Annotated in this window: 57 protein-coding genes and 1 riboswitch (1 of these 58 only partly in view); of the genes, 24 read left to right on the top strand and 33 right to left on the bottom strand. The window is 52.1% G+C overall.

The window, feature by feature from the left end:
- The 13 genes from nadD to purD all read left to right on the top strand — a co-directional run.
- On the top strand, positions 1-522 hold the 3' portion of the coding sequence (nadD, locus tag HMPREF9163_RS03010) for a nicotinate-nucleotide adenylyltransferase (RefSeq protein WP_037345795.1). The gene continues 99 nt to the left of window position 1, outside the view; the window shows 522 of its 621 coding nt (coding positions 100-621); its start codon lies off the left edge, out of view; it ends in the stop codon at positions 520-522.
- Entirely contained in the window at positions 506-1,081 is a 576-nt protein-coding gene (gene yqeK, locus HMPREF9163_RS03005; RefSeq protein WP_009440177.1) for a bis(5'-nucleosyl)-tetraphosphatase (symmetrical) YqeK, read from the top strand. The genes nadD and yqeK overlap by 17 nt, the downstream gene beginning before the upstream one ends.
- Positions 1,082-1,118: 37 nt before the next feature.
- A complete protein-coding gene (locus HMPREF9163_RS03000; protein ID WP_009440176.1) occupies positions 1,119-2,177 on the top strand; it encodes an LCP family protein in 1,059 nt (352 codons plus the stop codon).
- A gap of 3 nt (positions 2,178-2,180) precedes the next feature.
- Entirely contained in the window at positions 2,181-2,525 is a 345-nt protein-coding gene (gene rsfS / locus HMPREF9163_RS02995; RefSeq protein ID WP_009440175.1) for a ribosome silencing factor, read from the top strand.
- A 5-nt stretch (positions 2,526-2,530) separates the two neighbouring features.
- Positions 2,531-3,427 carry a S1 RNA-binding domain-containing protein gene (locus HMPREF9163_RS02990; RefSeq protein ID WP_009440174.1) on the top strand — a complete coding sequence of 299 codons (897 nt, stop codon included), beginning with the start codon at positions 2,531-2,533 and terminating at the stop codon, positions 3,425-3,427.
- Between the two features lie 89 nt (positions 3,428-3,516).
- Positions 3,517-4,467 carry a chemotaxis protein gene (locus tag HMPREF9163_RS02985; protein ID WP_009440173.1) on the top strand — a complete coding sequence of 317 codons (951 nt, stop codon included), beginning with the start codon at positions 3,517-3,519 and terminating at the stop codon, positions 4,465-4,467.
- 107 nt (positions 4,468-4,574) lie between these two features.
- Positions 4,575-5,063 (top strand): 5-(carboxyamino)imidazole ribonucleotide mutase, encoded by a 489-nt coding sequence (gene purE, locus HMPREF9163_RS02980; RefSeq protein ID WP_009440172.1) that lies wholly within the window; start codon positions 4,575-4,577, stop codon positions 5,061-5,063.
- A gap of 63 nt (positions 5,064-5,126) precedes the next feature.
- Entirely contained in the window at positions 5,127-5,840 is a 714-nt protein-coding gene (gene purC, locus HMPREF9163_RS02975; protein WP_037345902.1) for a phosphoribosylaminoimidazolesuccinocarboxamide synthase, read from the top strand.
- Positions 5,841-5,845: 5 nt separating this feature from the next.
- Positions 5,846-7,297: an amidophosphoribosyltransferase gene (gene purF / locus HMPREF9163_RS02970; protein WP_009440170.1), complete on the top strand. Its 1,452-nt coding sequence runs from the start codon at positions 5,846-5,848 to the stop codon at positions 7,295-7,297.
- 5 nt (positions 7,298-7,302) lie between these two features.
- A complete protein-coding gene (purM, locus tag HMPREF9163_RS02965) occupies positions 7,303-8,352 on the top strand; it encodes a phosphoribosylformylglycinamidine cyclo-ligase (RefSeq protein ID WP_009440169.1) in 1,050 nt (349 codons plus the stop codon).
- On the top strand, positions 8,345-8,977 hold the full coding sequence (purN, locus tag HMPREF9163_RS02960) for a phosphoribosylglycinamide formyltransferase (protein ID WP_009440168.1): 633 nt from the start codon (positions 8,345-8,347) through the stop codon (positions 8,975-8,977). The genes purM and purN overlap by 8 nt, the downstream gene beginning before the upstream one ends.
- On the top strand, positions 8,974-9,567 hold the full coding sequence (locus HMPREF9163_RS02955) for an MGS-like domain protein (RefSeq protein WP_009440167.1): 594 nt from the start codon (positions 8,974-8,976) through the stop codon (positions 9,565-9,567). Before purN ends, HMPREF9163_RS02955 begins: the two co-directional genes overlap by 4 nt.
- 10 nt (positions 9,568-9,577) lie before the next feature.
- Positions 9,578-10,837 (top strand): phosphoribosylamine--glycine ligase, encoded by a 1,260-nt coding sequence (purD, locus tag HMPREF9163_RS02950; protein WP_009440166.1) that lies wholly within the window; start codon positions 9,578-9,580, stop codon positions 10,835-10,837.
- A gap of 50 nt (positions 10,838-10,887) precedes the next feature.
- Here the strand turns inward: purD and HMPREF9163_RS02945 are convergent, their stop codons facing one another.
- Positions 10,888-11,652: an HAD hydrolase family protein gene (locus HMPREF9163_RS02945; RefSeq protein WP_009440165.1), complete on the bottom strand. Its 765-nt coding sequence runs from the start codon at positions 11,650-11,652 to the stop codon at positions 10,888-10,890.
- A gap of 159 nt (positions 11,653-11,811) precedes the next feature.
- Here HMPREF9163_RS02945 and HMPREF9163_RS02940 point away from each other — a divergent pair, with 159 nt between their 5' ends.
- The 9 genes from HMPREF9163_RS02940 (at position 11,812) to HMPREF9163_RS02900 (ending at position 22,129) form a co-directional block, all read left to right on the top strand.
- Positions 11,812-13,149, top strand: coding sequence for an MATE family efflux transporter (locus tag HMPREF9163_RS02940; RefSeq protein WP_037345899.1), 1,338 nt, complete (start codon positions 11,812-11,814; stop codon positions 13,147-13,149).
- A 119-nt stretch (positions 13,150-13,268) separates the two neighbouring features.
- A riboswitch (cobalamin riboswitch) is annotated at positions 13,269-13,500 on the top strand.
- A gap of 170 nt (positions 13,501-13,670) precedes the next feature.
- Positions 13,671-14,594 (top strand): nickel ABC transporter permease, encoded by a 924-nt coding sequence (nikB, locus tag HMPREF9163_RS02935; protein WP_037345897.1) that lies wholly within the window; start codon positions 13,671-13,673, stop codon positions 14,592-14,594.
- Positions 14,591-15,403, top strand: coding sequence for a nickel transporter permease (gene nikC, locus HMPREF9163_RS02930; protein ID WP_009440162.1), 813 nt, complete (start codon positions 14,591-14,593; stop codon positions 15,401-15,403). The genes nikB and nikC overlap by 4 nt, the downstream gene beginning before the upstream one ends.
- Positions 15,404-15,414: 11 nt before the next feature.
- Positions 15,415-16,980, top strand: coding sequence for an ABC transporter substrate-binding protein (locus HMPREF9163_RS02925; RefSeq protein ID WP_009440161.1), 1,566 nt, complete (start codon positions 15,415-15,417; stop codon positions 16,978-16,980).
- 18 nt (positions 16,981-16,998) lie between these two features.
- Positions 16,999-17,796, top strand: a complete 798-nt coding sequence (locus HMPREF9163_RS02920; protein WP_009440160.1) for an ABC transporter ATP-binding protein — start codon at positions 16,999-17,001, stop codon at positions 17,794-17,796.
- Positions 17,777-18,607: an ABC transporter ATP-binding protein gene (locus HMPREF9163_RS02915; protein WP_009440159.1), complete on the top strand. Its 831-nt coding sequence runs from the start codon at positions 17,777-17,779 to the stop codon at positions 18,605-18,607. The genes HMPREF9163_RS02920 and HMPREF9163_RS02915 overlap by 20 nt, the downstream gene beginning before the upstream one ends.
- 215 nt (positions 18,608-18,822) lie before the next feature.
- Positions 18,823-19,449 (top strand): DUF47 domain-containing protein, encoded by a 627-nt coding sequence (locus HMPREF9163_RS02910; protein ID WP_009440158.1) that lies wholly within the window; start codon positions 18,823-18,825, stop codon positions 19,447-19,449.
- Complete coding sequence (locus HMPREF9163_RS02905) at positions 19,442-20,440, top strand: inorganic phosphate transporter (protein ID WP_009440157.1); 999 nt, start codon at positions 19,442-19,444, stop codon at positions 20,438-20,440. Before HMPREF9163_RS02910 ends, HMPREF9163_RS02905 begins: the two co-directional genes overlap by 8 nt.
- Before the next feature lie 72 nt (positions 20,441-20,512).
- Positions 20,513-22,129, top strand: a complete 1,617-nt coding sequence (locus tag HMPREF9163_RS02900) for a nucleoside kinase (protein WP_009440156.1) — start codon at positions 20,513-20,515, stop codon at positions 22,127-22,129.
- Between the two features lie 60 nt (positions 22,130-22,189).
- On the opposite strand, the gene HMPREF9163_RS02895 is transcribed toward HMPREF9163_RS02900, so the two are convergent.
- The 9 genes from HMPREF9163_RS02895 to hisG all read right to left on the bottom strand — a co-directional run bounded on the left by HMPREF9163_RS02895 (position 22,190) and on the right by hisG (position 30,295).
- The gene (locus HMPREF9163_RS02895; RefSeq protein ID WP_009440155.1) at positions 22,190-23,578 is read right to left on the bottom strand and encodes a pyruvate carboxylase subunit B; all 1,389 of its coding nucleotides are present in this window, start codon (positions 23,576-23,578) and stop codon (positions 22,190-22,192) included.
- Between the two features lie 203 nt (positions 23,579-23,781).
- Positions 23,782-24,486 carry a bifunctional phosphoribosyl-AMP cyclohydrolase/phosphoribosyl-ATP diphosphatase HisIE gene (gene hisIE / locus HMPREF9163_RS02890; protein WP_009440154.1) on the bottom strand — a complete coding sequence of 235 codons (705 nt, stop codon included), beginning with the start codon at positions 24,484-24,486 and terminating at the stop codon, positions 23,782-23,784.
- Positions 24,486-25,253: an imidazole glycerol phosphate synthase subunit HisF gene (hisF, locus tag HMPREF9163_RS02885; protein ID WP_009440153.1), complete on the bottom strand. Its 768-nt coding sequence runs from the start codon at positions 25,251-25,253 to the stop codon at positions 24,486-24,488. The genes hisIE and hisF overlap by 1 nt, the downstream gene beginning before the upstream one ends.
- Positions 25,254-25,280: 27 nt before the next feature.
- Positions 25,281-26,003: a 1-(5-phosphoribosyl)-5-[(5-phosphoribosylamino)methylideneamino]imidazole-4-carboxamide isomerase gene (gene hisA / locus HMPREF9163_RS02880; RefSeq protein ID WP_009440152.1), complete on the bottom strand. Its 723-nt coding sequence runs from the start codon at positions 26,001-26,003 to the stop codon at positions 25,281-25,283.
- Positions 26,000-26,623: an imidazole glycerol phosphate synthase subunit HisH gene (gene hisH / locus HMPREF9163_RS02875; RefSeq protein ID WP_009440151.1), complete on the bottom strand. Its 624-nt coding sequence runs from the start codon at positions 26,621-26,623 to the stop codon at positions 26,000-26,002. The genes hisA and hisH overlap by 4 nt, the downstream gene beginning before the upstream one ends.
- A gap of 9 nt (positions 26,624-26,632) precedes the next feature.
- Positions 26,633-27,232, bottom strand: coding sequence for an imidazoleglycerol-phosphate dehydratase HisB (gene hisB, locus HMPREF9163_RS02870; protein WP_009440150.1), 600 nt, complete (start codon positions 27,230-27,232; stop codon positions 26,633-26,635).
- Positions 27,229-28,293, bottom strand: a complete 1,065-nt coding sequence (hisC, locus tag HMPREF9163_RS02865; RefSeq protein ID WP_037345790.1) for a histidinol-phosphate transaminase — start codon at positions 28,291-28,293, stop codon at positions 27,229-27,231. The genes hisB and hisC overlap by 4 nt, the downstream gene beginning before the upstream one ends.
- Positions 28,293-29,633 (bottom strand): histidinol dehydrogenase, encoded by a 1,341-nt coding sequence (gene hisD, locus HMPREF9163_RS02860; protein WP_009440148.1) that lies wholly within the window; start codon positions 29,631-29,633, stop codon positions 28,293-28,295. The genes hisC and hisD overlap by 1 nt, the downstream gene beginning before the upstream one ends.
- On the bottom strand, positions 29,630-30,295 hold the full coding sequence (hisG, locus tag HMPREF9163_RS02855) for an ATP phosphoribosyltransferase (RefSeq protein ID WP_037345787.1): 666 nt from the start codon (positions 30,293-30,295) through the stop codon (positions 29,630-29,632). The genes hisD and hisG overlap by 4 nt, the downstream gene beginning before the upstream one ends.
- 160 nt (positions 30,296-30,455) lie before the next feature.
- On the opposite strand from hisG, the gene HMPREF9163_RS02850 reads away from it, so the two are divergent.
- Positions 30,456-31,412 carry a D-2-hydroxyacid dehydrogenase gene (locus HMPREF9163_RS02850; protein WP_037345784.1) on the top strand — a complete coding sequence of 319 codons (957 nt, stop codon included), beginning with the start codon at positions 30,456-30,458 and terminating at the stop codon, positions 31,410-31,412.
- 4 nt (positions 31,413-31,416) lie between these two features.
- Here HMPREF9163_RS02850 and HMPREF9163_RS02845 read toward each other — a convergent pair whose 3' ends face one another.
- From HMPREF9163_RS02845 to cobO, 16 genes are all read right to left on the bottom strand, one after another.
- Positions 31,417-31,953, bottom strand: a complete 537-nt coding sequence (locus tag HMPREF9163_RS02845) for an HD domain-containing protein (protein ID WP_009440145.1) — start codon at positions 31,951-31,953, stop codon at positions 31,417-31,419.
- Positions 31,950-33,131: an ATP phosphoribosyltransferase regulatory subunit gene (gene hisZ, locus HMPREF9163_RS02840; protein ID WP_009440144.1), complete on the bottom strand. Its 1,182-nt coding sequence runs from the start codon at positions 33,129-33,131 to the stop codon at positions 31,950-31,952. Before hisZ ends, HMPREF9163_RS02845 begins: the two co-directional genes overlap by 4 nt.
- Positions 33,128-33,445 (bottom strand): YerC/YecD family TrpR-related protein, encoded by a 318-nt coding sequence (locus HMPREF9163_RS02835; protein ID WP_009440143.1) that lies wholly within the window; start codon positions 33,443-33,445, stop codon positions 33,128-33,130. The genes hisZ and HMPREF9163_RS02835 overlap by 4 nt, the downstream gene beginning before the upstream one ends.
- A 97-nt stretch (positions 33,446-33,542) precedes the next feature.
- The gene (locus tag HMPREF9163_RS02830) at positions 33,543-34,496 is read right to left on the bottom strand and encodes an HlyD family secretion protein (RefSeq protein WP_009440142.1); all 954 of its coding nucleotides are present in this window, start codon (positions 34,494-34,496) and stop codon (positions 33,543-33,545) included.
- A 60-nt stretch (positions 34,497-34,556) separates the two neighbouring features.
- Positions 34,557-37,175 carry an alanine--tRNA ligase gene (gene alaS, locus HMPREF9163_RS02825; protein ID WP_009440141.1) on the bottom strand — a complete coding sequence of 873 codons (2,619 nt, stop codon included), beginning with the start codon at positions 37,173-37,175 and terminating at the stop codon, positions 34,557-34,559.
- A 133-nt stretch (positions 37,176-37,308) separates the two neighbouring features.
- The gene (locus HMPREF9163_RS02820; protein ID WP_009440140.1) at positions 37,309-39,942 is read right to left on the bottom strand and encodes a DNA translocase FtsK; all 2,634 of its coding nucleotides are present in this window, start codon (positions 39,940-39,942) and stop codon (positions 37,309-37,311) included.
- Between the two features lie 68 nt (positions 39,943-40,010).
- The gene (locus tag HMPREF9163_RS02815) at positions 40,011-41,288 is read right to left on the bottom strand and encodes an amidohydrolase (RefSeq protein ID WP_009440139.1); all 1,278 of its coding nucleotides are present in this window, start codon (positions 41,286-41,288) and stop codon (positions 40,011-40,013) included.
- A gap of 11 nt (positions 41,289-41,299) precedes the next feature.
- Positions 41,300-42,541, bottom strand: coding sequence for an adenosylhomocysteinase (locus HMPREF9163_RS02810; RefSeq protein ID WP_009440138.1), 1,242 nt, complete (start codon positions 42,539-42,541; stop codon positions 41,300-41,302).
- Between the two features lie 12 nt (positions 42,542-42,553).
- The gene (locus tag HMPREF9163_RS02805; protein ID WP_009440137.1) at positions 42,554-43,123 is read right to left on the bottom strand and encodes a cob(I)yrinic acid a,c-diamide adenosyltransferase; all 570 of its coding nucleotides are present in this window, start codon (positions 43,121-43,123) and stop codon (positions 42,554-42,556) included.
- Positions 43,123-45,192, bottom strand: a complete 2,070-nt coding sequence (locus HMPREF9163_RS02800) for a polyribonucleotide nucleotidyltransferase (RefSeq protein ID WP_009440136.1) — start codon at positions 45,190-45,192, stop codon at positions 43,123-43,125. Before HMPREF9163_RS02800 ends, HMPREF9163_RS02805 begins: the two co-directional genes overlap by 1 nt.
- Before the next feature lie 125 nt (positions 45,193-45,317).
- Positions 45,318-45,584: a 30S ribosomal protein S15 gene (rpsO, locus tag HMPREF9163_RS02795; protein ID WP_006306336.1), complete on the bottom strand. Its 267-nt coding sequence runs from the start codon at positions 45,582-45,584 to the stop codon at positions 45,318-45,320.
- An 85-nt stretch (positions 45,585-45,669) separates the two neighbouring features.
- Positions 45,670-46,629 (bottom strand): bifunctional riboflavin kinase/FAD synthetase, encoded by a 960-nt coding sequence (locus tag HMPREF9163_RS02790; RefSeq protein WP_009440134.1) that lies wholly within the window; start codon positions 46,627-46,629, stop codon positions 45,670-45,672.
- A gap of 44 nt (positions 46,630-46,673) precedes the next feature.
- Positions 46,674-47,585 carry a UDP-N-acetylmuramate dehydrogenase gene (gene murB, locus HMPREF9163_RS02785; protein WP_009440133.1) on the bottom strand — a complete coding sequence of 304 codons (912 nt, stop codon included), beginning with the start codon at positions 47,583-47,585 and terminating at the stop codon, positions 46,674-46,676.
- Complete coding sequence (locus HMPREF9163_RS02780) at positions 47,585-48,076, bottom strand: tRNA (cytidine(34)-2'-O)-methyltransferase (protein WP_009440132.1); 492 nt, start codon at positions 48,074-48,076, stop codon at positions 47,585-47,587. The genes murB and HMPREF9163_RS02780 overlap by 1 nt, the downstream gene beginning before the upstream one ends.
- A gap of 105 nt (positions 48,077-48,181) precedes the next feature.
- Complete coding sequence (ilvD, locus tag HMPREF9163_RS02775) at positions 48,182-49,834, bottom strand: dihydroxy-acid dehydratase (protein ID WP_009440131.1); 1,653 nt, start codon at positions 49,832-49,834, stop codon at positions 48,182-48,184.
- Positions 49,835-50,025: 191 nt separating this feature from the next.
- On the bottom strand, positions 50,026-50,562 hold the full coding sequence (cobO, locus tag HMPREF9163_RS02770) for a cob(I)yrinic acid a,c-diamide adenosyltransferase (protein ID WP_009440130.1): 537 nt from the start codon (positions 50,560-50,562) through the stop codon (positions 50,026-50,028).
- 45 nt (positions 50,563-50,607) lie between these two features.
- Between cobO and HMPREF9163_RS02765 the strand changes: the two genes are divergently transcribed.
- Entirely contained in the window at positions 50,608-52,227 is a 1,620-nt protein-coding gene (locus tag HMPREF9163_RS02765; RefSeq protein ID WP_009440129.1) for a GDSL-type esterase/lipase family protein, read from the top strand.
- Between the two features lie 35 nt (positions 52,228-52,262).
- Here HMPREF9163_RS02765 and queA read toward each other — a convergent pair whose 3' ends face one another.
- The 7 genes from queA to HMPREF9163_RS12305 all read right to left on the bottom strand — a co-directional run.
- On the bottom strand, positions 52,263-53,291 hold the full coding sequence (gene queA, locus HMPREF9163_RS02760) for a tRNA preQ1(34) S-adenosylmethionine ribosyltransferase-isomerase QueA (protein WP_009440127.1): 1,029 nt from the start codon (positions 53,289-53,291) through the stop codon (positions 52,263-52,265).
- A gap of 17 nt (positions 53,292-53,308) precedes the next feature.
- Positions 53,309-54,457, bottom strand: a complete 1,149-nt coding sequence (locus HMPREF9163_RS02755; protein ID WP_037345777.1) for a SpoIID/LytB domain-containing protein — start codon at positions 54,455-54,457, stop codon at positions 53,309-53,311.
- 21 nt (positions 54,458-54,478) lie between these two features.
- On the bottom strand, positions 54,479-55,075 hold the full coding sequence (locus HMPREF9163_RS02750; RefSeq protein ID WP_009440124.1) for an epoxyqueuosine reductase QueH: 597 nt from the start codon (positions 55,073-55,075) through the stop codon (positions 54,479-54,481).
- 1 nt (position 55,076) lies between these two features.
- Positions 55,077-56,114 carry a Holliday junction branch migration DNA helicase RuvB gene (gene ruvB / locus HMPREF9163_RS02745; RefSeq protein ID WP_009440123.1) on the bottom strand — a complete coding sequence of 346 codons (1,038 nt, stop codon included), beginning with the start codon at positions 56,112-56,114 and terminating at the stop codon, positions 55,077-55,079.
- Positions 56,115-56,129: 15 nt separating this feature from the next.
- Positions 56,130-56,732, bottom strand: a complete 603-nt coding sequence (gene ruvA / locus HMPREF9163_RS02740; RefSeq protein WP_009440122.1) for a Holliday junction branch migration protein RuvA — start codon at positions 56,730-56,732, stop codon at positions 56,130-56,132.
- Positions 56,733-56,750: 18 nt separating this feature from the next.
- On the bottom strand, positions 56,751-57,245 hold the full coding sequence (ruvC, locus tag HMPREF9163_RS02735) for a crossover junction endodeoxyribonuclease RuvC (protein ID WP_009440121.1): 495 nt from the start codon (positions 57,243-57,245) through the stop codon (positions 56,751-56,753).
- Between the two features lie 228 nt (positions 57,246-57,473).
- On the bottom strand, positions 57,474-57,671 hold a 198-nt coding region (locus HMPREF9163_RS12305), incomplete at its 5' end, for a YebC/PmpR family DNA-binding transcriptional regulator (RefSeq protein WP_009440119.1).

The following is a 57,671-nucleotide window of genomic DNA, read 5'->3' as shown; positions in this document are numbered from 1 at the left end:
GAGATTCTCTTCATTCCGTCCGCACGTCCGCCACATAAGGATGGGGCGCGTGCGGCATCCGCCGAAGATCGCCTTATCATGACGGAGTATGCGGTCGCAGAGAATCCGTATTTTTCTGTATCCGACGTCGAACTGCGGAGAGATGGTCCTTCCTATACAGTGGATACGATTGCGCAGCTGCGCGCTGATTTGGGAGATGCGGAGCTCTTCTTTATCACGGGTGCAGATGCCATGAACGACCTCTATCTCTGGCACGAGCCGGAGCAGCTGCTGCGTTCCTGCCGCTTCATCGTTGCGACACGGCAGGGCGTTCCGCTGGACGAGGTGCTGATTGCAGAAAAATTTACGGTGGAGGATCGCAGTCACATCGAGGTGCTGCCGACGCCGCATTTGGAGATCTCCTCGACCGTTATTCGCGCACGCATCCGTGCGGGACTGTCCATCCGCCATCTTGTGCCGCGTGTCGTAGAGGAGTATATTGAGAAACGGGGGCTGTATCGTGAGTATGACAAAGAGCTATGAGGAGATGCGTGTCATTCTGGAACAGCAGCTGACCCCAAGCCGCTATCAGCACTCCCTCGGCGTTGCGGATACGGCTGCCGCGCTGGCACGCCGCTTCGGCATGAATGAGGAACGTGCACACGTTGCGGGGCTACTGCATGACTGCGGACGCGTATACGGAACTGCGGAACTTCCTACAGAGGCTCGCCGGCGCGGGATTCCCATCGGAAAAATCGAGGCTGCCATGCCGCTCCTCCTCCATGCCTATGTAGGTGCCTATCTGATCTACGAGGTCTACGGCGTGAACGATGCGGCGATTGCGCAGGCCGTCTGGCGGCATACGGTCGGCGGGGCGAACATGACGGCACTGGACAAGATCATCTACTATGCGGATATGATCGAGCCGTCGCGCGCGTACCCCGAGGTGGAGCATCTGCGTGAACTTGCCCGCACGGCATCTTTAGATGAGATGATGCTCGTCGGACTGACGGAGTCCATCCTCTTTGTTACACAAAAGGGCGGTCTCATTCATCCCGATACGATCACGGCGCGAAATGAACTTATTCTGAATCGCCGTTGACAAACGTGCTATGCTGTAAATAAGAGAGGGGGTGGCGATGTCGGAATACGATGCAGAGGAGCTTGCTGCACAACTACAGAGCGAAAATTCGCGTGAGAATATAAAAAAGCGTCGCAGTCAGCGGGCACGCCGCCGCCGCATGGCATTTCTGAAGGGAATCTTCCGCCTTATCTGCACGATCTTCTTGCTTGCGGCAGTCGGAATTGGCGGCTATTACGTCGTGGGCTGGGGCGTTCAGGCATATCGAGATGTACGCGATATGTACGAGGCGTACCTCATCAGGCAGGAAGCAAATCGGGGCGAGGTGGATGTCCGCTTTGACGGTTACACCAACGTACTCGTTCTCGGTCTGGATGATGCTGTCAACATGGATAACGCGGAGGAGAAGCGTGCTGATGCCATTCTCCTGATCAGCATGGAAAATGCGACGGGCAAGGTACGTATTCTCAACATCCCGCGCGATACATGGGTCAAAATGGCGCAGGACAAGGGAGAGACGCGGCTCGCCAATGTCTACGCCGTGGGTGGGGCGCCCCTAATGGTGCGGACAATCAATCAGATGTTTGATATCTCCATTCATCAATATGTCGTCATCGACCTTGCAACATTCGGACAGATTGTCGATGCCGTCGGCGGCATTGATCTCTATATCGAGCGCAATATGGACTATGACGATCCGGAGGCAGGACTGTCCATCCATATGAAGCAGGGCTACCGCCATCTGGACGGGGTAGGTGCAGAGCATTATTTGCGCTATCGCAGCGACGATCTCGGCGATCTCGGGCGCACGCAGCGCCAGCAGAAATTTGTCAAGGCATTCTATGCCAAGCTGCTGCGCGTTGATACACTGCCAAAGGTTCCTGCCATTGCAGATATTCTAAAGCAGAACGTCACGACGAGCGCCGAGCTCTTTGACTCTGTGCATATTGGCAACGTCATCCGAAAGCTGAACATCGAGCCGCCGCGCACCATCATGCTGCCCGGGGACTTTTCACGGGACGATGATACCGTTTGGATTATGGATCGTGCGGCAACAGATGAGATTATTCATGAACTTTTCCCGCCGGAGGCGGGTACGGAGAAGCAGGAGGAGTAAGATTTGACAGAGCAGCAAAAATGCCGCGTGATTTGTGCAGCGGCAGATGAGAAAAAGGCTCGCGATATCGTGGAGATGGACATGATCGGTCTCATGTCGACGAATGATTATTTTGTGATCTGCTCTGCGAATACGGCGACGCAGGTACGCGCAATCGCAGACAACATTGAGGGGAAAATGGAGGAAGCGGGTATTTCGTTCCTGCACAAGGAGGGCTACCGCGAGGCCGAGTGGGTTCTGCTCGACTACGGCGATACCGTCGCACATATCTTCCAGCATGAGGCACGCGAATACTACGCCCTAGAGCGCCTGTGGGGCGATGCGAAGCTGACCCCGTATGAGGAATAGAATTCATGCAGGAAAGAACGCAGAGGGACAAAGCGGCACGGCGTCCGTGCAAATACGGGCCAAGTCAGGTTGCCGAGCTCACCGCCGTGCGCGAAAGTGAGCTAGGCGTATTTCTGGATGCGGAGACGGGCAATACAAACGACGATATCCTGCTGCATACCATCCAGCAGACTGCGCCTGTCAAGGTTGGCGATCGCGTCCGCGTCTTTCTCTATCTGGATCCGAAGCGCAGGCTGACTGCGAGCATGCGCACCCCCCGCATGAAGGAGGGGCAGGTCGCCCGTCTGCGCGTCATCAACGTCACGAAGGAGGGCGCGTTCCTCGATGTCGGCGCGGAGCGCGGCATCTTCCTGCCCTATGCGGGGATGCGCGGCCGTCCGCAGATCGGCGAAACCGTATGGGCAAAGCTTTACACGGATAAATCCGGACGGCTCGCGGTGACAATGGAGGTTGAGGACGAGCTCCGCCGCGCCTCGCGTCCTGCCGAAGGGGTACGCGTGGGAGATCACCTGAAAGCATCGGTCTATAATATCACCGAGCGCGGTATCTTCCTCTTTACCGAGGAACGTTACATCGCATTTATCGATCATCGCGAGGTTCAAAATCGTCCGCGCGTAGGAGAGACCGTGGAGATACGCGTGACCTATCTACGTGAGGATGGACGCCTAAACGCATCGCTCAGACCTCCCAAGGAGACCGCCCGCATCGAGGATGCGGATCGTCTGCTCGCCCTCCTGATGGAACATGACGGAAAGATGCCCTACACCGATGACACATCGCCCGAGGTCATTCAGGATCGATTTCATATCAGCAAGGGGGCGTTCAAGCGCGCACTTGGCAGACTCATGAAAGACGGTCTCGTTGAGCAGCGCGATGGATGGACATATTTAACAGAGAAATAGTTTTTTATCAAAACAGGCAGGATTTTTTTCCTGAAGGGCGAATAGAGAGCATAGCAAACAATGTTTACGAGCATGGGGGAGAGAGATAAATGGCAGATACGGTTACAGAAGAGAGAAAAGGCATCCTGCTTGAGACAGGCACGAATGAATTTGAGATTGTCGAGTTCAGCATTGGGAAGGTGAACTACGGCATCAATGTTGCCAAGGTGCGTGAGGTCATCACGCGCGCACCGGTGACGGCAATGCCCGAGGCGCATCCATACGTCGACGGACTGTTCACCCTGCGCGGCAAGGCGATCCCGCTGGTCAACATGGCACGTTGCCTCAATCTCCAGACAGCAGACGAGCTTCAGAACATCATTGTCACGGAGATCAACAATTACGATATTGGCTTCCTCGTCGGCAGTGTCTACCGCATTCACCGCATCTCGTGGAAGAACATGGAACCCGCGCCGAACGTCGGAGAAGGCTCGCGCGTTGTCGGCATCATCAAGATGGAAGATCGCATTGTCCTGCTGCTCGACTTCGAGACGATCATTGCCGAGATCAACCCGGAGATCAATCAGAAGCTCACAACGGTTGCGGAGGCAACACAGGATGCGAAGACGCGCCGTGGTACGGCTCATATCGTCGTTGCAGAGGACTCCAAGATGCTCCGCGACCTCCTCGTCAGCACCTTGCACGAAGCAGGCTACAAGTTCATCCGTGACTTCGGCAATGGACAGGACGCTTGGGACTATTTGCAGGATCTTGCACGCAAGAACGGGCCGATTGAGAACCATGTGCGCATCATCATCTCCGACGTTGAGATGCCGAAGATGGACGGACACCGTCTCCTTAAACTCGTCCGTGAGGACAATCGCCTAAGCGAGGTTCCTCTCGTGCTCTTCTCCTCTCTCATCAGTGAGGAGATGAAGCGCAAAGGCGAAAGCCTCGGTGCATCTGGACAGGTGTCGAAGCCGGAGATCAATCAGCTCATCGACCTCCTGGACACGCTCATCTTTGGCGAGCCGCTCCACGATGTCGTAGACGAACACTAATTGAATATTTATGAGGGACTGCTGTACTCCGGTATGGCAGTCCCTTTGTTCATTCTATTGACATGACTCTAAAATCTCGTTATCATAGGATTCAAGGAGATGGTAAAATGAAGGTAGCAGTTCTCATGGGAAGCGACTCCGACTGGCCAATCTTAAAGCCTGCGGTCGAGCTCCTTAAGCAATTCGGCATTGAGCCTGTGGTGAAGGTTGCCTCGGCACATCGCACACCGTCCAATGTGCGTGACTTTGTCATGGAGGCCGACCATAACAAGGATTTTGCGGCATTTATCGTTGCTGCAGGTGCAGCGGCGCATCTCGCAGGCGTTGTTGCAAGCTACACGATCAAACCTGTCATCGGTATTCCGGTCAATGCGACACCGCTCAACGGCATGGATGCCTTGCTCAGTACGGTACAGATGCCATCGGGCGTGCCCGTGGCCTCCATGGCGATCAACGGTGCAAAGAATGCTGCGATTTTCGCAGCGGAGATTCTTGCGGTCTATGATGCTTCGATTGCAGAGGCGTTGATGGACTATCGCGAAAAGATGGTACTCGATGTCGAGGCAAAGGCAGATCGCGTTGCAGCTCAGCTGTAAACTGTTGTGAATCATGGAATAGGATTTTCCTCTGATTGGGAATAATGGAAAGGCAGGCCTATGATGGAACGCAAAGAGGCTCTTTATGAGGGTAAGGCAAAGATCATCTATGCAACGGATCATCCGGATGAGTATCTCGTCTATTACAAGGACGACGCAACGGCAGGGAATGGTGCAAAACGCGGCACGATCGCGGACAAAGGTGTCATGAACAATAAGATGACGGCATTCTTCTTCGACCTTCTTGCAAAAGAGGGGATTGCACATCACTATATCTCCATGCCGAGCGATCGTGAGATGATTGTCAAGAAACTCACAATCATTCCGCTGGAGGTCATCATCCGCAACGTGGCGGCAGGTTCGCTGGCGCAGCGCCTTGGACTTGAGGAAGGCGTTCCGATGCCGTTCCCTGTCATCGAATACTGCTACAAGAACGATGATCTCGGCGATCCCATGCTCAATCGCTATCACATTCGTGCGATGAAGATTGCAACAGACGCGGAGCTGGATGAGATTGAGCGGATGTCGCTCAAGATCAACGATGTCCTGACCAAGTTCCTCAAGACGAAAAAGGTTGATCTCATCGACTTTAAGCTGGAATTCGGCAAGGACGCGCAGGGGAATATCATCCTCGCCGATGAGATTTCGCCGGACAATTGCAGGTTCTGGGACAGCGACACAAAGGAGAAACTGGATAAGGATCGTTTCCGCCGCGACCTCGGCAATGTAGAGGATGCCTATAAGGAGATGCTCCACAGGCTGACAGGAGAAGCATAAGCACAATGTACGAAAAAGTGCCAAAGTGGAAGGAAGAATGCGGCATCTACGGGGTATACTCCCATGCGGAGGATGTCTCGGAGATGACGTATCTTGGACTCTTTGCGCTCCAGCACCGCGGTCAAGAGAGTGCGGGCATTGCGCTGACGGACGGCTATTGGATTGATGTGAAAAAGGGGATGGGGCTGGTCAGCGAGGTCTTTCGCGAGCAGCTCCCACATCTCGACAATGCGAAGATTGCCATCGGGCACGTCCGCTATGCGACAACCGGATTCAGCCTTGCTGCAAATGCGCAGCCGCTCCGTGTCAACTATGCGGGCGGCGCACTCGCTCTTGCACACAACGGTGACCTTACGAATGCGGCGCTGATTCGACGCGACCTCGAGAGCAAGGGAACAGTCTTTCAGACGACGATCGATTCTGAGGTCTTTGTCCACCTGATTGCGCGTTCACAGAAGCCCTCCATCGAGGAGCGTATCCTTGAGGCAATGAGCGTTGTACGCGGCGCATTCTGTCTCAGCATTATGACCGAGGATAAGCTGATCGGCGTGCGTGACCCTCAGGGCTTCCGCCCGCTGTGCATTGGCCGCACACCCGACGGCGGCTGGATTCTGTCCTCGGAGACCTGCGCCCTTGATGTCAACAGTGCGGAATTCGTGCGTGACGTGCTGCCGGGCGAAATGGTGGTCATCAGCAGTGAGGGATTGAAATCCTACCGCTTTTCCAATGGTGAAGATGTTGCCTCCTGTATCTTTGAGTACATATATTTTGCGCGTCCCGACTCTATCATCGACGGACAGAGTGTTCATGCTGCACGATTCGAGATGGGGCGCGTTTTGGCGCGCGAATCTGGCTTCCGTGGGGATGTCGTGATCTCCGTCCCCGATTCGGGGACAACGGCAGCAACGGGCTTTGCCTATGAGACAGGGATTCCATTTGCGGAGGGGCTCATCAAAAACCGCTATATTGGGCGTACCTTCATCCAACCCACGCAGAAGCAACGCGATGCGGCGGTCAAGCTGAAGCTGAGTCCCGTGTGTTCCGTCGTTGCGGGAAAGTCTGTCATCATGGTGGACGATTCCATCGTGCGCGGTACGACGAGCGGCAAAATCGTGCGTCTCCTGCGAAATGCGGGCGCACGGGAGATCCACGTCTGTATCAGCAGCCCGCCGATCACAGATCCGTGCTACTACGGCATAGATACATCCATCCGCAAGGAACTCATCTCTGCGACAAAGAGTGTCGAGGAAATCTGCTCCTTTATTGGCGCTGATTCCCTTCATTTCATATCCATCGAAGGGCTGCGGCAATGTGTTCCGGCACTCAATCCGGATCATATGTGTTATGCCTGCTTTAACAACGATTATCCCGTTCCCGAGGAGGATGCGACACTCAGCGAGGATGACAAAATCATCCTTGAGCGCAGACGGATTGCACAGCGTGAAAGGGGACTCTGAGACCGATGGAGAAAATGACCTACCGCGATGCGGGCGTTGACATTGATGCCGGAAATGAATCCGTGTCCATGATAAAGGACTGTGTACGCGCGACCTATCGTCCCGAGGTGCTGGGCGATCTCGGCGGCTTCGGCGGATTGTTTGCCCTCAATACGAAGGACTATAAAGAACCCGTACTCGTATCCGGTACGGATGGTGTCGGAACGAAACTGCGCCTTGCCTTCCTGTTGAACAAGCACGATACGATCGGACAGGATGCCGTCGCCATGTGCGTGAACGACATCCTTGTGCAGGGCGCAGAGCCTCTGTTCTTTCTTGACTATCTCGCCGTCGGCAAGCTCGAACCTGCTCAGGTCGCCGAAGTGGTCACAGGCGTTGCACGCGCCTGTAAGGAATCCGGCTGCGCCCTGATTGGCGGTGAGACAGCAGAGATGGCAGGCTTCTATCCCGTCGGGGAATATGATATTGCAGGCTTCTCGGTCGGTGTGGCGGAGCGCTCCAAGCTCATTACGAGCGCACGTGTCAAGGCGGGAGACATACTGCTCGGTCTGCCATCCTCGGGCGTGCACTCGAACGGCTACTCGCTGGTACGTAAAATCGTATTTGAACACAAGGGATTCAAGGGCAATGAGTTCATAGAGGAACTCGGCAAGAGCATCGGCGAGGAACTGCTGACGCCGACCCGCCTCTATCCACGCATCTGTCTGCCTCTGATTCGAGAATTTGACATTCACGGCATGGTGCATATTACGGGCGGCGGATTCTATGAGAATATTCCGCGTGCACTTCCCGAGGACAGGAGCGCAGAGGTGGACGGCGCTGCCTGGCAGATGCCGCCGATCTTCCGTCTGCTCCAGGAGTGGGGCAATGTGGACTGGGCGGAGATGTACCGCACGTTCAACATGGGCATCGGCATGGTGCTGATCGCTGCACCCGAGGAAGCGGAGCGCATTGTATCCCATCTGCACGCACAGGGCGAGATCGTTCACCGCATCGGCCATGTGACCGAGGGCGCACACGAAATCGTCATCAAGGGCGGTGTCTTTGATGCGTAAGGAGAGACTGGGCATTCTCTGCTCTGGACGAGGTTCTAATCTCGCCTCCATCATCGAGGCGGTCGAGCGCGGCGATATTCCTGCGGAGATCGCTGTCGTCATCGCGGACAAGGCGGATGCCTATGCACTCGAACGCGCACGTGAAAAGGGCATCCCCGCCGTGCCCGTCATCTATCGGGACTATGCGGAGCGTGCGGATTTCGAGCGGGCTCTGCTCAAAAAATTGCAGGCACACGGCGTGACCCTTGTCGTACTTGCAGGATTTATGCGCATCCTGTCGCCGATCTTCGTCCACGCATATACAGGACGCATATTGAACATTCATCCCGCACTCCTGCCGAGTTTTCCCGGGGCACACGCCCATCGCGACGCACTCGCATACGGTGTCAAGGTCAGTGGATGTACCGTGCACTTCGTGGATGAGGGCATGGACTCCGGCCCCATCATCATGCAGGCGGCAGTGCCTGTTCTGGAAGGGGATACGGAAGAGACGCTTGCCGCCAGGGTTCTGGAACAGGAGCATCGTATATTTCCTGCATCCATCAAACTCTATGTCGAAGGCAGACTGCGTGCGGATGGGCGAAAGGTACAGATTCTGCCCGTCGCTGAAGGAGGATCATTATGAAGATAAAACGTGCCCTAATCAGTGTGTCCGATAAGACCGGCGTTGTTGAGTTTGCACGCGTTCTACACAAGGCAGGCGTAGAGATCGTATCTACGGGGGGAACGATGAAGACGCTACGAGAGGCAGGTATTCCTGTCGTCTATGTCAGCGATGTGACGGGATTCCCGGAGATTATGGACGGCCGCGTCAAGACCCTGCATCCCTTTGTGCATGGAGGAATTCTTGCTGTACGTGGAAATCAGACGCACGAGAAGGCATTGCGCGAGCTGAAGATCACACCGATCGATCTTGTCGCCGTCAACCTCTATCCCTTTAAGGAGACGGTCGCAAATCCCAATGTGACTCTTGCCGAAGCTGTCGAACAGATCGACATTGGCGGGCCCGCGATGATCCGCGCGGCGGCGAAGAATTTCAAATTTGTCACCGTAATCACAAATCCGGAACGCTACGCAGAGATTGCCGAGAAGATTCAGAAGGACGGCGCTGTCGACGGTATGACGCGCATGCGGCTTGCCCATGAGGCGTTTGCACATACGGCGGATTATGACAGTGCCATCAATGCCTATCTTTCGCAGCAGCTAGAAAAATGAGGAACGCAACGTGAATATTCTCGTAATCGGATCGGGCGGACGTGAACACACGCTCTTCCAAAAGCTCACAGAAAGCCCGCAGGCGGACAAAGTCTATGCGATCCCCGGAAACCCCGGCATGGGAGAGATGACAGACATCTCTGTGGAGGATAATGCAGCAATTCTTCGTTTTGCCAAGGAGAAGGAGATCGGTCTCGTTGTGGTCGGCCCCGAGGTTCCCCTGATGAACGGGCTTGTAGATGAGCTCGAATCGGCGGGAATCCGCGCCTTCGGGCCTCGTGCCAACGCCGCAGAGATCGAGGGCTCCAAATCCTTTGCGAAGGATCTCATGAAGAAGTACGGCATCCCGACAGCACGCTATGAAGTCTTCACGGAGGCAGAGCCTGCACGTGCATACATCCGTCGTGAAGGTGCGCCGATTGTCGTCAAGGCAGATGGTCTTGCGGCAGGGAAGGGCGTCATTGTCGCCATGAGTGAGCAGGAGGCGCTTGACGCCGTGAATGCAATCATGGAGGACAACTCCTTTGGAGATGCGGGGGCTCGTGTTGTCATCGAGGAATTCATGGAAGGGGAGGAGGCATCCCTTCTCGCTTTCACAGATGGAAAAACCATTCGTCCCATGATCAGCGCACAGGATCACAAGCGCGCTTTTGACGGTGACAAGGGTCCCAATACAGGCGGTATGGGAACCTATGCACCTGCACCGGTCATGACGCCTGAGATGATTGATCGTGCAACTGAGGAGATTCTAAAGCCGACGATTGCCGCCATGGCAAAGGAAGTGCGGCCCTATAGCGGATGCCTCTATCTCGGTCTCATGATTACGGAAAAAGGACCGAAGGTGGTGGAGTTCAACGCCCGCTTCGGCGATCCCGAAACACAGGTTGTCCTGCCGCTTTTGGATGGGGATCTCGTACAGATTATGTGTGCCTGTGCCGACGGCACGCTTGCAGATGTGCCGATTCACTGGAAGGATGGCGCGGCTGTCTGTGTTGTTCTGGCAGCGGGCGGCTATCCCGCATCCTACGAAAAAGGGAACGAGATTCACGGGATTGCAGATGCCGAGAAAACAGGGGCGCTTGTCTTCCATGCAGGAACAGCAGAGAAGGAAGGCAAACTCGTCACAAACGGCGGACGCGTACTCGGCGTTGTCGGTATGGGCGAGGACATTGCATCTGCTGTGCATTCTGCCTATGCGGCAGTGGAGAAAATCTCCTTCAAGGACGCGTACTATCGCAAAGACATTGCACATCGCGCGCTGCATCGCTAAAAAAGGACTTCTGTCGAATTTGCTCGGCAGAAGTTCTTTTTTAGTGGTAATTATTTTATAGATGATCGCGCAGCATTGCACCGACTGAATCGTAGACCGCACGCGCCGCCTCGTGCATAAACGGCTGGGCGCGGCGCACGGTATAGCCGCCATATTTTTCGATCATCGCGAGATCGTTGCGGGTCATCTCCGATGATGAACAGATCGTGCGCCTCCCAGCCCATATGACGGACAAAATCTGCAATGCCCATACTTTTATTCACGCCTGCACGATTGAGATCAAGAAATTGGCGATTCATATTTCCCGTAAATATGTTCGGGAAATCCGAATCAATCGCTGCAAAAGCCGCAAGAGTTTCTTCTCGGTCACGGAATCGCATCCCCATCTGGACAACATCCTTGAGACGTAGAGCCTCCTCTATTGTATTCAGCGGCGTAAGATAGGAGGGTGGGACGTCCGTGCGCAGACGGTAGGTATAGGCACGCTCAGGCGTAAAAAATAACATGCCGTCCGTATAGCTGCGAACGTGTTCCGAGCGGAAAAAGTCTCTCATTACCTCGCAGGAGAGCGGTGTAGAAATAAGGGGCGTACCATCTGTATAATGAATTGTCGCGCCGTTGCAGCAGATATAGAAATCTACAGGAATGTTATGTGCTCGCGTCTCCATCGCGATTAGGCTATAATCCCGCCCCGTCACAATGCCGAATTTATTTCCCGCACTGCGCCAGTCATGAATGGCTGTGATCGTCTCTGCAGCAACGCCTTCATGAGGAACAGATAGTGTGCCATCATAATCACTGAATGCTATTTTCATAGACTTTCTCCCTCCGATTGATCCTCCATATTCCCGCTAAGACCAAACTACAGTATTTCAGGTCACTTGTCAATTCATATTCATATATGGTTGACAAGAATTATCATTGTGTGATAGTTTGTTGACTTGGAATCATGGGAAAATATGGGGGATAATATTGTGCTGACATCCTACGACAGGAATTATTTACGGATTGGTCTGCCCGCAGCGCTCGAGGGCGTGCTTATGATCTTCCTCAGCAATGCGGATATCATCATGGTCGGGACGCTCGGGACAGGGGCGATTGCAGCTGTCAGCATCTTTACGCAGCCGCGCATGATGCTGCTCACCGTTGCACGTTCGGTGGCGGCAGCTGTGACCATCCTGATTGCAGAGCGCTTTGGACAAGACCGACACGATACCTACGGGGATATTTTGAAAAAGACCATGGTCTTAGTCGTCGTTTTTCTTGGACTTGCACATATTGGATTTTTCATCCATCTCGATTCAATCCTGATCTGGATGGGGGCACAGCAGGACTACCTTCCCGACGCGATGATCTACGGCCTCTGGACACTTCCCGCTGTCTTTATCACATCTGTCACGACGCTGATGCAGGCAGTCATGTTTGGACGCGGAGAGTCTATGAGCGTTCTCTCGATCAATATACAGGGGAATGTTGTCAATGTCGTGCTTAACGCACTTTTGATCTTCGGTCTCGGACCGTTCCCGGAGCTTGGCCTACTCGGTGCCGCACTCGGGACAGTCGGTGGGACAATATGGTCGTTCCTTCTGACCGTTCACGTACTCTCTGCGTGGAGGATATTCGATCAGGGCAACTATCGTCTGACACGCGCCTATCTCCGCGAATTTCTCGGCGTATTCGGTGGTATTTTCAGCGAGCAGGGATTTGAACGCATCGGCATGGTCGTATATACACGCATGGTGGCGGAACTTGGAACGATTCCCTATGCAGTACACTCCATTGCGATGAATTTCTGCGATTTCTACTATAATTTCTGCAACGGGATGGGAAAGGCGAGCACCGTGCTTGCAGGGCACAGTCGCGATCAGAACAAGACCGATGAATGGCGGCGCTATCTGTGGACGGGAATGCGTTGGAGCCTCACCTTCTCTATCGTCGCATTTCTTTTGACCTATGTATTTCGTGCGGAGATCTTTGGAATCTATGCACATGATCCTGAACTTTTCCCGCTCGGCAGCCTTATCATTGCATATGTAGCTGTTGTCAGCTTTCCGGAAGCATATCAGATGGTATGCGCGGGTATTCTGCGCGCCAGCGGTAAGACAACGCAGGTTGCTGCATATTCCTTTATCAGTATAACCGTACTGCGCCCAATCATTACCTATGTATTTCTCTACGAACTGCATATGGGACTAGAGGGTGCATGGCTGTCACTGGCACTCGATCAGAGTATGCGGGCTGCCTGTGCTGCCGTACTCCTGCGTAAGGTATATCATAAAAGACATTCAGATCATGCATTGAATCCATGTTAATAAAGAATAGTTGTAAATTACTGAGGACTTATGGACTATTCTAATAAAACAATCTGAAATAGATGTCTTGACAAGCATATCCAATACAGATATACTATGACAGAAGTTTTCTTAAAAACTGAATAGGATACGTTGCGAGTGTCGGCGGCTGATATATACTTTTGATACAGTCTGCTGAGCGATGAGAGGAAAACGCGTGCAATGCCCGTGCTGTCCCGCAGCCGTAAATAGGGAGCATTCTTCCACAGGCATGGAGCCTGTGCCTGTAAAGTCACTGGAATAAAATCCGGGAAGGCGGAAGAATGCAGCGATCTATGAGCCGGAAAGCCTGCTCGCAATAAGATTCATTGATGGACTCACGAGAGATGGGGAGATGGATGCACGATTTTCAGCACTGGGGGAGTGTTGCAAGGTCGTTGTTTTTTGTGTGCATTCTTCTGCCTGTCTCAAAAAGAGACAGGCAGTTTTATTTTGCAAATGACAACAAAGGAGTTGGGGAGTTGAGTGCAAAAGCAATCCTGATGCGTCTGGGGCAGATGATCATTACCTTGCTGGGGGTCAGTTTTCTGACGTTCAGTCTGACATTCATTGCACCGGGCGATCCTGTGGATGCGATTCTCGAAACCGGCGATACGATTGTATCACAAGAGACGATCGAGCGTACTCGTCACGAGTTGGGGTTGGATCGACCGTTCCACGAACAGTATCTCAGTTGGCTGAACGGTGTGGTACACGGGGATATGGGTCGTTCCTACTCGGCAAAAATGCCAGTGCAGGAAAAACTGCTGCAGAATCTTCCAGGAACACTGCTGCTTGCAGGCACGGCGGTGGTGATGATGCTTTTGATCTCCATTCCGGCAGGGGTGATTTCGGCACTGTACCGGAATCGATGGCCAGATCAAGTCATACGATTCTTCACCTTTCTCGGTGTCTCCATGCCGAGCTTCTGGGTAGGACTTATTCTGCTCTATGTGTTCGGTCTGAAGTTAGGGCTTTTCCCGATTGCAGGCGGAGAAGTCAGCCTTGATCGTATGGTTCTCCCTGCCTTTACACTTGCCATCCTGCTGTCGTCGAAGTATACGCGGCAGGTACGTACAGCAGTGCTTGAGGAGCTCGGACAGGACTACGTTACAGGTCTCAAGGCACGCGGCATGTCGATGCAGCGCATCCTCTGGCGGCACGTTCTGCCGAATGCATTCCTGCCGCTCATCACACTGCTTGGCCTTGCCATTGGCTGGCTGCTCGGCGGCGTTGCCGTCATTGAGATTGTCTTTTCGTGGCCGGGCATCGGACGTGTTGCTGTGCGTGCGATCGAAATGCGCGACTACCCGCTCCTGCAGGGCTTTGTTCTCTGGATTGCAACGCTCTATATGTTTGTGAATCTCATCGTTGATATATCCTATGCCTATCTTGATCCAAGACTTAGGAAGGGGGCGAAAGCATGACGCGGGATCAACTGCTGTTTCGTATCTATACAGGCATCATCCTGCTGATTGTGCTTGTCGCTATCTGTGCGTCGCTGATCTCATCGTACGATCCGTATGAGTCGCAGATTCAGAATTCACTTCTGCCGCCATCCGCTGAGCATTACTTCGGCACAGACAAGCTCGGACGCGATATCTTTACGCGTATCCTCTATGGTGCACGCATCTCGATCACGATGGCACTGATCGTTGTGATTATTTCGGGTGGTCTTGGGACATTGATCGGCGTGATCTCTGCCTATGTCGGCGGCAAGGTTGACAATGCCATCATGCGTCTGACCGACGTGTTCCTTGCATTTCCGGGCATTGTGCTTGCCATTGCGATTGCAGGTGTGCTCGGCGGCAGTGCAGTCAACGCAGTTCTCGCCGTTGTTATCGTGGGTTGGACAAAGTATGCGCGTCTTGCGCGCAGCCTGACCCTCAAGGTAAAACAGCAGGACTATCTTTCTGCAGCGATTACGAGCGGAACACGCCCGATTGCGATGATTCGTCGGCATATCCTGCCGAATATCATACCGATTATCATTGTGACCGCCGCACTCGACATCGGCGCACTCATGATGGAGCTCGCAGGTCTCTCCTTCCTCGGATTTGGTGCACAGCCGCCGACACCGGAGTGGGGACTCATGCTGAATGAGGGACGTCAGTTGATTCAGACGGCACCCTGGCTTATGATTTTCCCAGGACTTGCAATTGCTTCTGTGGTTGCAATCTTTAATCTATGGGGAGATAGTCTGCGGGATATTATGGACCCGCGCAAGGCAAATTAAAGGAGGAAAAAATGGGAAAGAAAAAAAGATGGCTGACAGCACTGCTCACAGGCTGTATGGCAGCTGCACTTCTGACGGGCTGCGGCGGCGGTCAGTCGGCGGGGGACAAGACGACGCTGAAGGTCGGTGTGACGAACTTCGCGGATACGCTTGAGCCGACGGAGAACTATTTCAGTTGGGTCGTCATGCGCTACGGCATGGGCGAGACGCTCGTCAAGTTCGACGAGAAGATGAATGCAACGCCGTGGCTCGCCGAAAGCTGGCAGATCGGTGACGATAAGCTGACATGGACGTTCAAGATCCGTGACAACATTAAGTTCTCAAATGGAAAGCCACTAACGGCGGAGGCAGTCAAAGCATCGCTTGAGCGTTCCTTTGCAAAGAATAACCGCGCCAAGACCTTTTTTGAGTATACGGAAATGACGGCGGACGGGCAGACACTCACGATCAAGACCGTGAAGCCGTCACCGAGCATGCCGGGCTTCCTTGCCGATCCTCTCTTCCTAATCGTGGATGTGTCCAGCGAGGGAGAGCGTGACTTTGCAAAGCAGGGTCCTATCTGCACAGGTCCCTATGTCTGCGAGTCCTTCGTCAAGGAAAAAGCCGTCATGAAGAAGAACCCGTATTATTGGGATGGGGAAGTACCGTATGAGACGGTCGAGATCCCGTCAATCGATGATCCGAATACGCGCGCAATGGCACTGCAGTCGGGTGAGGTCGATATGGCGGTCAACATCGCTGCCGGCGACATTGGGCTCTTCAACGACACGGCGAAGTTCCACATCGACCGTATTTCATCCCTGCGTACGGTTCTCGCCCGCATCAACAATAAGGGTATTCTCGGCGATCCGAAGGTACGTGCTGCGTTTATCTCAATGACGGATCGCAAGGCGTACAACGAAGTCATCCTGAAGGGAACCTTCATTCCGGGCAAGGCTCCGGTCCCCCCCTCTCTCGACTATGGCTTCGACCAGCTCACTGACCCGAATGCCTACAATGTTGACCGTGCAAATAAGCTCCTCGATGAGGCAGGTTGGAAGGATACGGACGGCGATGGTATTCGTGACAAAGACGGCAAGCCGCTTTCCGTTGACTTTATCATCTACAACAGCCGTGCAGAGCTGCCGATCTACGCAGAAGCAGTCCAGGCAGATGCGAAGAAGGTTGGCATTGATGTCAAGATCAAACCGGTCGACTACAACCTGCTCGATAAGATCGGTACCAGCGGCGAATATGATCTTTTGATTTCCAACATTACCACGGCAAATACGGGCGATCCCGAGATCTATCTCAACTGGTACTGGCGCACGAACGTCAACGGGGACAATCCACAGAACGGTTCCGGATACAGCAACCCCGCGTATGATGCAAAGTGCGCGGAACTCGCGGTTGAGTTTGATCCAGCAAAGCGCCGTCAGCTCATGATCGACATGCAGCAGATCCTGCTCAACGATGCAGCGGGACTCTTCCTCGGCTACCCCGAGACAAACATTGTCAGCTCGACAAAGATCACGGGTGCAATCATGCATCCGGCAGACTACTACTGGATCACCAACAAGATCAAACCCGCAAACTGATAAGGAGGAAAAGCCCGAATGTTGATTGAGGTGCGAGGGCTTAAAATCGCATACGAGGGCACGGAAATGGTGCACGGTGTGGACTTCACTCTCAGAGACGGGGAAGTTCTGACCATTGTCGGCGAAAGCGGCAGCGGAAAGACCACCGTCATTCGGGCGATGCTCGGCTGTCTGCCGCATGTCGGCAGGGTGACTGCGGGCGAGATCCTCTATGACGGCAAGGATATGACGAAATGCAGTGCCGAGGAATGGCGTCACGTCAGCGGCAAGACCGCCGCGATGATCTTTCAGGACAGCGGCAGCATGATGGATCCGATTCGGACCATCGGCGAGCAGTTCGTCGAGTATATTCAGACACATGACACAATGGGGGAGAAGGAGGCTGCGGCGCAGGCACAGGATATGCTGGCGCGCATGCACCTCTCCAATCCTGCAAACGTAATGAAGAGCTTTCCGTTTGAACTATCGGGCGGCATGCGTCAGCGTGTCGGGGTCGCAATGGCGATGTTCTTCAAGCCGGCACTCCTGCTTGCTGACGAACCAACGTCCGCGTTGGACGTGACCACGCAAGCACAGGTCGTCAATGAAATGATGGATATCTGCCAGAAGGATGGCACATCCATTGTCCTTGTGACGCACAACCTCGGTGTCGCGGCCTACATGTCGGATCAGATCATGGTCATGCAGAGTGGCAATGTCATCGAGCATGGCACTGCTGAAGAAGTCATTGAACATGCGCAGAAAGACTACACGAAGGAGCTTCTGCGTGCCGTACCACAGATTGGAGGGAAGCGTTATGACACAGTCGGAGCGTGAGATCATCCTGCGCATCGAGCATATCACTAAACGCTTCCCCCTTGAGGGCGGCAAAGTTCTTACGGCATGTGACGATGTGACATTTCCCGTATATCGTGGAGAAACCCTCGGTATTGTCGGTGAAAGCGGCTGTGGAAAAAGTACACTTGTGCGCACGCTGATGCAGCTTCATGCACCATCCGAGGGTCAAATCTTCTTCAGAGGCAAGGAGATTACGGGGCTGAAGGGCGAGGATGCGCGCAATATGCGGCGCAATATCCAGATGGTCTTTCAGGATCCTACAACATCCTTCAATCCGAAAATGAAGATTAAGGACATCATCTGTGAACCGTTGCGGAACTTCGGACTCCTCAAAGGGAGCGCACATGACAAGGCAGCTGAGCTGCTGCGTCTTGTCGATCTGCCCGAGGACTTTGCCGAACGCTATCCCGCAAATATGAGCGGGGGACAGCGTCAGCGCGTAGGAATTGCGCGTGCACTGGCATTGGAGCCGGAGATTCTGGTCTGTGACGAGGCAACAAGTGCACTGGATGTTTCCGTACAGGAAACCATTGTGGAGCTTCTCGTACGCATTCAACGTGAGCGGAATCTGACGATTCTTTTCATCTGTCATGACCTTGCACTCGTGTCACGTCTGTGCACACGTGTTGTCATCATGTACTTTGGAAAGGTTGTGGAGGAACTTGACGGGCGGGATCTCGCGCATGCGAAACATCCGTATACGCAGAAGCTCCTGAAGTCCGTATTCACACTCCTGCCGAAAGGTAAGGCACCGCGCATTGTCGTTCCGGAAGTCGAAATCCCTGCATAGCAGGAAGATCACATGACAGATAGATAAATTATATAGTAGAAGAGCAGCGATCTCATACGCTGCTCTTTTACTATTCCTTAGATAAATATTGAATTATAGCTGGAAAGCTTTTCAATTTATATCTTGCTGTCAATCTGAAATAATGATATTATTAGCTTGCGAGTCTTATTGTATATGCCTCCGATATTACATCTTCTTAGGGAGGATTCGGGTTTATGTTTAATTTCAAACAGAAGGATGATGAATTCTTCGACTTGTTCCTTGAGAGTGCAAAATTCTTTCATACAGGCGCATTGGTGCTGGATGATGTGATGAAGGATTACACCACAGCAAGCAAGAAAGTGGAAGAAATCAATCGCATTGAGCATGAAGCAGATGCCATTAATGACCGCATCATCGATAAGCTGAATCTCACGTTTATTACCCCGATTGATCGTGAAGACATATACGCGTTGGCAAACGATCTGGACGATGGTGTCGACCTCCTGCAAGGGATTTTGCAGCGCTATGATATGTACCGAATGGGGAAGCCCATGCCGGGTGCAATCAACCTAACGAAGCTCCTTCTCTCTTCTACAGAAGAGGTCGTTCGTGCAGTGTCCTATCTCGAAAATATTCGAAAAAACCAAGTCCAAATACTGGATGCGTCCCACAAAATCGAACGCTATGAAAGCGAGGGGGATCTCATCTATCGGAGTGAGGTTGCCTACCTTTTTGAAAATGAAAAAGACCCCATCGAACTGATTCGATGGAAAGATGTCTTGGAGCAGTTGGAGGATACGCTGGATCATTGTGAACTCATTGCGGATATGCTGCGGGGAGTGGTAATGAAATATGCCTGATTTCCAGCTCTTGATTTTTTTGGTTATACTCTTAGCGCTCATATTTGATTTCATCAACGGCTTTCACGATACTGCAAATGCGATTGCTACTTCCGTTTCTACCCGCGCCATCCATCCGCAGCATGCAATCATCATGGCTGCCGTACTCAACTTCTTCGGTGCTATGTATAGTACAGGGGTTGCAAAGACCATCGGTTCCGATATTGTCAAATCGGCTTCCCATGTAGATGAACACGTTTTGATTGCAGCGCTCTTCGGCTCTATTATCTGGAATATTATTACATGGAGATTTGGCATACCGTCCAGCAGTTCCCATGCCCTGATTGGCGGCCTGATCGGAGCGGTCATGATGTCTGCCTCCGGTGCTGATGGATTGAACTTTTATGGGATTGGCAAAATCATCCTGTCTCTGATTCTTTCCCCACTTGTCGGAATGGCATTGGGATGCGTCATTATGTTGCTGTTATTCCGCTTTTTTGGTCGTTTTCGACCTACGGCGATTAACGGTAAATTTAAGAAAATGCAAATTTTAACAGCAGCAACCATGGCGTTTTCACACGGCTCCAACGATGCGCAGAAATCAATGGGTATTATTACATTGGCGCTCCTTGCTGGCGGATATATTGATGTCTTTGAAGTTCCGACCTATGTCAAGGTACTCGCAGCCACTGCTATGGCCTGTGGAACGGCGGTAGGCGGCTGGCGTATCATCAAGACAATTGGCGGAAAAATATTTAAGCTCCAGCCGATTTCTGGATTTGCGGCAGACCTCAATTCTTCCATCATCATATTCGGTGCAACCCTTTTGCATCTCCCGGTCAGCACCACACATGTTGTTTCCGGCTCGATCATGGGGGTTGGTGCGGCAAAGCGCATCAACGCTGTCCGTTGGGGCGTAGCGCAGCAAATGGTTGTCGCTTGGGTGATGACGATTCCCTGCACTGCGGTTATGGGAGCAATTACATATCATTTTGTTCTGTTATTCATATAATATGAATTTGAAAAATCCTGCTCTGCCAATGAGCAGGATTTTTATATAAAGAGAAAGAAAAGGGGATTCATCATGGAAAAAAGATTGATTCAAATGGCTGAAAAAGCACAGGGGGACTATTCCAGTCCGATCGTTGCAGTAAAGCTCAATGGTGAAGTGCGTGATATTCAAACGCCATTCTCCGAAAGCGATACCATAAGTTTTATTGAACTTAATTCATCACTGGGATGGAAGATTTATCGGCGCTCTGTACTTTTTCTATTAATTGCTGCAGTAAGCAAAATAGAAAAAAATGCCGAGGTTATTGCAAAGTTTACGGTAAACAAAGGTCTCTATTGTGAGATCAAGCTTCCCGGCAGGGAGATTGATCCTGCGTTTATTGCAAAAGTGGATCGCACCATGCGCGCAATGATCTCAGAGAATATTCCCATTATCAAGCATAGTATTCAACGAACAGAAGCGATTGAACGCTTTCAAAAACTAGGCCAATCAGGTAAAGTAAATCTGCTCTCCGAACTCTCCCAGGATATCATCAGCATATATACCTGCGAGGAATATACTGATTATCTATATGGCCCTATGCTTTATGAAACAAAGTATCTGGATCGTTTTGAGCTGGATCATGAGTCCTTTGGTGTCCTGATCCGAACACCGGATGAGAGAACGTATGGGCAGATCAGAAAGCGTGTCAGCCAGCCTAAGTTTGGCTCAATCCTTGCAGAATCTAAAGCATGGGCTGATATTTTGGACTGTCGCTTTATCTCTGATCTGAATCGCATCAATAGGGAGCAAGCCATTGGTGAGCTGATCCGAATCTCGGAAGGGCTGCAGGAAAAACGAATTGCCCAGATTGCAGATCATATTGCTTCCAATCGTGAAGATGTTCGTCTGATCCTGATTGCGGGTCCCTCCTCATCCGGAAAGACTTCGTTTGCGCAGCGACTTCGCATTCAGCTGCGTGTCAACGGTCTTCGTCCAGTGATGATTTCTCTGGATGATTATTTCCTCAACCGCGAGGATACACCGCTCAACGAAAAGGGACAGTATGACTATGAGTCCCTTGATGCCCTTGATACGAAGCTGTTTAATCAGGATATGCTTGCGCTTCTGGCAGGGCAGGAAGTACAGATTCCACGGTATAATTTTATTACTGGCATGCGCGAATGGAAGGAAGATGCATTCCTCTCCATTCACAGCGATCAGCCTATCATTATCGAAGGAATTCACGCACTCAATGAATATCTGACAAAGGATATCCCGCGCAAGAACAAGTATAAGATCTATATCAGCGCATTGACCCAGCTGAACATCGATGCACACAATCGAATTCCGACGACAGAGGTGCGTTTTCTGCGGCGTCTTGTACGCGACTATCAATTCCGCGGTGCAAAAGCACTCAAGAGTATTCGTCAATGGCCTGATGTCAGAGATGGAGAAGAGAAGTACATCTTTCCATTTCAGGAGGATGCAGATGTCTTGTTCAATTCTGCACTGATTTATGAAATCGGCGTCTTGAAGAAATATGCTGTACCACTTTTGGAAGAGATTGAGCGTGGGGAAGAGGGGTATACCGAAGCACGGCTGATCCTTCGTTTTCTGCAATACGTCAATGAAATCGACGCCATAGATGATATTCCAAACAACTCCATCCTTCGTGAATTTATCGGGAAATCGGTATTCTTTGCATAAAAAATGCTGTGGCTCTATCAATAGAGAGAGTCACAGCATTTTTAGATGTATTTCTACAGATTACTCTTTAACATAAGCGGTGATCGGCTTATAGTGTTTCTGGAAGAACTCCTCTGCAACCTGCGGGAAGAGTGCATAGGAGAGGACATCCTCATCGGACGGGTTAAGATAGCCCTTATTCTTGAGTTCCTCTTTAAACTCTGCAAACGTCGTTGCCTTCGCATCCTCGATGGAGCAGTCCTCAATAATCTCCCCAGGCGCAATGCCAAGTGTATCGGTCAAGAACTTGCGATCGATCTCAACAGGAGTTCTGCCGAACTTGCCGCGTGCGAGATCCTTGAACTCGGTCGGCACCATCTTGTAGCGCTCACCGGTCATAACATTGAAGGTTGCCATCGTACCGACAATCTGTGAGGACGGCGTAACGAGCGGGGGATAGCCGACATCTTTGCGTACGCGCGGCATCTCATCCAACAGATCCTGATACTTGTCCTCCATACCAGCTTCCTTGAGCTGGTTCGCAAGGTTGGAGAGCATTCCGCCGGGAATCTGGAAGTCTAGCACATTCGGGTTCACATCGAAATAGCCCTTGAGATTAAATGTCTTGATGAGATCCTGCTTTACCCCAAGGAAGTATTTCGAGATTGGCGTCATCGCCTGACGATCAAGCCCTGTATCGCGCTCCTCGCCTTCGAGCATTGCCACCATCGTCTCTGTACACGGCTGTGAAGTGTCGCTGGAGAAGGGGGCAAGTGCAGTATCAATGATATCGACACCTGCTTCGATCGCTTTCAGATAGGTTGCATGACCGAATCCAGAGGTGCAGTGCGTATGAAGATCAATGGGAATCTTTACCGCAGCCTTGAGCTTCTTAACAAGATCCTCTGCCACGTACGGCTTCAAAAGGCCTGACATATCCTTGATACAGACGGAATGACAGCCCATTTTCTCGAGTTCAACAGCCAGCTCGACAAAGCTCTCATTCGTGTGAACAGGGCTGATTGTATAGACCAGACAGCCTTGAACATGCGGCTTCTCAGGGCACTTGAGTGCCGCGTCAATCGCAACTTTGAGGTTGCGAATGTCATTGAGAGCATCAAAAATACGGAATACACCAATGCCATGCTCCGACGCCTTCTGGACGAACTTTTCCACGACATCATTGGAGTAATGATTATAACCAAGCAGGTTCTGACCACGGAGAAGCATTTGGATCGGAGTTTTGAGATTCTTCTTCAAAATATCCAAGCGCTCCCACGGATCTTCATCAAGGAAGCGCAGGCAGCTATCAAACGTAGCACCGCCCCATGCTTCAAGAGAATTGTAGCCAATGGCATCAAGTGCCGCAAGCTGCGGAAGCATATCCGAAATTCTCATGCGGGTTGCCAGCAGTGACTGGTGACCATCACGGAGGACAGTCTCAGTGATTTTGACCGGATTCTTTGCCATAAAAGAACACTCTCCTTGATTAAATAGTATAATCAAAAATTATATAACCCAATATCTAAATTATAGAATCAAATTGCGTTATTGTCAATGACAAGTTATAAAATTCACATATTTTTAGATGTCGCTTTCCGCTAAATTTTACCCCTCCCTCCAACTATCCATAATTACCATTATGGATAGTTGGAGGGAAGAAACGGGAAAAATTACATATCCGGACGCACTCCTGTTTTTCCTGCGAATTTGTGATAGTTCCCGCCGTTGTGTCTGCGCTTCAATTCTTCGAGCAGATCCTCCGGTGTCATGTTGTGATATGCGAGCAGTACCAGACAGTGATACCAGAGATCACCCATCTCATACAGTACATCCTCGCGGATATTGTTTTTGGACGCAATGATGGTCTCTGCCGTCTCTTCGCCGAGCTTTTTCAAAATCTTGTCCTGTCCCTTATCGAAGAGATAGTTCGTATAGGAGCCTTCGACCGGATGCAGTCTGCGGCTCTGAATCACTTGGTAGAGATCAGACAGGATCTCTGTCAGGGACATTTCATCCTCCGGCACAATCGGAACGATGCTGTTTTCGTCTGTACGATAGAGTTTGCGTCCGCTGAAGCACGAATACGTCCCCGTATGGCAGGACACACCTGTCTGCTTTACACGCAGCAAGATCGTATCGCCGTCGCAGTCATACGAGATCTCCTGCACACGCTGCACATTTCCTGATGTCTCGCCCTTTTTCCACAGTTTATTGCGGCTGCGGCTGTAGTAATACGCAAAGCCTGTTTCAATCGTTTTCTCAAGAGACTCGCGATTCATATATGCAAGCATGAGAACCTGATTGTTTTCTTCTTGGACAACCACTGGTACAAGCCCGCGCTCGTCAAATTTAATCACAGAGATGTCAATATCCATTAGAATCGTACCTCCAAACCGCGTGATTTTAGATATGTCTTTACTTCTTTTATGGATAACTCTCCATAGTGAAAGAGCGAGGCTGCCAATACGGCATCCGCTTTTCCCTCGGAGAGTACATCATAAAAATGCTCCAATTTACCCGCGCCGCCCGAAGCAATTACGGGTACATTCACACTCTCAGAGACCGCTCGCGTCAGTGCAATGTCATAGCCATTCTTTGTTCCGTCGGCATCCATACTGGTCAGCAGGATCTCTCCTGCACCAAGCGCGACAACATCCTTCGCCCACGCAATACAGTCTATCCCTGTAGGCGTCCTGCCGCCGTTAATATAGACTTCCCACGAGTCCGTGCCCTTACGACGTGCATCAATCGCAACGACAACGCATTGACTACCAAATCGCAATGCACCCTCGCGAATGATTTCCGGATGCTTCACTGCCGCTGTATTGACCGAAATCTTATCCGCCCCTGCATTTAGCATACGATGCATATCTTCTGCACTGCGAATTCCGCCTCCAACAGTAAGCGGGATAAAGACTTTCGAGGCACAGTCGGACACAACCTCAACCATTGTGTTTCGCTCTTCGTTCGAGGCGGTAATATCCAGAAATACAAGCTCATCCGCGCGCTCCTTATCGTAGCGTTCGGCAAGTTCCGTCGGGCTGCCCGCATCTCTCAGCCCGACAAAGTTTGTGCCCTTGACAACGCGCCCGTCTTTGACATCAAGGCAAGGGATAATTCGTTTCGCAAAGGTTTTCTTCAAGATGAAACCAATCCTTTCGAAATGCAGTCAACGTGCAGCTGCAATCGCCTCAGACAGCACAAGCGTACCTTCATAGATGGATTTACCGGCAATGACCCCGACAATCCCTTTCGATTCGTACTTCTTCAGTGCATGGATATCATCCAGCGATCGAACGCCGCCCGATGCGATGATGTCGATGCCTGATTCGGCTGCCAGTTTGGACGTTGCCTCAATGTTTACGCCCGAGAGCGTACCATCCCTTGAAATATCGGTGTATATAATGGTCTTCAGCCCGAAGGATGCAAGTTTCTTGGCAAGCGCAGCGGCTGTAATCCCACCCGATACGCCCCATCCATCAATGGCGACAATACCGTCCTTGGCATCAATTCCGACAGCGATACGATCACCATATCGATGACATGCCTCTTTGACAAGATCAAGATTCTGCACGGCAGCAGAGCCAAGAATAACGCGATGTACACCCAATTCCAAGGTCTTCTCAATCGTTTCAAGGCTGCGAATCCCGCCGCCAACCTCGATCGGAATCCGTACTGCGCTGAGGATACTCTTAATCGCATCTGTATTGCGTGGTTCCCCTGCAAGCGCTCCGTCCAGATCGACAACATGAAGGAACTCCGCCCCCTCCCGTTGCCAGCGAAGGGCAGTTTCCTCAGGTCGGTCACTGTATACGGTTTCTTGGGCAAAATCTCCTCGGAGCAGGCGGACACATTTTCCATCACGCAGATCAATCGCGGGAAAAATAATCATGTGCTTCCCTCCCCATGAACAAAGTTATGAATGATCTTCAGTCCGATATCCCCCGACTTTTCTGGATGAAATTGTGTAGCCATGATATTTCCGGCGGATATGGATGCCGTAATCTCCTCGCCATAGAAGCAGGTTGAGGAAATAATCGCTCGATCCTTCGGCAGCGCGTGATAGCTGTGGACAAAGTACGCGTAGGAATCCTGCGGAATTCCCGCAAACAAGCCTTTTTCCCTATGGTTTTCAGCGATATTCAAAGCATTCCAGCCCATATGGGGGATTTTTTCATGCGGGGCAGCAATTCTGGATACTCTCCCTTGCAGCAATCCCAGCCCCTCTACGCCCGAGGATTCCTCACTGCCTTCAAATAGTATTTGAAGTCCTACACAGATTCCAAGGAGCGGGATCCCGCGTCCAACCCCCTCCCGAATGGCAGGAATCAATCCCGACGCATTCAACTGATCCATGCAGTCGCCAAAAGCGCCCACACCCGGCAGAACGATTTTGTCCGCAGAGAGAATATCCGAAGCCGTACTGCTGACACGGACGTCTGCCCCTAAAGCAGAAAAGGCTTTCTCTACGCTGAACAGATTCCCAGCCCCATAATTTATAATTGCAATCATAGGATCACCTTACAAAACGCCTTTAGTAGACGGAATCGAATCACCCAGTCGCTCATCTTTCCCCACTGCAGCCCGCAGCGCGTGTGCAACGGCCTTAAAGACCGCCTCTACCTTGTGATGTGAATTCGTCCCATATAGGATCTTCACATGAAGCGTGATTCCCGCGTGAAACGCGAATGCGCGAAGGAACTCCTCCGTCAGCTCCGTATCATATCCGCCGATCATGGGCGCCATGGGTGCATCTCCAGGATCGTAGACGAGGAATGGACGTCCGCTGATATCCAGAACCGCCAGCACAAGAGTCTCGTCCATCGGGAGGTAAAACGATCCATAGCGGGATATGCCGCGCTTGTCTCCAATGGCCTCGTGGAATGCCTGCCCCATCGTAATGCCGATGTCCTCGACCGAATGATGCCCGTCGACTTCGATGTCCCCATCGCATTTGACATTCAGATCGAATTGCCCATGTGAAGCAAACAGCGTGAGCATATGGTCAAGAAAACCGATGCCCGTATCGATCTCAGATACTCCGCTACCATCCAGATCAATGGAGACTGCGACATCCGTTTCCGCTGTCGTGCGATGTATCTCTGCAAACCGTCTGCTCATGAATGTCCCTCCACAAAGGCTTTGATGATGCGATATACCTCGTCATTTTGATCCGCTCGTCCGATGGAGATGCGCAGCATATTTTCCAGCCCCGGGGCTTTTCCAAAGCTGCGCACGCCGATCCCATATCTGATGAGGTCTTCATTGAGCGCCTCTGCCTGTGCGTAATGAATCAGGAGAAAATTCGCATGGGACGGATAGACGGCCAAGCCTGTAAGAGCTTGATACCGTTCCTGCATACGTTCACGCTCGGCACAGATCATTTGAATCTGCGGCTCAAACTCCGTCCGCATCTGAAACACGGTATCTGCAATGACCAGCGACGGCACATTCATATGATACGGCATGTATGTCTTCGCAAGCATATCAATCACATCCTCGTGTGCCAGCATGTAGCCAACACGGCAGGAGGCAAGTGCGTACGCTTTTGAAAAGGTGCGCGCAACCATCATATGAGGATATTTTTTTAAAAGTGCTATGACGCTGTGCTCACAGAATTCCGCATACGCTTCATCGACAAGGAGTGCACAGGATATATGCGACGCAATATATTCGACTTCCTCCGCCGTCAATATCTGCCCCGTTGGATTATTCGGATTGCAGATAACGGCAAGAGATGCCTGACTTTGATTGACCTGCTGAACAAAGGCCTCCACATCAAGCTGATAATCAGGTCGCAAAGGAACAGGTACACCTGTGGCATCGGCAGCGGCAGCATAGATCGCATACATGGAAAAGGACGGGCTGGGATATACGATCCTATGCTCCTGATTACCGCCGAACGCATGGAATACCTTCTCTATGATTTCACTGGAACCATTCCCGATGATGACGTTTTCCCGTCGATATCCATACGCTTCTCCAATCTGCTCACAGAGCAAATCATATTCTTCGTTTGGATAGCGCGGAAATGCAATGCGTGACAGCCGTGTCATAACGCGGTCTTCAACCAGCGGCGGCAACCCTATATTAGATTCGTTTGCGTTTACTTTGATGTTCCAATCCTGTTCGCGCGTGTCGTACAGGGGCATATCTGCCAATCCGTCACGGTAGTTCAGCATCAGCATCCCCTCCTCATCTGAATTGCACGCGCATGTGCATCAAGCCCTTCTGTTTCGGCAAGATGGATGATGTCCTCACTCACATCATTCAGAGCCTCCTGCGTGTAGGATATGATACTTGTACGCTTCATAAAGGTCTCCACATTCAGCACAGAGTAGAAACGCGCCGTCCCGCCTGTCGGCAGCACATGATTCGGTCCTGCGAAGTAATCGCCAAGCGGTTCGGGAGAATACGGCCCGAGAAAAATCGCACCGGCACAGCGAATCTTTGGAAGGATATGGAACGAATCTCCAACAAGCAGCTCGATATGCTCCGGTCCCGACACATTGGCAAGATGTATCGCCTGATCCATATTTTCTGTGACGATGATGCGCCCGTGTCCCTCGAGCGAAGCGCGCGCTATATCCTTGCGCGGCAGCGTTTCCAGCTGCTTCCGAACCTCTGACAGAGACTCTTGTGCCAACTCCATATCAGTGGTGATGAGAATGCTCGATGCGAGAGGATCGTGTTCTGCCTGACTGAGCAGATCGGCTGCAACATATTCAGCGGAGGCACTTTCATCTGCCAAAATGAGGATCTCACTCGGTCCTGCCAGCATATCGATATCTACATGGCCGTACACCTCTTTTTTGGCAAGTGTCACAAAGATATTTCCGGGACCCGTAATTTTGTCCACACGCGGAACGCTCTCCGTGCCATACGCCATTGCCGCGATTGCCTGCGCGCCGCCGATCTTGAAGATCTTCTTTACGCCGAGCAGACGCGCTGCGACAAGAACGTACGGATTTATGACGCCATCCTTTGTCGGAACGGACATGATAATTTCCTCGACGCCCGCGACAACGGCAGGTATTGCATTCATGAGAACGGACGACGGGTATGCCGCCGTACCACCCGGGACGTAGATGCCAATGCGTGCGAGAGGCAGGACTGCCTGTCCCAGAATCGAACCGTGTGCGCGATAGGTCATCCATGAGCACGGCTTCTGCTCTTCGTGATAGGCAAAGATATTGTCTGCCGCCTTTTTCAACGAGGCAACGATCTTCGGGTCGGCAGCACGCTCTGCAGACAGAAACTCTTCCTCCGACACCATAAGATTACCATGGGTTAGTTCCACCCGATCCAATAATTCGGTATAGCGAAAAAGCGCCCGATCCCCCTCATGGCGAACTTCCTGAACAATGCGATGAACGAGTTCTGTGGCAGAAAGATCTTCTCCAAATATCTCCTGATTCTTCTTGCGGATGCCGTCACTGAGCGTGAGTTCATCAAAGGCTTTCTTCTTAAGCAGAAGTTCTGCCGCCTCCATTCCGACATCTGCAACAGAAACGATATTCATCGGCCTTCCCCACTTTCCAAAATGCGTTTCAAATCATTTACGATCCCGTATATGCGCTCAAATTTCAGCTTGAAGCTGACTCGATTGACGATGAGACGTGCGCTTACATCCATGATATGCACAATCTCCTCCAAGTCATTTTCGACAAGTGTCGTCCCTGTTTCCACGATATCGACAATGCTCTCCGACAAACCAACGATAGGTCCCAATTCGATGGAGCCATTGAGCTTGATATACTCCATCTGCATCCCCTGCTGCGCAAAGAATTTCTCCGCAATATGCGGATATTTCGTTGCAACGCGCGTATGTGCATAGTCCGTGAGACAACTGCGTTTTTCCTTGCGCGGCACAGCCATCATCAGACGGCATTTCCCAAATCCAAGATCCAGCAGTTCATAGACATCCTGCCCCGCTTCCAACAGCACATCCTTGCCGATGATGCCAATATCTGCAGCGCCGTATTCCACATAAGTCGGTACATCCGAAGTCTTAGCGATGATGAACCGCACTTTGATCGCATCATTCGATATGATGAGTTTACGAGATTTTTCACTCATATGCTCCGCAGTAATCCCGACCTTCTCAAACAGATCCGTGGACAGCAAAAACAGTTTTCCCTTGGGCAATGCAATCGTTAAATAATCATCAATACGTTGTTCCATATAATCCCCTTGCATCCTTTAGTCAATTAAAGAGTTAATACAGATGTATACTACCACGTTGTATGTAATAGGTCAATGCTTCCTTAAAGAGGATTTTTGGCACTCATCTCGAATAGACGATATAAACCTAAAAACTCATCCTCATGAAAAGGAGTATCAGATGACACTTCAAATACTATCATTGGTGAGATTGAGCGAGCAACAAATAGAACTGCTGTATCAGAGCTATGCCGACTGCAATGTCAGATGTATCCGCCCAACGGAACTCGGAGACGACATTCCCGATGTCAACATCCTGCTGGGCTATGATGCACAGATGGATTTGGAGAGATTTCTCCCACGTATGCCGCATCTGCAATGGATTCATACCTACAGTGCCGGAGTCGAGAAGCTGCTCTCAGACAAATCGTTCTCTCAATCCGAGATCTTGCTGACAAATTCGCGCGGCATTCACGGCATACCGATGGCGGAGCACGTTCTCGGAACAATGCTTGCCTCCAGCCGCTGTCTCATCGAAGCGTGGGAAAACCAAAAGGCACACGCATGGAAGCGCTTGAGTGCTGCCGATGAACTGTTTGGAAAAACGGCTGCAATCATCGGTCTGGGAAGCATCGGGCGGGAGATTGCAAAACATCTCAAAAACATGGGCATGCGTATCGTGGCTGTGAAGCAGAAGGAATCCACGGAGCCGTTTGTCGATCAACTGTTCAGCATTGACCATCTGCCAGATGCACTGTCCTGTGCGGACTACGTTATCGTCACGTTGCCACTGACACCTCAGACGAAAAAACTGTTCAACCTCCGTACGTTCAACATGATGAAAGAAAATGCCTTTTTCATCAATGTGTCCCGAGGCGATGTCGTAGAGGAAGCTGATTTAATCAAGGTACTCACAGAAAAACGCATTCGCGGCGCAGCTCTCGATGTCTTTACGACGGAACCTCTGCCGGAGGATTCACCGCTATGGGACGTGCCGAATCTCTTCATTACGCCGCATTACTCGGCAATATCTCCCATGTACTTAGACCGATCGCTCAAGATATTCCGCAACAATCTGCAAATCTTTCCGCAGCGCATCGGCATGCTGAACGTCGTCGACAAACTGCGTGGCTATTGACCCTCTAGTTGCGCGCATCTGCCGCCTTTAACAGGGACAGCACCAGAGAATCCTCTGGTGCTACTTTTTTTTGATGGTGCTGAATGATTTCGGCTACATGAGCAGCGCCAATCGCGCGCAATTTGTCAGCGCCTATATATGGATGGCTGATATGGACATGAAGAGCCCTCCCTATTCTTCCGAAAACACTGGCCGTGTCTTTTTTTCGGACAAAATACGGAATCAGAGATGGAATGAAGCGATAGAAAAGGACAGCTAGCACCTTTCCCCAGATATCCGCATCCCCTTTGACACGTCCTATATCATGGAGGAGCGAACAGCGAATCAGGAGGATGTATTCGTCCGAATCGTCACGAGACTGCTTTGCGTAAAGCTCCTTTGCCGTGAGTGCAACGCGAAAAGCGTGCAGCTGATCCGCCTCATGCATCGCATAGAACAGCCTCTGTTCGGGAGTGCTCAGATAAGTGCGGATAAAAGTGTGCCCCTCCGCATTCAGTCGTCCGAATACGGCCTGTATAAACTGCCGTATGCGCTGTCTCATTGGAAATACTCAAGGGTGGCATATCCGCGCGCTTCTCTGGAAGATTCTGCCTCCTCATAGGACTGCCCCTTCAGCCCCAATTCGACGATCTTTCCTGTCTGACGCAGCTCCATTGCCCGCCTGATTGCCTGTCCGATGGATTGTTCGGCATATCCGATATAAACATCGCGTGATACAGACGGAATCTGAATACCCTGACGGTCGAGTGTCAACAGGATTCTCTCCATGCCGAGCGCAAATCCCGTTGCCGACATCGGATGTCCATATTCTGTCAGGAGGCGGTCATAACGGCCTCCGCCGCACAGGGGGAAGCCAAGTCCCGGTGAATAGCCCTCGAAGACCATCCCCGTATAATAGTTGAAATCGCGGATAATACCGAGATCGAAACGCACATAGTCTGCCACGCCATAGGATTTGAGCAGCGCATAGATTTCTGCCAAATTATCAATGGCACGTCGGCTTTGCTCATTGCGTGGGAAATCATAGAGACGGCGCAAAAGTTCTTCCCGCCCATTGAGCAAGGGAAGTTCCTTCAGCATTCCCCTGTCCTGCTCTGAGAGCGGCAAGGCGTCAATCAAACTGTCCATGAGAACAAAATTGTGACGCTCAATCGCAGACTTGATTTCCCGCTGGCGCTGTTCATCAATCTCAAAGTATGACAGGAGACCATCGAGGAAATCCACCTGCCCCATGTGTATTTGAAAATCCTTGATGCCGCAGGCAAGAACAGAGGCAATCGCAAGTGAAACAATCTCCGCATCTGCTGCGGGGCGTTCGCTCCCCATGAGTTCAACGCCCGCCTGATGAAATTCACACTGACGCCCCATCTGCGTCTGCTCTACACGAAATACATTGCCGATATAGGATAATTTCAAGGGGACGGGCGCGTCTTTCAGCCGACTGCTGACGAGTCGCGCAATTGGTGTCGTCATTTCATTGCGGAGGGCGAGGATCTTGTTCTGATTGCCCAGGAGCATGAAGAGAGAGTTTTCCTCCTGCACGCGCGGTGCCAATGTCTCCAGATGCTCAATCGTCGGCGTGACCACCTCATCATATCCCCAAGAGCGGAACAGAGAGGACAGCATGTTCTCCATATGCCGCATCTCCGCGGCATCTCTCGGCAGGAGATCCCGCGTTCCATAGGGCGTTTCCAAGATGAGTTTTTCGGGATTCATCATGCTTTCTCCTTATCATCGGGAGGCGTGGAAATACCTTTTTTGAGCACAAGCGTATATCCATCTGCTCCATAGTTCAGGCAGCGCTTCACGCGGCTGATCGTTGCCGTACTGGCACCCGTCTGTGCGACAATATCATCATAGGTGAAGCCCTCGTGCAGCATACGCGCAACATCCAGACGCTGCGCCATGGCACGAAGCTCCCCGATGGTGCAGACATCCTCAAAGAATTGATAGCATTCTTCCATCGTTTCCAGTGAAAGAACAGCACGACAAAGTTGATCGGTCAGATCATCTCTCAATTTTTGATTTACCATAACAGATCCCTCTCATGAACACTTCGGTTCATATCGTTGATTCGTTCACAGTATAACACAGAATAGGACGAGCGAAAAGGCGCATCCTTGCAGCAGGTTAGGAAGAGAAGTGTAATATGATATCAGATATTGATTCACCTATTGATGCATTCTCTTGAGGTACTGATATGCGAACACATTTTTCGACTGCTCCGTTATCATCCGCCTGCTCTGTCACAATGTCCGTAATCTCCTCTACCGTTCCCTCCAAATGCAGACCATTGATTTCATATCGTACAATTTGACCTAAGTAGACACGTCGTGCCTCTTCTTCTGATAGCCTTGCTTCAATCCAACAATGGTCTGTGATATTGAGCGCTAGAATATCATCGCCTGCGGCAAGTATATCCCCTGCCTTTACAGAGACTTTTGAGATGATCCCCGTGCGTTGTGCATAAAGCTCTGTGATACCTGTATTGCGCGCTTTCTCCAATGCAAGCTCCGCTTTTTTCATCTGCTCCTCTGCCACCTGCACAGCCTTCGGATCCGCTCTCCTGACCGCTTTTACACTGCCGAGTGTAGCCTTCTCCTGTTCATATGCAGCAGCAGCCTCATTTCGCTTCGCTGCACTGACTGCCCCCATTTCATAAAGTTCATTCATTCGCTCCATCCGTCGCCGTGCGGCCTCCAACTCCTCCTGCGCCTCGGGAGATTGATTGGACAATGTATCGATAAAGCCGGTTTGAATTTGTGCAAGATTCATGCGCGCAAGGTCTGCGTTTTTCTGTAAACGCAGAAGCTCTTCATCCGATACGATGTTCTGTATGCTGAGAAGCGCCTCTCCCTGCTGCACAGAGTCTCCCTCTGTGATATGCACGTCCTGCACAAGGAGCGGATGCGGTGCCTGTATGGATTGCTGCTCAAATACGAGGCGGGCATTGGAGATAGTGAATTCGCCTGTCCGCCCTGTTCCACGGAGCAGAAAGAAGGAGATGAACAGTATGAATATGAGAAAGACGACAAAGAATAGGAGTGCTCTCTTCTTTAGAAAATTTGTGATGTCAATTTCCATGGCTGCTGATCCTATGAAAAAAGGCTGTCAACGCTGTGACAGCCTAATAAACACCTTCGATTAGGCAGAGATCTGCCGACGGATGACCGCAACCGCCGCTTCAAACGCCTGCGGCAGCTGCGCAGGAATCTTTCCGCCTGCCTGTGCCATATCAGGACGTCCGCCGCCACCGCCGCCAACCGCTTTCGCCGCTTCCTTGATGATATTGCCCGCATGAGCACCCATCTGTACGGCAGCTTTGTCGGCCTTGACGACAAGGCTGACCTTATCCTCGATGATTGCTCCGAGCACGACGATGCCCGCTTCAAGCTTCTCGCATGTCAGATCTGCAATCTTGCGTAGTTCATCCATCGAGTCAACATTGGCTTTGCCAACCACTACATGGAAATCGCCAATGTTCTGGACTCCCATGAGGAGCTTCTGCGCATCTGCCTGATCGCGGAAGGTGGCAAAGTTACGCAGCTGTTCCTGCATGGACTTTCTCTCATCTATGAACTTATCCACCTGAGAGACAAGATCCTCCGACCTCGTTTTCAGCTTACACGAGAGTTCCTGAACCATACGGGACATTTCTGCTGCATATGCAAATGCTGCCCGTCCCGTGATTGCCTCAATACGTCGCACACCTGCTGCAACGCCGGACTCACTGACGATCTTGAACAGACCGATCTGTCCCGTGTTGCTCACATGGGAGCCACCGCACAGCTCGATGCTGAAATCCGGAACGCTAACGACACGTACCACATCCCCATACTTCTCGCCGAAGAGTGCCATAGCGCCCAGTTCCTTTGCCTCATCAATCGGCATCATAGAAATGTGGAGATCATTCGAGCGCAGAATCTCCTCGTTGACAAGTTCCTCGACATCGCGCAGCTGCTGCTCCGTCACAGGCTCGAAATTCGTGAAGTCAAAGCGAAGGCGTTCGGGGGTAACGAGCGACCCCGCCTGCTGTACGTGCTCACCCACAACGCGGCGCAGTGCTGCCTGCAGCAGATGCGTTGCGGTGTGATTCCGCGCAGACGAAAGTTTTTTCTTCGCATCAAGGCAGATGTCTACAGCGTCGCCGCGCTGGATCTGTCCTTCCTCGACGTATGCCACATGATAGATTGTCCCATCGGGCAGACGCTTCGTATTGCTGACGGATAGATAGCCGAGCTCGCTGCGCAGAATGCCCTCGTCCCCGACCTGTCCGCCGCCTTCGGGATGGAACGGCGTCGTACTGAGAATGACCCCTGCGCTCTCACCATCGTGCAGGGCATCCACAAGCCCGCCATCGCGCCAAATCGCAACGACTGTGGCTTTCACCGCATCTGCATCCTCGGTCAGGCTTCCGGTATCTACGCCTGACAAATCCGGAACGGAGACCGCCTGATTTTCCGCACGCGCACTTCTTGCGCGGGTACGCTGTTTCTCCATCTCCTGATGGAAGCCCTCGCCATCGAGCGTGATTCCATTCTCGTGCAGGATCTCCTCGGTGAGTTCCCGCGGGAAACCGTAGGTATCATAGAGCTTGAAGCCAACCTCACCATGCAGAACGGTCTCGTGGGCGTCCTTCAGGCGTGCTACCTCTTCATTCAGTAGTTCAATGCCCTGTGCCAGCGTCGAGGCAAAACGATCCTCCTCGACACGAATCACGCGCTTGATATAATCCTGTTTTGCGAGAATCTCTCTGAAGTCCTTCGCGTTACGGAAGATCTCGACAACGGCATCGACCGCACCGTCAAGAAACGGCTTCGTAATGCCAAGCATGCGCCCATGACGAATTGCGCGGCGCAGCGTACGGCGGAGGACATAACCACGACCTTCGTTCGAAGGCAGAATGCCATCCATAATCATAATGGAAACCGAGCGAGCATGATCGGCAATCACCTTATGGGAAATATCCTTTTTCGGATCTGTGCCATAGGGTACATCTGCAATTTTAGACGTATATTCAATGATTGGATAGAGAAGATCCGTCTCAAAATTCGTCCTCTTGTTCTGCACAACAGAGGCAAGACGCTCCAGACCGCAGCCCGTATCAATATTCTTGTGCGCGAGAAGGTTATACTCGCCTTCCTCCGTGCGGTCATACTGCGTAAAGACGAGATTCCAAATTTCGAGGAAGCGGTCACAGTCACAGCCAATACCGCATGTCGGCTCACCGCATCCCCTCTCCTCACCGAGATCAATGTAGATCTCAGAGTCGGGGCCGCAGGGACCGGGACCGATCTCCCAAAAGTTGTCCTCCAACGCGACAATATGGTCGGGATTTACATCCGTCTCTTTCAGCCAGATTTCACGCGCCTCATCATCCTCCGGATAGATGGAGACCCACAGCTTGTCCTTGGGAAGCTCGACAACCTCGGTCAGGAACTCCCAAGCCCAAGGAATTGCCTCCTGCTTGAAATAATCTCCGAAGGAAAAATTTCCAAGCATCTCGAAGAAGGTCTGATGTCGTGCGGTACGGCCGACATTCTCGATATCGCCTGTACGAACACAGCGCTGACAGGTGACAATGCGATTGCGGGGGGGCTTCATCTTGCCCGTGAAAAACGGCTTCAGAGGTGCCATACCGGCGCCGATCAAGAGCAATGTGGGATCATTGTCCGGGACAAGAGAATAACTGGACAACCGAAGATGGTCTTTTTTCTCTGCGAAAAACTGAAGATATGCTTCTCGCAGCTCATTTCCAGTCATATATTTCAACGTAATCGCCCTCCTAAAGCTATGTTCTTAAAGAACTGAGTGTGCGTAAGTATAGCACAAAATTTAGCAAAAAGACAAGAATCCCCAGTCCCGTGAAACGGTATACATACACTAAATTCCCATATCACATGACGCTTTTCAAGAGTTCCTGTGCCTGCTCCGAGGTCATCAGAATCTCACGGGGCTTGTTTCCTCCGGCGCTCGGGCCGATGATACGCAGCTCTTCCATTGTGTCGACCAATCGAGCCGCTCTAGAATATCCGACACTTAGCCTTCTCTGAATGCTCGAGGTGGATGCCTGTCCTGTGGACATGACCAGATCGACAGCATCGGGAAGCAGTTTATCCTGCTTTACGAGAAGTTCATCGTCCTCGGATCTGTCCTCTTCCTCCGCCTCGCTCTCCATGAAGTCAATGAGCTCCTCGTTTTCACAGATTTCCTGCCCTTGTGCACGAATGTAATCCAAGAGCATCTCGACTTCCTCATCGCTGATGAACGCCCCCTGCACACGAATCGGCTTGGAGACGCCTTGCGGCGAGAACAGCATATCCCCTTTGCCGAGCAAGGTCTCTGCTCCGCCGCGATCCAATATGGTGCGGGAATCCACCTGTGACGAAACAGCAAAGGAAATACGGGACGGCAGATTCGCCTTAATGATGCCCGTGATGACGTTGACGGACGGGCGTTGCGTCGCGAGAATCATGTGTATGCCGGCAGCGCGTGCCTTTTGGAGGATACGGCAGATGGCGTCCTCCACATCTTTGGGCGAAACCATCATCAAATCAGCCAATTCGTCGATGACAATGACGATGAAGGGCATTGTCTCTTCCGCATAGCGCCGATTGAAAGATTTAATATCCCGAACGCCGTGCGTTGCAAAGATCGAATAGCGCTTCTCCATCTCCTGAACCGCCCAGTTCAGCACAGAGGAGGCTTTCTTCGGATCGGTCACAACAGGCACCATGAGATGCGGTATTCCGTTGTAATTCGAGAGCTCCACCATCTTCGGATCGATCAGAATGAACTTCACCTCATCGGGTGTTGCCTTGAACAGGATGCTTGAGATCAGCGTGTTGATGCAGACGGATTTTCCTGAACCCGTCGCACCTGCAACCAGAAGGTGCGGCATTTTGCCGATGTCTGCAAATATTGCCTGCCCGCTGATGTCCATACCCAGCCCAACTGTGAGTTTGGACGATGCCTCTTGAAACTGAGGATTTTCCAAAACTTCACGGAGTTGAACGCCCTCAAGCGTGCGGTTGGGTATCTCGATGCCAATCGCGGCTTTTCCGGGAACGGGTTCAATACGAACAGAGGATGTTGCCAGCTGTAGCGCGATATCCTCCGCGAGATTCGTGATCTTGCTCACCTTGACGCCGGGCGCCGGCTCCAGATCATAACGCGTCACTGCAGGTCCGTGGCATGCGCTGATGACCTTCGCGTTCACGTGAAAGCTTTCGAGTGTCTGCTGCAAGATACGCGCATTCTCTTCAATTTCCTGCGCCAACGATGCGTTCTCTTTCTTGATATGCTTCGAAAGGATGTGCGTAACCTTTGGAATTTCATAGGGATGCTGACCGCCCTCCTCTGCCTCTGGAGGAAGATGGGTTGGAGGAACTGAGACAGATGGCAGAGCCTCAGCCTGATCTTCATGGTCGTTTTCAGATGATGCATCCGGAGAGATTATATCCTGCTCAAACGAAGATTCCTGTTCTTCCGTTGGAATCATCATTTGAGGTTCTATCTCGTCCTGCATAAACTCCTGTTCATCAGTGACTGTAATATCTGCAACAGGAGGAACGTCCCCCTGCGAGATAATAATTTCATCATGTGGTGCTTCTTCGACAGTCCCATAGTCAATCGGAAACGGCGCGGAAGAGGTTTCTTCGGTTGTATCTGATGGCAGCGTTTCATTCGGCATGGTAATCTCCGTAACCTGCACCGACGCTGTTTCAGGTTCTTCCTCGACAGAATTTGCAATGGGCGGCTCGCTAACAGGCGGATCTGGCACCTGTTCCTGCACAGGTGCAGACTCCTCCAAAAACATTGGATCTTTTTCCTGATTATATGGGGCAGCAGACAGTGTATCACTGACGATTGCTGCCGTTTTTGTCTCGATTTTTTCTGCTGCGGCACTTACTTTTTCACGCGTTGTATGAAGGACAGCACCCGCCGCATTTGCCCCTTTCTTTGCCTGCTCCCTCGTTTTCATATAACCTGAGGCAAGCGACCATGTCGTAGACAGGAGAACCGATCCGACAATGATTGTGCTCAGCAAAATAATGGCACCATCCACACCAAAGCAGGAGCGCAGGAGCAGAAGGAATGCTCCGCCGATCAATCCCCCGCCGTCTGCAAGGTTCTGTGGAAGTATTTCCTCATCCACAGGGATGACAAAGTGATGCCATACGGCAAGCAGAGAAATAAACAGGCCGATGACACCAAAGAATTTTTTTGTATAGAGCAAACCGCGATGATGGATAATATACTGCAGACTGATCAGGGCGATAAGCAGAATGGCAAAGGGAGCGCCCCAGCCAAAAAAATAGCGAAAGAAATCTGCAAAAAAGAAGCCGACAAAGCCGACATTCAGCCCGAGAATACCGATCCCTGAAAGAAGTGCAAAAGCAAGAAGGATAAGTCCTATGAGTTCATACTTCCGTCCTGATCCGTTTGGCGCCGTGTTCCTTCGCTTGGCAGGAACCGACCGCGACGTTCGTCGGCCAGAACTTTTCTTTCCCAAAAAGAATCCCTCCATATCACATTATGCCCCCGCCCTCAGAGAGCGGAGGCATAGCAAAAATCATTTGTCCATATGTCAGTATACTATTTTGTCAGCCGATCTGCAACTCTTTGCGCCTCGTACAGGATGCGTTCCTCGTCAAGCGTCTTGAGCACACCGTTCTCCATGAGAATCTTGCCGTCGACCATGACCGTATCGACAGATGAGGATTTCGCAGAATACGCAAGAAGTGACACGGGGTTATAACAGGGTGTCCATGCAGCCCCATGCATGGAAAAGAGTACGATGTCTGCCTTATCCCCCGCCTGCAGACGACCAACATCATGGAGCGAAAGCGCCTGTGCACCATACTCCGTTCCCATCTTCACCGCAGTCAGTGCGGGAACAGCAAGAGGATCCAGGGTGTGTACCTTGTGCATAAGCGCGGCGAGCTGAACTTCATCCAGCATATCCAGATTGTTGTTGCTGGACGCGCCGTCTGTGCCGAGCGCGACACAGATCCCCTCTTCCAAGAGGCGCGGCACCGGCGCCGTTCCGCTTGCCAGCTTCATATTGCTGCCTGGGTTATGGGCGACACGAATATGATACTTCTTGATTATATCAATATCCTCATCATCCAAGTGGACGCAGTGCGCAGCAAGCGTCCCGTTTTCAAACAATCCCGTGGAGGCGACGTGTGCAAAGGGGCGTTTTCCATATTGCTTGATACAGTTCTCCACCTCGCCCACAGTCTCCGACATATGAATGTGGACTTCGGCACCAAGCGCCTGCGCTTTCTCCGCAACCTTCTGTAGATAGTCAGGAGGACAGGTATAGAGTGCATGAGGCCCGAACATCACGGTGATGCGACCGTCAGCCACACCGTGAAAATTCTCATAGAGGGCGGCGTTCTCCTCCAGCTTCTTGTCACCGTCCGTCGCAACGCCAATGAGACCGCGCGAAAGCACGCCGCGCATCCCCGACTGCTCGACCACCTCGGCAACGCGCTCCATATCAGGTCCATACATATCGGCAAAGCACGTCGTTCCACTGCGAATCATCTCGACGGCGGCAAGCATTGCACCCCAGTAGATATCATCGGAGCGAAGTTTTGCCTCGACCGGCCAGATCATCTGCTCCAGCCAGTCCATGAGCTTCATATCGTCTGCATAGCTGCGCAGGAGGGTCATCGATGCATGTGTATGCGCATTCACAAGGCCGGGGATTGCAAAATGCACCGTACCATCAATGACCTTGTCTGCGTGAAAGTCATGCGGTACATCTCCAACAGCCGTGATGCGATCATCCGTAATGGCGATATTGGCAATCGCAGTCGTTCCGTCAGGCAGAAGCGCAGTGACGTTCTTAATCAGCGTATTCAATGCACACTCTCCTATGCCAGCCCGAGATATTCTTTTTGCTCCGCACTCAGCTCGTCAATGGAAACGCCAAGCGAGTTCAGTTTGATATTTGCAATCTCGACATTGATCTCATCCGGCATGAGGTGGACGCCCTTTTTCATCTCGCGGCCATGCCGCACTAGATGGAGGGCGGAGAAGAACTGCACACCGAAGGAGAGATCCATGATCTCTGCGGGATGCCCGTCTCCTGCCGCAAGGTTGACCAGACGCCCCTCAGCGAGAAGATAGAGACGGCGTCCATCCGGCTGGACGAACTCTCTGATGTTGTCGCGCACAATATCATTGGACACGGAGCCCTCTGTCAGCTCCGGAATGTTGATCTCAACGTCAAAGTGTCCGGAGTTCGCCATCATTGCGCCGTCCTTCATCACATCGAAGTGACGCTTGCAAAGGATGTCCTTGTTTCCCGTGAGCGTCAGGAAGATATCTCCAACCTTTGCGGCTTCATCCATCGGCATGACATAGAAGCCATCAAAAACGGCCTCGATTGCCTTGATCGGATCGACCTCCGTAATGATGACGTTCGCGCCGAGTCCGCGCGCACGCATGGCACCACCCTTGCCGCACCAGCCATATCCGGCGATGACAACGGTCTTGCCTGCAATGACGAGATTCGTCGTACGCATGATTCCGTCCCATGTGGATTGCCCCGTGCCATAGCGGTTGTCAAAGAGGTATTTGCAGTATGCGTCATTTGCCGCAATCATCGGGAATTCAAGTTTTCCCTGACGCTCGAGCGCCTTCAGGCGATGAACGCCTGTGGTCGTCTCCTCTGAACCGCCGATGAGGGATGGAAGCAGCTCACGGCGCGTCGTATGCAGCATATCAACCAGATCGCCGCCGTCGTCGATGACAATATCCGGTTTGATATCGAGTGCGCGGTTGAGGAATACATCATACTCCTCCTCCGTGCATCCGTGCCATGCAAAGACATGGATGCCCTCCTCCACAAGCGCCGCGGCAACATCGTCCTGCGTGGACAGCGGGTTGCTGCCCGTGACAGCGACATCCGCACCTGCATGCTTGAAAATTGTCGCCATATAGGCGGTCTTTGCCTCGAGATGCAGCGTAATGACCATCTTGATGCCGGCAAACGGCTTGGTCACAGAGTACTCCTTGTCGGCAGCCGCCATCACCGGCATAAAGCGCTTGACCCAGTCGATCTTTGCATGACCGGACGGTGCCAGATTAATATCGCGAATCATCGATTCCATATAAAATCACCTCTAGTTTTCAATCCCTTTGCGGGCACTGATCCCACGTTCGTAATAGTGCCGCACTTCCCTCATCTCTGTGATAAGATCTGCACGATCAAGCAGCCACTGCGGCGCATTGCGCCCCGTACAGACCAGCTCCGTTTCCGAAGGCAGCGCATGCAGAATCTCCTCCATCTGTGCTCTCTGCAAGAGACCGAAGAAGAGCGCAATATTGATCTCATCGAGAATGATGAGATTCGTCTCTCCCTTGGATATGACATCCATCACCCTCTCAAGACCCGATGTGAGCAAGGCGACATAATCATCGGGCGGATGCCCCTTGGGGAAAATGACAACATCTGCCCCCAGCGCTTCTCTCGCACGCTCATCCATCATCTCCTCTTCTGCAATAAAGAAGGGCTTTCCCGTGGTCTCAAGCGTCAGATTCGGCATTTTCTGCAGAATATGCTGCTCGCTGTACGCGAGGCTCTTCATAAACTGCATAAGAAAAACCTTGTGCCCTGCTCCCAAGGCACGAATGGCAAGCCCAATCGCCGCCGTGGTCTTCCCTTTTCCGTTTCCGGTATAGACCTGAATCATCAGAGAAGAGCCTTGTGGCTGACGTTGATACGTCCCTTCTCGTCGATTTCGATGACCTTGACCTCAAGCTGATCGCCGATCTTCACAACATCTTCGACGCTCTCAACGCGATGTTTTGCAAGCTGCGAGATGTGGCAAAGCCCCTCTTTGCCGGGAAGGAGCTCGACGAATGCGCCGAATTTCAGGAAGCGCGTGACGCGCCCCGTATACACCTCGCCGACCTCGACCTCGCGCACAATATCCTCAATCATCTTGCGCGCACGATCCATCGCCTCCATGTTGGGCGATGTGATGAAGATGTTGCCGTCCTCATGAATATCGACATCGACGCCTGTTTCATCAATGATCTTGCGGACAACCTTGCCGCCCGTTCCAATGACATCGCGAATCTTCTCGATGTCAATGGTGATAACCTCCACGCGCGGCGCATATGGAGAGAGTTCTGCCGCAGGCTGGGCGATGCATTCGAGCATCTTTTCAAGGATGAACGCCCGCCCCTGCTTTGCCTGAGCAAGAGCCGAGGCGAGAATATCACGTGTGATACCGGCAATCTTGATGTCCATCTGGATTGCCGTAATGCCCTTGGATGTGCCGGCGACCTTGAAGTCCATGTCGCCAAGGGCATCCTCCATCCCCTGAATATCAGTCAGGATGGAATAGTCATCCCCATCGCGTACCAATCCCATCGCAACGCCGGAAACAGGGCGCTTGATTGGAACACCGGCACACATCAGGGAGAGTGTACTCCCGCAAACGCTGCCCATCGAGCTTGACCCGTTTGACTCAAGGATCTCAGAGACGAGACGAATCGTATACGGGAAATCCTCAATTGAGGGAATCATCGGGAAGAGTGCACGCTCCGCGAGTGCGCCATGTCCGATCTCACGGCGTCCGGGGCTGCGCATGGGGCGCGCCTCGCCGACACTGTATCCCGGGAAGTTGTAGTGATGCAGATAATGCTTCGTCGTCTCAGGGCCAAGGCCATCGATAATCTGCTCATCGCCGATCGATCCAAGTGTGGTTACAGTCAACACCTGTGTCTGCCCTCTTGTAAAGAGTCCGGAGCCATGCGTGCGCGGCAGAATACCAACCTCACAGCTGACAGGACGCACCTCATCCAGCGCACGGCCGTCCGGACGAATTTTCTCGTGCGTAATCATATGGCGGACAATGCCCTTTTCGATCTTGTAGAGAATCTGCGAAATCTCCTTCGCGGCATCCGGATACTCCTCGATGAAATGTTCTACCGTCTCCGCTTTAATCGCGGAAATATCTGCGTCGCGCATGAGTTTGTCACTGTTGCGCGTTGCGGCGTCGAGACGCTCCTCGGCATAGGCGCGCACCTTGGACTCGAGTTCCTCGGAGACAGCAAAGATGGCGGGCGTCTGTTTTTCCTTCCCGCACGCATTCTGAATATTATTTTGAAATTCGACAAGGCGGCGAATCTCGGCATGACCGAATAGGATAGCATCAAGAACAATCTCTTCGGAGAGCTCATTTGCTCCCGCCTCAACCATCATCACAGCATCATAGGAACCTGCTACCGTCAGATTGAGTTCCGACACCTCCCTCTGTGCTTCCGTCGGATTGATGACAAATGAGCCGTCAACATAGCCGACACGAACACCGGCAATCGGCCCCATAAAGGGAATGTCCGACACAGTGAGAGCACAGGAAGCACCGAGCATGGCGGCGATCTCCGGAGGATTGTCCTGCTCTACGCAGAGAACTGTTGCCACGATTTGAACGTCATTCCGAAAGCCCTCTGGGAACAGCGGGCGGATGGGACGGTCGATCAGGCGCGCGCAGAGCACGGCATCGCTGCTTGGGCGTCCTTCTCTCTTGATGAAGCCGCCGGGAATCTTTCCCGCCGCATACATCTTCTCCTCGTAGTCCACCGTCAGCGGGAAGAAGTCAACGCCCTCACGCGGAGCACTCGAAGCCGTCGCCGTCACCAAGACTACGGTATCGCCATAGCGAACCAGAACAGCGCCATTTGCCTGCTTTGCCATTTTCCCATGTTCTACGGTGAGCTTTCGTCCGCCCAACTCAATTTCGAAACACTGCATAATATCCTCCTAGGTCTCTCTATTCGTTCCATATGACAAAAGCATTCGACAAAATATCATAGAATCCTTGTCCCAACAGCAAAAAAGCGGGGAATCCCCCGCTCTTTCTCTCCGTATTCGGAATATTACTTACGCAGATTGAGCTTCGTGATGATCGAGCGATAGCGCTCAATATCCGTCTGATACAGATAGCTCAGAAGGCGACGACGATGTCCAACCATCTTCAGAAGCCCACGGCGCGAGTGATGATCTTTCTTGTGTTCCTTCAGGTGCTCCGTCAAATACTGGATGCGTGCCGTCAGAACGGCAATCTGCACCTCCGGCGAGCCCGTGTCGCCCTCATGGACGGCATGTTCCTTGATGATTTCCTGCTTCTTTTCCTGTGTGAGCATTAGAATCCTCCTCATAATTTTTTCACCACTGACCAAGAAAACGTCGGATTATTCGTCATCTGAGTCATGGTTCTGTTAGCGCTCATCATATTACCATAGAAATATTTTCTTGTAAATGAAAACTTTTTTCAAACTTTCGTTCGACTTCTCGTTTATCCTCTGCAATCTGAGCGATGAGCGCATCAACGGATGCAAATCGCAGTTCATCCCGTATTTTCTCATAGAATGTGACCATGATCTCGCTGTCATAAAGATTTCCCGAAAAATCGAAAAGATGAACTTCGAGGCGTCGGTCGCAGCCGTCGAATGTAGGATTGTTTCCTATGTTGGCAACACCGCAGTAAAGCAGCCCCTGATGCATCACCGTCACGGCGTAGACACCGTTCGGCAGACGCTCATAGTCCTCGCGCAGATCAATGTTTGCAGTGGGAAAGCCGAGTGTCCGCCCTCGTGCCTGTCCGTGAATCACCGTGCCGATGATGGTAAAGGGATAGCCGAGATACTCTCTCACACGCGCAAGTTCTCCCTGTGCAATCAAGGCGCGAATCCGCGTACTGCTCACAGGTGCGCCGTCGCGCATCACGAAGGGGCATACGATCAGCTGAAATCCATACGTTTCGGATTTCTCCCGCAAAAGTGCAGTTGTTCCCTTCCCGCCGCGTCCAAATGTATAGTTTTCTCCCACGACAATATACTTCGGGGCAAAACAGCGCTGCAGCAGCTGCATGAAATCATCGGCAGACGTTTCGGCAAAATCGGAGGTAAAGGGGATTTCAACGAGGGCGTCTGCACCGAGATGATTGAGTATGCGGGCGCGCACGGCGTCGCTCCCAATGCGACGCGGTGCACCTTCGGGTGCAATCACAGAACGCGGATGATTTGCAAACGAAAAAACAAGCGCAGTTCCATTAATTTCCTGCGCTTTCGCGACGGCAGTCCGAATGATCTCCTGATGCCCGATATGAAGGCCGTCAAACATGCCAAGTGCAACGACGATATTAGGATGTTTTGATGAAAAATCAACAAGCTGACTATATTTTTCCATGTAGAAGCAGCATACTCCTCAAAAATATATCGATAATTTCCCGGTCAGGCTTCCCCAATGATGCGCAGTTCCGGAAAAAGCTGTACACCATGCGCTGCATAGACCCGCTTCTGAACGATCGAGATCAGCTGCTGCACATCGTCTGCCGTAGCATTGCCGATGTTGATCACAAAGCCCGCGTGTTTTTGTGAAACCTGTGCGCCGCCGACCGTGAGCCCCTTTAATCCCGTCTGATCGATCAGCGTCCCCGCAAAATATCCGGGCGGTCGCTTGAACGTACTTCCCGCACTCGGATAAGACAAGGGCTGCTTGCTCTCGCGCCGCTGATTCAGATCTTCCATCCGTGCAAGGATCAGAGCCTTGTCATCTTCGTGCAAATGCAGGCGCGTTTCACAAATTGCCTCATCGCAGCCATGAAAAATACTGTGCCGATAGCCAAAATCGAGTTCCTCTGCAGAATACAGATGGAGCTCCCCGTCCCGTGTGACCGTCTTTACGGACACAACGACAGACTTCATCTCATCGTCATAAGCCCCCGCATTCATAAAGATCGCACCGCCGATGCTTCCCGGAATGCCGCAGGCAAACTCAAGCCCCGAGAGTCCATACTCCTGTGCACGCGCAGCGGCATCACGCAGGAGAGCCCCTGCGCCAATGATGAGATCCGTGCCCTCACGTACAACAGCCGCCATCTTGTGACTGAACCGTATGACAAGCCCTCGTATCCCGCCGTCACACACCAAAAGATTGGAACCGTTTCCGAGTAGCGTGACCTTCTCGCCATATTCCCTTGCCATGCGGATAATCCGCTGGACTTCCTCCGTAGTTTTCGGGTAGAACAGCAGATCCGCAGGACCGCCGATCCGAAACGTCGTATGAAAGCGCATGGGGGCATCGGCAAAGAGCCGCGCGGCATCAAATTCTCTGTAACAGGCACGCACGAATTCCTTATTCATCAATGATCTCCCCCATTGCAGCCCGTTCCCTCAAGACATAATTCAGCAAAAGAATTTTGACGCAGCGCCTCATATGCAACAACGGCAACAGCATTGGACAAATTCAGCGAACGCGCGCCTGCATGCATCGGTATGCGTATCGTATGCTCCTCATTTGCAGCCAACAGAGACTCCGGCAGCCCTGCAGTCTCCTTGCCAAAGACAAGAAGAGCATCCGATGTATAGCGAACATCGGAGTAGATATGCGCAGACTTCGTCGTACAGAAGTAGAAGGGATGCCCCTCATACTGCCTCTGCACATCTGCAAACGAGTCATGATAGTGCACCTTGACAAGATGCCAGTAATCCAGTCCCGCACGCTTCAAATGTCTGTCATCCGTTGAAAAACCGAGCGGGCGTACGAGATGAAGCTCCATCCCCGTGCCAGCGCATAGGCGTGCAATATTCCCCGTATTGCCGGGAATTTCCGGCTCGACAAGGACGATGTGCATGGATATGAGACCTCACTCTCTTCCAGAAATAATGCAACGCCATTATAGCGAATTATGTTCATAAAAACAACCCACAGGAGCAGAAACTCCCGTGGGCTGGGCTTCTTATTGCAAAACAGCGCCCGTATTGGCAGACGTTGTGAGCTTCGCATAGCGCGCAAGGTAGCCCGTATTGATCTTTGGTTCCGGCTGTACCCAGTTCGCGCGACGCCGCGCAAGCTCCTCATCGCTGACCTCGAGTTCGAGCTTTCGATTTGGGATATCGATGATAATCATATCACCGTCCTCGATGAGCGCAATCGGTCCGCCTGACATCGCCTCCGGAGAGATGTGGCCGACACAGGCCCCCTGACTTGCACCGCTAAAACGTCCGTCCGTGATGAGACCGACCTTCAGCCCCATACCCGTGATGACCGCCGTCGGATTCAGCATTTCCTGCATCCCGGGACCGCCCTTCGGGCCTTCATAGCGGATGACGACAACGTCTCCATCATGGATCTTCCCCTCCATAATGGCGTTGACGCCTTCCTCCTCGGAGTTAAAGCATCTCGCCGTCCCGCGATAGGTGAGCATGTCGTCCGCCACTGCCGATGCCTTGACAACGGCGCAGTCCGGCGCGAGATTCCCGCGCAGAATGGCAAGACCGCCCTGCGGACGATAGGGATTTTCAACACTGTGGATCACCGTAGAATCCAGAACCTCTGCGTGTGCAATTCGATCGCGCACTGTTCCCGTAACGGTCAGTGCATCCAGGTGCAGCAGATCCTTCTTCGACAGCTCCTTCATCACCGCCGAGATGCCGCCTGCCTCGTTCAGATCCTGCATATGATGCGTTCCCGCAGGGCTCAGCTTCGTGATGTACGGCGTGCGTCTGCTGATCTCATCAAAGAGCGGCGGCGGAAGCTCAATGCCCGCCTCATGTGCAATCGCCGTGAGATGCAGAACGGTATTGGAAGAGCCGCCAATGCCCATATCTACGGTGATCGCATTCTCGAATGCCTCGCGCGTCATAATATCACGCGGACAGATATTTTTCTCAATGAGTTCGATAATGACCGCACCTGCATGCTTGGCAAGCAGGCGGCGCTCCCCCGTATAGGGGGCGGGAATCGTACCGTTGCCGGGAAGTCCCATGCCGAGCACCTCGGTCAGGGAGTTCATCGTATTTGCCGTGAACAGACCGGAGCAGGAGCCGCAGCTGGGGCAGGCGTGCTCCTCAATCGCAGTCATTTCACGCGCGTCCATTTTTCCCGCCGCGAACATGCCTGCCGCCTCGAACGCCTGACTGACACTGATGTCACGCCCGCGATGACGCCCTGCAAGCATGGGGCCGCCGCTGACGAGAATTGCGGGAATGTTGAGCCGCGCGGCAGCCATGAGCATGCCCGGTACAACCTTGTCGCAGTTCGGGATGAGGACGAGCCCATCAAATCCTGACGCCATCGTGACGGACTCGATGGAGTCCGCAATCAGTTCGCGGCTCGCAAGGGAGTATTTCATCCCCGTGTGCCCCATGGCAATGCCGTCGCAGACCCCGATGGACGGGAATTCAATCGGAGTTCCGCCAGCTGCTGCTACACCAAGCTTTACAGCTTCTGCGATCGTATTCAGGTGAAAGTGCCCCGGAATAATCTCGTTGAACGAATTGCAGACACCAATCAGCGGCTTTCTGAGATCCTCGGAGCCATATCCGTTTGCATGAAAAAGCGAGCGATGTGCACAGCGTGTCGCTCCCTTTTTTACGACATCACTTCTCATAAAAACTCTCCTAATTCTACTATCATTTATGGAAGCTATGCTCTTCCATAAATAAAAGATAACATAAACACATGACAGAGATTTTACCGCATTCTATGTTTTTTTTCAATAGCTTATATCAAAGAGCACTGTTCTCACGTGGAATACAATGAGTGAATGTGTTATAATCTGATTGCTTCTTTGTATTCCTATTAAAATTCAATCCCTCTCTGAGCCTTGATTCCCTTTTGAAAGGGATGCTTCACAAGCCGCATCTCCGTGACGAGATCAGCCTGATCGATGAGCTCCTCTGAGGCGTTGCGCCCCGTAAAGATCAGGTGCGTATGCGCGGGACGTGCTGAGAGAAGCTGCGCCAAATCATCCGCATGGACGAACCCAAAGGAATATGCGTAGTTGAACTCATCGAGGATGACCATATCCCACGCATCGCTCTGAAGCTCTGTCATTGCCGTTTGGAGCAGTTCGACAGCAGCACGTCGATGTTCCTCCTGCGCACCGTCGCCGCGCTGCGAAAACCCAAGCCCTCCCTGCCTGATCTCGATGCAGCCATCTGCAGATGAAAGGGCTTCGATTGCGGCGAGTTCGCCATAGTTCCAGCTTCCTTTGATGAATTGCAGGATGAGCACGCGCATATGATTTCCCCATGCACGCAGTGCCATGCCAAGAGCTGCAGTTGTCTTTCCCTTCCCTTCACCGGTGTGAACGATGATAAGACCTTTGTTTTCCATATGAATTCCTCAACTTTCTGAAATACAAAATATTTGGGTGAATGTATGAAGCATTATTTCTTTTTCACGGGCATTATTTTTCTCGCCGTCCTCGGCTGTATTTTCCTCGTCGAGAAAATGGACGTCCTGCACTTGAAACAGATGGACATTGCAGCCCAAGTGCTGGAAGCTGACGGAACGTCCACACTCGTTTGGGAGCGTCTTCCCTATCCCTGCTATTATCGCATTGATACCTATATCAAGACAACTGGGGCGATTGCCGAAGAGTCTATCTATGAACACGTAAAGACCGAGTTTAGCACTACGCCCTCCTGCAAGGTCTCCTCCGCTCCCATTCCATTCTATTATCGCATTACAGCCTATGGAATGTTTGGTGCCGTAACTGCCCCGTCAACACCAATTGCAGCGCCATATTTCATGGCAAAAGCCCCCATTCCAATCTTTCATTATACGGAAGATCATCCTGCCAGCCTCAAGCCCTTTCTGCTCTGGCACAGCATTCCGAATGCCGTTCTCTATGAGGTTGAACTTCTCTCCGCACCGCCGGCACAGGAGGGCGGCACGACGCCATCACCGACGAATCACCTGACGAGTACGCGCAGCATTTTTACAAACGGCTGGCAGGCTGATCTGCGCGCCTATCAGAACTATGAAAAGATATACTGGCGCGTGCGGGCGCTCGGGCTGAAGCTTGAGCCAATCGGAGAATTCTCCCCTATCGAGGAGCTTTATTTGGATAAATCCGCAGATATTCCAAATCGTCCGATCCCGAATACCTACGATCAGGTAATGAACTTCCATCAGCCCATCTATCCTGTATATCAATGGATTCCGTTAAACGGCGTAACACGTTATGAGGTCGAACTGCTGACAGAGCCTCCTGCAAAGGAGCACGGTACAGAACCGGATCCAAATCGTGCATGGGCACAGACGATCACGGCCGCCAATGCAGTCTATGATGAATATGCGCGTCCCTATGCGGGCACATATTACTGGCGGGTACGAGGTCTGGACGAGGAGGACAATACCATTGGAACGTGGTCAGATCTCGCCTCATTCACCGTCGATGCTGTGAATGATCGCATCTATGCAGCGGCGCTCGGGGACAGCATCACGCACGGCGGGGGCGCTATATCAAGCTCGCCCGCATTCCTCGAATACAGCTATACAACATATCTGCCGTTCGAATGCCTCAATCTCGGACGCAGCGGCGATACGGCACATACAACACTGGAGCGTTTTGAGCAGGATGTACTTCCGCTGCACCCGATGAACCTGTTGATCCTGACCGGATCGAACAGTCTGCGCGCCTATGGTGTCACGGCACAGGACATCATTGACGATTTGGATGAGCTGCAAAAGAAGTGTCTGAACCACGGCATTCGCCCCATTTTCCTGACTCTCCTGCCGATCAACCCTGAACACATTTCGCTTGCCTTCCACACCGAGACAGATCCATCATGGAAATGGAAGATGATGGCTGTAAACACCTGGATCAGAACGCAGGAATTCTATGTGGACATGGAGCCATATTTCTACGACAAAGAACGGCGTATTCTGGATCCGCTGCTCTCCACGGATGGTCTGCATCCCGATATCAACGGAAAGCGGATGATGGCGGAAATCATCAATGAGCACCGCGATCTGTTTCGTGAGCTTCCATAAGTAGAAACAACGCGATTTTTCATCGCGTTGTTTTTTTATTGCCGTGATTGGATAAGCATGGCATCACCAAAGGAAAAGAAGCGATACTCTTCTGCTACAGCCGTGCGATATGCCTCCAGTGTGAACGCACGTCCCGCAAAGGCGCTGATCAGCATAATGAGAGTAGACTTCGGAAGATGAAAGTTTGTGATTACAGCGTCTACCACTTTGAACTCATATCCCGGATAGATGAATATATTTGTCCATCCGCTCCCCGCCTCGACAGTCCCCGTAGATGAGGCTGCGGCTTCCAGTGTACGGATGGACGTTGTGCCGACAGCAACAACACGTCGCCCGTCTTTTTTCGCCGAACGAATGAGTTCGGCAGTATCTGTTGGAACCGAATAAAACTCACTGTGCATCACATGGTCTTCAATGGTATCGACATGAACAGGACGAAATGTGCCAAGCCCGACGTGAAGGGTGATAAAGCCAAATTGGATGCCCTTTCTGCGCAGCTCCGCCATCAGTAACTCTGTAAAGTGCAGCCCCGCTGTCGGCGCTGCAGCCGAGCCTTTTACACGGCTGTAGATCGTCTGATATCGCTCCCGATCCTCCAGTTTCTCATGAATATATGGGGGAAGCGGCATATTGCCTAGGCGATCCAAAATCTCCTCAAAGATGCCCTCGTAGATAAATCGTACGATTCGTCCACCAAAATCCGTATGAGCGATAATTTCGCAGGACAACTCTTCGCCAAAGTGGACAACGGAACCGATGCGCATCTTTTTCCCGGGTTTGACCAATACTTCCCACTGATCTCTATCTATTTGACGCAGGAGAAAGACCTCGACCTTCCCGCCCGTATCACGCGCTCCAATGAGACGTGCCGGAATAACACGTGTATCATTGAAGATCAGCAGATCTCCCTGCTTCAGAAAATCTCCAAGCTGAAAAAAACGCCGATGCTCTATCGTATGATTGGATGGATCCAATACCATCAGGCGGGAGCTGTCGCGCGGCTCGACAGGCAGCTGAGCGATGCGTTCCTCCGGAAGATCGTAGTCAAAATCAGAAATATCCATGTAAATAAGCACCTTGCCTAGTATATTTTTTCAAGTGTTACGCCGGAATAGTAATAGAGCAGAATGTCCTTGTATCCTTTCCCGCTGTCTGCAAGCGCCTTGGCGCCCCATTGGGACAGCCCAAGCCCGTGACCCGATCCGTATCCGCTGAAAACGACTTCTGTCCGACCGGCTCGTATGTCAAAAAGCGTACTGGGCAGAGAGAACATAGAGCGCAGATCATTGCCCGAGAGACTGATACGCCCCTTCGTTCCAACAAATTCTGCCGCACGCACACGTCCTGACGGTGTTCGGTCTGTGCTCCCCTTTCCAACGGTCAAAGGAGAAAGTCGTATCTCCTTGAGCATACCGAGATTTTTACCTCCTGCCTCGATTTTCTGCACAAAGGCTGCCATGGAGACCGTACGGCTCCACGGCTGTGTCTGCGTGCGGAGTTCCTTCACGGCGCGCAGATAGGGCATAGAGCTGCCCCATACATGCTCGCTGAACTCTGTCATCCCTCCTGAATCCGTATGGAAAAGAGCGTCGATGATTGCCCCCTTATAGAAGAGAACCTCGCCGCGCGTGCTGTTGACGGCTTCTGTTGTAGACTGCATTTCAGCGGACATGCCCTCATAGACCTGACAATGTGCAGTGCTGCAGAGATCAAAACCCTCCGCGCTGTGACGCTTGCGATTCTTCAGGGCAAAGGTACGCGCTGCGACACTCTGAGCACGCAGCGCTTCGGCAGACCAGCTTGGAGGCATCTCCTTCGGAACGACGCCATAGAGATAGTCCTCCACAGGCACATTGTTGACGACGATCATCCCCTGCTTCTTCAAAAGGGTGATAAATCCGCGGTAGGGCATCCCGTTCACCTTAACAAAACCCGTGGATTCGGGCTGAATCACCAAACGCTCGGCCTTGAGCTCCTTTTCGTTTGCTAAAAAACGATCCCGCATCATACGAACAGAAAGCTCTTGTCCCTGCGGAATTTTCACCATTGGCTCTTTCTCCGGATCGTCATAGACGTATAGAGCTCCGTTCGTTGCCGAGAGACGTATTTCCGATACACCCTGACTGAGCCCGATCGTGATTTCAGGCTGCCATGACGCTGCAGCCGTCATAGGAAGAACTGTAATTGCAGCAAAGAGCACGGAAACACATAGGAAAAGATACCGATTCATAGCAAACTCCCCTTCTGACCGTTATGCCATTAACCGCAGACGTTTCTTCTCTTTGTTTTCCTTGCGCTGCAGCTTGCGCAGCGCCCGACTGTACCGCTCCTCTTCGCTGAATACGCAGCCGCAGTAAGATTGGCGATAGAGTCCCATCTCCTTGCTGATATCGATTCCCTCCTGCCAGCCGACACGAAAGTCCTCGTAGTAAAATGCAACACCGTATCGCTTCGCAAATTGTTCCGCAACGGAGCGCATGAGATCATGCTGCTGATAAATGCTGTAAAAGAGCGTAGATGTGAACGTATCAAAGCCGTGTGCTGCAGCATAGCGTGCCGTTTCCTCCAACCGCCATGTATAGCACATACGGCAGCGGCCTTTGCGCGTCCCCTCCGCCGGCAGCGCCCGTTTCAGGAACTCACGCATTGCATATTCCTCGTCTGCGATAAAGGCCATCTGCGAGAGCTCGGCAAATTTCCGTGCATTTTGCAGGCGTTCCTCCCACTCCTGATAGGGGTGGATATTGGGATTGAAGAAGTATCCTGTGGGCTCGATTCCATCAGAGCGCAATTTTTTCAGAGGATAGCAGGAACATGGTCCACAGCACATGTGCATGAGCAGGTTCATCTCAGAGCAGTTCTCCTTGTCTGTCGTCGTTTTGTGAAAATGGAATACCCATATGCTCGTATCCGCCGCGCGTGACAATGCGGCCGCGTGCTGTACGTGCGATAAACCCCAGCTGAATCAGATAGGGCTCATAGACATCCTCTATGGTCTCCGCCATCTCGCTGAGCGCCGCTGCCAGCGTCTTTAGCCCGACAGGGCCGCCGGAAAACTTTCGGATCATGACCTCCAGCATATAGCGATCCTTGTTCTCGAGACCTCTTGCATCGACCTCGAGCGCTGCGAGCGCCTCGATGGTCCCTGCCTTCGATATGACACTCTCTCCCGCCACCTGTGCGATATCGCGGACACGCTTCAGAATGCGGTTCGCAACGCGCGGCGTTCCACGCGAGCGGCGCGCAATCTCGAGTGCCCCCTCGCGCTCAATGCAGACGGAAAGGATCTCCGCCGTGCGCTCGATGATGAGCAGCAATGCCTCCGGCGTATAGTATTCCAAGCGCGACTGAATGCCGAAGCGATCACGCAGCGGTGCCGAAAGAGCCCCCGTCTTCGTCGTTGCACCGACGAGGGTAAACGGCGCAAGATCCAGACGCAAAGAGCGCGCACTCGGTCCCTTGCCGATGATGATGTCAATGGCGTGATCCTCCATCGCAGAGTAGAGAATCTCCTCAACATGATGGGAAAGCCGATGAATCTCGTCGATAAAGAGAACATCGTGCTCCTGCAAATTGGTAAGCAGAGACGCAAGATCCCCCTGACGTTCAATGGCAGGAGCCGAGGTTTGACGGAAATTCGCCCCCATCTCATTCGCTATGATGGCGGCAAGTGTAGTTTTGCCAAGTCCGGGCGGACCATAGAGGAGCACATGATCCAGCGATTCGTTGCGCGAGAGCGCCGCCTGTATGAATTTGGACAAATTCGACTTGACCTTGTCCTGTCCGATGTATTCGTTCAGACGCCGCGGGCGGAGGCTATACTGCCAGCCGTCCGTTGACTGTTCTTCGAAGGAGCTGATTTCCTCATCCTCATACATATCGCTCATCGAACTCCTCCTTTCTCAAAAACGCTGCAGCTCTGCCAATGCATAGCGAATCAGTTCCTCCGTACTCTCTCCATCGCTCTTTTTCTTAAATACCGACTGAATCTCGCTCTGCTGGAAGCCGAGGCTGAGAAGCGCCTCCGTTGCCTCTGCCGCCATGTCCCCCATGCCGTCGCCGATCTCCGTTATATCATTCGTATCGGTAGCCGCATCAAAGGACGTGGATGCGAGCTTGTCCTTTAGCTCCAAGATGATCCGTTCGGCGGTCTTTTTCCCGATGCCTGGGAGCTTCGTGATCGCCTTGACATCCTTCTGATGGATCATACGGTAAAAGTCGTTTGCCGTCGTTGCCGAGAGAATCCCCTGCGCCACCTTTGGCCCGATTCCGGAAATACCGATCAGATGCTGAAAGAGGTCATACTCCTCCTGCGAAAAGAATCCATAAAGAAGAAGCGCATCCTCTCGTACATGAGTGTGCACATAGAGCATGACCTCCTCACCGACGGAGAGATGCGTGCGTGTTGCGTGCGATATGAACACGCGATAGCCGACATCGCGGACATCCAAAAAACAGTAATCCGAAAATACATGCGTCAGCTTGCCGTGCAAAAATCCAATCATTGCTCCCTGCTCCTCAATCTAGATGCGATTGCGCCATGCAATGCTGTCTACACAGTGCGCGGCACTGATGGCGACGGCAAGTGCGTCCGCCGTATCGTCCGGATGGGGCGGCGCGGGAAGGTTCAGCAGCTTCGTCACCATGTATATGACCTGTTCCTTCGTCGCCTTTCCATAGCCCGTCACAGACTGCTTGACCTGCAGCGGCGTCCGCTCCACAATCGGAATATTGTTCTGCGCCGCCGCGAGAAGGACGATGCCGCGCGCCTGCCCGACTGGAATCGCCGTCGTGACATTCCGGTTGAAAAAAAGCTGCTCTACCCCCATTGCATCGGGGGAATACTTTTGAATGAGCGCTTCCAGTTCTGTATATATTTTCAGCAGGCGTTTTTCCACCGCCATCTTGGATGGTGTTGTAATGGCGCCATAGGAACGGGCACGCAGACGCGAACCTTCCTGCTCCACAAAACCATAGCCGCAAATGGCAGTTCCAGGATCGATACCGAGTACTAACATCTTCTCATTCTCATGGAATCGCTGATAAAATGAAGTCCATCAGATTGGTATAGATTTTTTGTCCTATCAAGGAGACAAACCGGACGCATAGCAGAGGCTGTGTGGAGGATTTGTCGACGATGAGAGGGCGAAAAAGATGCGCCAAGGTGATGGTGCTGAATTTATCAGTGCTTCCTTTAAAAAGAGTGCAGACACAAAGCGTCTGCACTCTTTTAAGGAATCCTCCGCTTATTCATCCATTTCGTAGTTGCTGTAGACATTCTGGACATCATCATTGTCCTCGAGCGCGTCGATCAATGTCTGCATCTTTTCGGCATCCTTGTCAGCGAGATGCACTGTCGTGTCCGGCACCATCGTCACCTCGGCAGATGCCGTCTCAATGCCCTTTTCTCCAAGCACTGTTTCAATTGCCTCGAATGCCTCTGG

It is taken from the genome of Selenomonas sp. oral taxon 138 str. F0429 (genome assembly GCF_000318175.2).
Classification (GTDB): domain Bacteria; phylum Bacillota; class Negativicutes; order Selenomonadales; family Selenomonadaceae; genus Centipeda; species Centipeda timonae.
The sequence above is the reverse complement of the archived record's forward strand: the minus strand, read 5'-3'. Positions and strand labels throughout refer to the sequence as shown.

Excerpts from the sequence above, each read along its gene's own strand:
- yqeK (WP_009440177.1), top strand. The coding sequence starts at position 506 with ATGACAAAGAGCTATGAGGAGATGCGTGTCATTCTGGAACAGCAGCTG.
- HMPREF9163_RS03000 (WP_009440176.1), top strand. The coding sequence starts at position 1,119 with ATGTCGGAATACGATGCAGAGGAGCTTGCTGCACAACTACAGAGCGAA.
- HMPREF9163_RS02990 (WP_009440174.1), top strand. The coding sequence starts at position 2,531 with ATGCAGGAAAGAACGCAGAGGGACAAAGCGGCACGGCGTCCGTGCAAA.
- HMPREF9163_RS02985 (WP_009440173.1), top strand. The coding sequence starts at position 3,517 with ATGGCAGATACGGTTACAGAAGAGAGAAAAGGCATCCTGCTTGAGACA.
- purE (WP_009440172.1), top strand. The coding sequence starts at position 4,575 with ATGAAGGTAGCAGTTCTCATGGGAAGCGACTCCGACTGGCCAATCTTA.
- purC (WP_037345902.1), top strand. The coding sequence starts at position 5,127 with ATGGAACGCAAAGAGGCTCTTTATGAGGGTAAGGCAAAGATCATCTAT.
- purF (WP_009440170.1), top strand. The coding sequence starts at position 5,846 with ATGTACGAAAAAGTGCCAAAGTGGAAGGAAGAATGCGGCATCTACGGG.
- purM (WP_009440169.1), top strand. The coding sequence starts at position 7,303 with ATGGAGAAAATGACCTACCGCGATGCGGGCGTTGACATTGATGCCGGA.
- purN (WP_009440168.1), top strand. The coding sequence starts at position 8,345 with ATGCGTAAGGAGAGACTGGGCATTCTCTGCTCTGGACGAGGTTCTAAT.
- HMPREF9163_RS02955 (WP_009440167.1), top strand. The coding sequence starts at position 8,974 with ATGAAGATAAAACGTGCCCTAATCAGTGTGTCCGATAAGACCGGCGTT.
- HMPREF9163_RS02945 (WP_009440165.1), bottom strand. The coding sequence starts at position 11,652 with ATGAAAATAGCATTCAGTGATTATGATGGCACACTATCTGTTCCTCAT.
- nikB (WP_037345897.1), top strand. The coding sequence starts at position 13,671 with ATGCGTCTGGGGCAGATGATCATTACCTTGCTGGGGGTCAGTTTTCTG.
- nikC (WP_009440162.1), top strand. The coding sequence starts at position 14,591 with ATGACGCGGGATCAACTGCTGTTTCGTATCTATACAGGCATCATCCTG.
- HMPREF9163_RS02925 (WP_009440161.1), top strand. The coding sequence starts at position 15,415 with ATGGGAAAGAAAAAAAGATGGCTGACAGCACTGCTCACAGGCTGTATG.
- HMPREF9163_RS02920 (WP_009440160.1), top strand. The coding sequence starts at position 16,999 with ATGTTGATTGAGGTGCGAGGGCTTAAAATCGCATACGAGGGCACGGAA.
- HMPREF9163_RS02915 (WP_009440159.1), top strand. The coding sequence starts at position 17,777 with ATGACACAGTCGGAGCGTGAGATCATCCTGCGCATCGAGCATATCACT.
- HMPREF9163_RS02910 (WP_009440158.1), top strand. The coding sequence starts at position 18,823 with ATGTTTAATTTCAAACAGAAGGATGATGAATTCTTCGACTTGTTCCTT.
- HMPREF9163_RS02905 (WP_009440157.1), top strand. The coding sequence starts at position 19,442 with ATGCCTGATTTCCAGCTCTTGATTTTTTTGGTTATACTCTTAGCGCTC.
- HMPREF9163_RS02900 (WP_009440156.1), top strand. The coding sequence starts at position 20,513 with ATGGAAAAAAGATTGATTCAAATGGCTGAAAAAGCACAGGGGGACTAT.
- HMPREF9163_RS02895 (WP_009440155.1), bottom strand. The coding sequence starts at position 23,578 with ATGGCAAAGAATCCGGTCAAAATCACTGAGACTGTCCTCCGTGATGGT.
- hisIE (WP_009440154.1), bottom strand. The coding sequence starts at position 24,486 with ATGGATATTGACATCTCTGTGATTAAATTTGACGAGCGCGGGCTTGTA.
- hisA (WP_009440152.1), bottom strand. The coding sequence starts at position 26,003 with ATGATTATTTTTCCCGCGATTGATCTGCGTGATGGAAAATGTGTCCGC.
- hisH (WP_009440151.1), bottom strand. The coding sequence starts at position 26,623 with ATGATTGCAATTATAAATTATGGGGCTGGGAATCTGTTCAGCGTAGAG.
- hisB (WP_009440150.1), bottom strand. The coding sequence starts at position 27,232 with ATGAGCAGACGGTTTGCAGAGATACATCGCACGACAGCGGAAACGGAT.
- hisC (WP_037345790.1), bottom strand. The coding sequence starts at position 28,293 with ATGCTGAACTACCGTGACGGATTGGCAGATATGCCCCTGTACGACACG.
- hisD (WP_009440148.1), bottom strand. The coding sequence starts at position 29,633 with ATGAATATCGTTTCTGTTGCAGATGTCGGAATGGAGGCGGCAGAACTT.
- hisG (WP_037345787.1), bottom strand. The coding sequence starts at position 30,295 with ATGGAACAACGTATTGATGATTATTTAACGATTGCATTGCCCAAGGGA.
- HMPREF9163_RS02850 (WP_037345784.1), top strand. The coding sequence starts at position 30,456 with ATGACACTTCAAATACTATCATTGGTGAGATTGAGCGAGCAACAAATA.
- HMPREF9163_RS02845 (WP_009440145.1), bottom strand. The coding sequence starts at position 31,953 with ATGAGACAGCGCATACGGCAGTTTATACAGGCCGTATTCGGACGACTG.
- hisZ (WP_009440144.1), bottom strand. The coding sequence starts at position 33,131 with ATGATGAATCCCGAAAAACTCATCTTGGAAACGCCCTATGGAACGCGG.
- HMPREF9163_RS02835 (WP_009440143.1), bottom strand. The coding sequence starts at position 33,445 with ATGGTAAATCAAAAATTGAGAGATGATCTGACCGATCAACTTTGTCGT.
- HMPREF9163_RS02830 (WP_009440142.1), bottom strand. The coding sequence starts at position 34,496 with ATGGAAATTGACATCACAAATTTTCTAAAGAAGAGAGCACTCCTATTC.
- alaS (WP_009440141.1), bottom strand. The coding sequence starts at position 37,175 with ATGACTGGAAATGAGCTGCGAGAAGCATATCTTCAGTTTTTCGCAGAG.
- HMPREF9163_RS02820 (WP_009440140.1), bottom strand. The coding sequence starts at position 39,942 with ATGGAGGGATTCTTTTTGGGAAAGAAAAGTTCTGGCCGACGAACGTCG.
- HMPREF9163_RS02810 (WP_009440138.1), bottom strand. The coding sequence starts at position 42,541 with ATGGAATCGATGATTCGCGATATTAATCTGGCACCGTCCGGTCATGCA.
- HMPREF9163_RS02805 (WP_009440137.1), bottom strand. The coding sequence starts at position 43,123 with ATGATTCAGGTCTATACCGGAAACGGAAAAGGGAAGACCACGGCGGCG.
- HMPREF9163_RS02800 (WP_009440136.1), bottom strand. The coding sequence starts at position 45,192 with ATGCAGTGTTTCGAAATTGAGTTGGGCGGACGAAAGCTCACCGTAGAA.
- rpsO (WP_006306336.1), bottom strand. The coding sequence starts at position 45,584 with ATGCTCACACAGGAAAAGAAGCAGGAAATCATCAAGGAACATGCCGTC.
- HMPREF9163_RS02790 (WP_009440134.1), bottom strand. The coding sequence starts at position 46,629 with ATGGAAAAATATAGTCAGCTTGTTGATTTTTCATCAAAACATCCTAAT.
- murB (WP_009440133.1), bottom strand. The coding sequence starts at position 47,585 with ATGAATAAGGAATTCGTGCGTGCCTGTTACAGAGAATTTGATGCCGCG.
- HMPREF9163_RS02780 (WP_009440132.1), bottom strand. The coding sequence starts at position 48,076 with ATGCACATCGTCCTTGTCGAGCCGGAAATTCCCGGCAATACGGGGAAT.
- ilvD (WP_009440131.1), bottom strand. The coding sequence starts at position 49,834 with ATGAGAAGTGATGTCGTAAAAAAGGGAGCGACACGCTGTGCACATCGC.
- cobO (WP_009440130.1), bottom strand. The coding sequence starts at position 50,562 with ATGGAAAACAAAGGTCTTATCATCGTTCACACCGGTGAAGGGAAGGGA.
- HMPREF9163_RS02765 (WP_009440129.1), top strand. The coding sequence starts at position 50,608 with ATGAAGCATTATTTCTTTTTCACGGGCATTATTTTTCTCGCCGTCCTC.
- queA (WP_009440127.1), bottom strand. The coding sequence starts at position 53,291 with ATGGATATTTCTGATTTTGACTACGATCTTCCGGAGGAACGCATCGCT.
- HMPREF9163_RS02755 (WP_037345777.1), bottom strand. The coding sequence starts at position 54,457 with ATGAATCGGTATCTTTTCCTATGTGTTTCCGTGCTCTTTGCTGCAATT.
- HMPREF9163_RS02750 (WP_009440124.1), bottom strand. The coding sequence starts at position 55,075 with ATGAACCTGCTCATGCACATGTGCTGTGGACCATGTTCCTGCTATCCT.
- ruvB (WP_009440123.1), bottom strand. The coding sequence starts at position 56,114 with ATGAGCGATATGTATGAGGATGAGGAAATCAGCTCCTTCGAAGAACAG.
- ruvA (WP_009440122.1), bottom strand. The coding sequence starts at position 56,732 with ATGATTGGATTTTTGCACGGCAAGCTGACGCATGTATTTTCGGATTAC.
- ruvC (WP_009440121.1), bottom strand. The coding sequence starts at position 57,245 with ATGTTAGTACTCGGTATCGATCCTGGAACTGCCATTTGCGGCTATGGT.